We start from the raw sequence: 56,272 nt of genomic DNA on the forward strand, positions 1-56,272 counted from the left end.
GTTCATTCCGCCTCACCCGCCTTATTTTCTTTGTCCAATTTGTAAACGGCGGCCATCAGAACGGAAGTCAGCACCGCCCAGATGACGACATACGCGAGAATGAAAGGCATTCCGAAAACATAAGGCGTCACCCGGTTGGCAAATGGAATGCCGGCGAGAATTCCGAAAAAGGGCAGGGCGGCGAGAACATGAATCAGTTTCATAACATTCCTCCTTTTCATTGAAAACAGCGTGTCCCGATTATAAAGAAAATCATGTCGAATGTATAGTGTGAATAGTCTGAAATTTATCAGTTGAAAAGGAAAAGCAGTCCCGGCTGCTTTTTAAATGGTCGCAAGAGACAGGTAATATTCTAATAAGGCGGTTACCTGTTCCCGTATTCTCGGGTTGAAATAACGGTGTTTTTCTTCATAGCCGTTAATGGTGCATATATAAAGCGTAAATGCTTCGTCTCTTTCCGCTTCGTATATTTTAATTTTACGCTTTCTTAACTCTTTTCGAACATCACTCAAATCCTTTTGTGCTAATTTTAAAGAGCAGCTGATAAGCTGTTTATAGGGTTGTTTTAATTTGAACGGGCACGAATCAAGCGCTTCGAGGTCCCGGTTCAGGATGGCAGCCGCCATGGGCAGAAACAGCCCTTTTTCGATGAGATCGCGGGTGCCGCTCCGGATGTCAGGCATAAATACTCCTTCTTTCTTAAAAAAAGAGAACGTTTGTTCTTATTTTATACTCGCTTACACGATATTTCAAGTCGGAAAATCTCGTAAACATTTTCGTTTTTTGGAGATAATGTGTAGAATAAGGATAGACAAACTCGTTAAGGAGTATAAACGTTGGAGCAATTTTTATCATATTTGACTGAGGAACAGCTGACGGAATGGTTCCAAAGCTATAGAGCTTTCGGCCCGGCGGCTGCGGCTGCACTGCCTTTTATTGAAGCGTTTCTTCCGTTTTTGCCGCTCGTTGTATTTGTGGTGGCGAATACGAATGCATTTGGTTTGTGGGAAGGTTTTTTTCTGTCATGGCTCGGGTCTGCGGCAGGATCGATGCTGATGTTTTATGCCGTCCGCCGTTTCGGACAGAAAAGAGCTTTCGGTTTCATCCGCAGGCATCAGACCATAAGGCGGATGATGCTCTGGGTTGAGCGGCACGGTTTCGGTCCGCTGTTTATTTTACTTTGCTTCCCCTTTACGCCGTCCGCTGCGGTTCATATCGTTGCCGGTCTGTCACGGGTGGGGGCGCTGCAGTTTATTTCAGCAGCCGCTATGGGGAAAATGGTCATGATTTTTATGATCAGCTTTATCGGATATGATCTACACGCGCTCATGACACAGCCTTTCAGGATGGCGGGCGCCATTACAGTGATCGCGGTGCTGTGGTATGCCGGAAAGCATATCGAACGGCGTTTACAGACGAGAATCAGTCAGCATGAGAAAGACGGAGGGAGACAGGAATCTTGAAAAAACGATTTTGGTTTATAGCCGGCGTGCTTATCGTTGTTTTGGCCATACAATTAAAGAATGCCATTTTTATTGATTATAAAGTCGAAGGAATCAGCATGAATCCGACCTTTAAACAAGGAAATGAGCTGATGGTCAACAAGTTTTCCCATCGTTACAAAACGATCCGCCGTTTCGATATTGTCCTGTTTAAAGGCCCGCACCGCAAAGTGCTGATCAAACGTGTCATCGGGCTCCCCGGCGAGTCAATCGCATACAGGGAGGATCAGCTGTATGTGAATGGAAAACGGGTGGCGGAACCGTTTTTAAAACCGTTAAAGTCATCATTGTCCGCCGGGAGCCATGTGACCGGTGATTATACGCTGAAGGAAACGACCGGGCGCAAAAGCATACCGAAGGGACAATACTTTGTTATTGGCGACAACCGCATATACAGCCTCGACAGCCGTCATTTCGGTCCGATTAAGGATAAAGACATTGTCGGAGTCATCAGTGAATCAGACGCCAAGTAAACGGCGTCTTTTTTTTCGGAAATGATTGTAAAAAAGCAGAGGGAAGACTATAATGAAAATTGTTACGCGCGAAACAAAAAGGAGGCGTTTTATTTTTTGGTGATTTTGTTACCCGTGTAACAAAAAATATGAAAGAGGGCTGATGAGATGAAAACACAGGCTGCCATTATCGGGGGAGGTCCGGTCGGGCTTATGCTTGCATCAGAACTGGCGCTGGCCGGAGTGAAAACGACTGTTATTGAACGATTGAAGAAGACGGTGCCATATTCCAAAGCGCTTATCATGCATCCGCGCACACTTGAGCTTTTTGCCATGAGAGGCATATTGGAACGCTTTTTGGAAAAAGGGACGAAGGTGTCTTCCGGCCATTTTTCCATGCTGGATACACGGCTGGATTTTTCTCGGCTGGATACGAAGCAGAATTATTCGTTAATGCTGCCTCAGGCAGAAACGGAGCGGATTTTGGAGGAGTATGCATCAAGTCTCGGCGCAGACATCATCCGCGGGGCGGAAGCGGTGGCTGTCACCCAGACGGATGACGGAGTGGAGACGGTGTTCCGGGACGAAAGCGGGATCCGCACTCTTCACAGCTTATATGCCGCGGGTACAGACGGAGCGGGGAGCATTGTCAGGAAACAGGCGGGCATCGCTTTTTCGGGCACTGATGCCGACTTAACAGGAACGCTCTGTGATGCCGCTTTGAAACATCCGCCCGAATCTTCCTTTTTTTCAACGTGCCGCCTGGAGGGATCGGTTGTGATTGTCCCTCTTACGGACGGACTTTTCCGCGTCCTCATCGTTTCTCCGCACGCTCCGCAAAAGCGGAAGGAAGAGCCGGTCACCGAAAATGAGCTGAAAGAAGACCTGCGGCGGATATGCGGCACTGATTTCGGATTGAGTGATCCGGTATGGATGTCGCGGTTCGGCAATGCCGAGCGTCAGGCCGAACAATACCGATCAGGCCGGGTTTTTGTGGCCGGTGATGCGGCGCACATTCATTTTCCCGCAGGCGGCCAAGGGCTGAACACGGGGCTTCAGGATGCCTTCAACCTCGGCTGGAAGCTGGCGGCGCAAATGAAGGGGAAAGCGGCGCCTCATCTTCTGGACAGCTATCATCAGGAAAGGCACAGCACAGGAAAAGAAGTATTGCACAATATAAAAACCCAGATAAAGCTCATGGATTTTACCGAGTCGGGGATGGCATTAAGAGAGACGATGGCTTTGCTGGATTTTCAGGAGTCCAACCGTTTATTGGCGGGAAAAGTATCCGCGCTTGATCTGCATTATGAACCGGATGCGGAGCTGCCGCCGCATATCCTGAACGGAAAACGCCTGCCGGATATCGAATTGACCCTTCATGACGGGCGGCCGGCCCGGCTGTATGATTTTCTTCATAAGGGCGCCTTTGTGCTTTTGTCATTAAGAGGGAGCATTCCTGCCGGTATTGATACGGACAGCGTGGCAGCTGTCAGGGCGGAGCTTGCTGAAACACGTGCCGATTGGGATGACGTCCACACCGTTTTAATCCGGCCGGACGGCCACGCGGCATGGGCAGCCGGCGGCTTGGGACGTGAAGCGGATGAAGCCGTTCTGGCCGGTTTGGAGAGATGGGGATTCATCTGATGCCCTTTTATGCGCCTGTGTGATTGTTTCTTGTGTAACAAAACGTTATAGTAAAAGAAACAATCAATACGGAAGGGTGATTCAGCAGTTGGACAGAAGACAGCCAGACCATGCAAAACACATGATTCTTGAAGGGCTGACAGATATTTTTCACGAGCAGGAGAGGTGTCAGGAGGACATCAGGGCGTCGTTGGCCGGACGGATGGACGAACTCCGTGAAGAAAACGGAAAAAAATTACAGTTGACCTTGACGGAAATTCACATTTTGTCGTGTATCGGAGATCATGAACCGATCAATGTCACGTCAATAGCGGAAAAAATGAAGACGACAAAGCCAACCGTGTCGAGAAGCTGCGCGAAGTTTTTGGAAGCCGGCTTTCTGCGCAGGACCCGGCTGAGCGACAATAAAAAAGAAGTCTATTTCCGGCTGACTCCTGCCGGGAAAGAGCTGCATTCCCTTCATCATGAATATCATGAATTGATAAAAAAGCGGCTCTTGGCGTTTTTAGACCGCTATACAGATGAAGAACTGTTATTTGCTGAACGGCTGTTCCGTGATCTTTCAGCAAACTGGCGATCTGTAAATGGCGGCGGAGAGCTGTTCAAATAAAAAACACGCATATGGATGCGTGTTTTTTTATTCGGATCATGTTCCTCTTTCTGCCCGGCCTCTCTCGCCGTGTGCCCGTTTCAGCTGAGAAAGGTGGTGCAGCAGCCGATAGAAGGGCGGAAGCATGGCGATGACGAGAACGATCCGGATGACCTGAACCGCGACGACGAAAGTCGAGTCTTCGTGCAGGGTGATCGAAGTCGCCGCCATCTCGGCGATCCCGCCGGGAGAAAAGGCGAGAACAGATGTAATCATGGAGATGCCCGTTAATTTAGAAACCGCAATCGCGCTCAGAATCATGGCGGCGATTAATCCGACGGAAGAAATAAATCCGACGGTCAGCACTCTCGCCACACCGGTGAACATGCTTTTGTACATTTTTGATCCGATTGTGGCGCCGAGAAAAATTTGTGACAGCTGGTTCGCTTCCGGCGGCCACCAGGCCAGCATGTCTTTGCCCGCCAAGGCGGACACGCCGATTTCCGCAGCAGCAACGCCGATCATGCTGCCGAGCAGCCAAGGGGCCGGAAATTTCAGCCGTTTTGCGCCTTTGCTTGCAAGCCAGGCAGCCAAAATAAATCCGGCCGTTAACAAGACGGGAGTAAGGCCCGGATGTGAAGCTCCTGCCGAAACGGCTCCGGCTGATGTCTGAGCCGCACCGTTTTGTTTGGTAAATAAGAAAATGACGAGAAACGGTATTGTCATGACGACCAAAAGGACACGCGTCAGCTGAATAAGGCTTACAATCGCGGTGTTTGCGCCGACTTCCTGGGCGATACCCGGCATGGCGGATAAACCGCCCGGCGCCGTGCCTACAAAGCTTGTCATCATGTCCGTCCGGCTGAACCGAAAGAGCACATATCCGGAAACAAGCGCCATCACGATAGAGAAAATCAGCATGAAGCCTACCGGAAGCCAATGCTCCCGTAAAACCGACAGAACGGACAGGTTCAGTTTCTGGCCGAGTTCGATGCCGAGGATCATTTGTCCCGCCGCAAGCCATCTGCGGTGAATCCCTCTTCTGTCAGGCGCCATGAACAGCCAGCGGGGCCTCGTCATGGAGAGGATGCAGCCGGCGGCCAGCGTTCCGAGCATCCAGGCGATCGACATCCCTGTAAGCGAAAGAAGAAACCCCCCTGCCGCACTGATGAGAATAAACCAGATATCCGTAAGGAGATGTTTGTCTTTCTTCAATGAAAACCCTTCTTCCTGAAACATTCATATTAAATTGTTAAGCTCGTTAACCTTACTATTACTATAGTATAGATTTTGAGATAAATAAATAATGAATTATTTCTCATAATCCATTCATTTTTCTTATCGCAAACGCAAAAAAAGCTCCGGAGATGGGTGAGTGCACCCTACTCCGAAACCTCGCCCGCTTTTCCTTTCCACACAAAGGTCAATCCCAGACCGAGAAATAAAACCACACCTGCGAACAGAAACGGGAAGTGAATATTCATATCAAATAAAATACCGCCCAGAGCCGGGCCGAAAATGGTGCCCAAACTCGTGTATGTTGAGTTCATACCGGCAACAAACCCCTGCTGATTTCCTGCGATTTTCGATAAATAAGTAGTCAGTGCCGGGCGCAGTAAATCAAACGCAAGGAAAATGATGCAGGTGACAGCGAGCACGGGCAAAAATCCTGACATCACCGTAGAAACGAAAGCCAGCACAGCGCCGATGATCAGACAAAGCTGAATGACTTTTTTCTCCCCGAGGAAGTTGACAAGTCTTCCGAACGCGAGCACTTGAATGAGGACCGCCACAATGGAGCTGAACGTAATAATAATGGCGATATCCTTTGGCGTGAAGCCGAATTTATGGTTTGTAAATAAGCTGAATACCGTTTCGTACGCCGACAGTCCGAATGCCAAAACAAAAACGATGATAAAGGCGATCAAGTAGTTTGGATGAATCGACTTTTTCAAATCTTTTAAGAAAGTTGATTCTTTGACGCTTTCCAGCTGCTTTGCGCGTTCTTCTTTAGTTAACGGCTCTTTCAGCATAAAGACAGAGGAAAGCACTGCGATAAATGCAATTCCCGCCGCAAAGAAAAACGGCATACGAACGCCGTGATCGGCAATAAATCCTCCTATGCCGGGCCCGATGATAAACCCTGTGCTGATGGCGGCAGATACATAGCCCATCGCCTTCGATCTTTCCTGCACCGTCGTAATATCTGCGACATACGCTGTAACAGCGGGCATGATAAAAGCGGCACTGATGCCCCCCAGCACCCTTGCGAAATATAAAATGGAGACATGTGTGCCCAATCCGAAGGTCAGTTCGGATAATGCGAACAAAAACAGTCCGGCGAGAATCATGATTTTTCTGCCGAAGCGGTCAACCCATCTCCCTGCAATGGGGGATGCAATTAATTGCGCAACGGCGAAGGCAGCGACAAGGTATCCCATTGTGCTGCCCGTCAAGTGCATCACATTCATAAACAGCGGCATAACGGGAATGATCAATCCGATGCCTAAAAACGCAATAAATATATTGCTTAATAAGATGATGAGTACAGCCTTTTGTTCTCTGATCGGTTTTTGCATGTTGTTTCTCCTTTGTCAGCTGTCATTCTGTTTATCAGCGCTGATCGACCCGTGAATAAACACGGAGATGGCTTCTTTTTGCAATTCGATTCTTTGCTGAATGGTATCGTTTTTATATAACACATCTAAACCGTAGAAGACGGATAGCAGGATTTTTACTTTTGATTCGACATGATGAATGGACCAGCTGCCGTCTTGATTTCCCTCTTCTAAGATCTCCCTCATCACATCGTCATATTCAATATCAATTTTGTTGAGCCGCTTTACGACCTCCTCTGACGTAAACGCACTCGCATAAAACTCTTCACTTGCTCTCATAAGCGGGTAATTGATGCTCATCCGGCTGAGCAGCTCCGCAAAGCCCGCCAGTTTTTCGGCAGCATCTTTCAGATCAGCTTCCATTTCCCTCCACGTCTCGATCATCACGCGGTGATCCTCTTCCATGATATGAAGAAACAGAAACTCTTTTCCTTTAAAATGGTGATATAGATTGCCTTTACTGATTTCGGCCGCCTCTAAAATATCCCGAATCGATGTTTCTGAATATCCTTTTTTTGCAAATAAGTCACGCGAAGCGGATACGAGCCTGTTCTTCGTCTTTTCGCTCTTTCCGGCACCGCCTTTTGTATTTGTCACTTCACACAGATCCTTTCCGCCAAATGAGGTTCGGCTCCTTAAAAACCGACCGGTTGGTTTATTTTATTATAAAGGGTTTTTGCTGATTATACAATGAAGAAGTTATCCGTTTTTTAGAGAGTATCACGCAGCTCGAAAAGTAAACCCCATTCTCTCATGTTGAAAGAACGGGGTTTGTCTGCGGTCTGAAGACTCCCGGCGGGGGAGCGTGATCTGCCTGAACCGTTATTTTCCGGTATTTACCTCGGTGTAGCTTGTATTCGGCGCGTTTGATACCGTTCCCCCTGTATGGTGGAAAGGAGAGTGGGCCATATCGTATAAAAACCAGACGGCGTGACGCTGCTCGTCAAATGCCGTGCGGGCAAATAACCGCTTCGCTTCCGGATGCACCGCTCTATCGGATGCCTGCAAATAAAAATCATTCGTTTTCTGCTCATCATAAAACGCCGCCCTCATTCCTTCTCTGTATGTGTGCGGACAATGCTCCGTCTGTTTCGGCGTCAACTGTTTTCCGGTAATTGACGTATACAGAGAAGAAAAAGCGTGCAGGTGGCGCACTTCTTCCTCTCTGATATGTTCGATTCGTCTTCTGATTTCTGCGGTCGGCGCTTTTTCGGCTAATATTGAGTAGCAAATCACAGCGCTGTATTCACCGTTTATGGATTTTACCAGATCCTTGATAAGCACAGAATCGTCACTGCAGATGGCTGTATAATGAAAAAAATTCTCGTGCATTGGACTCACCCCCGGATGTTTATAGGGTATTATACGGCCGCAGCCCGTGACATGTGCGGATGTCATGTTTATTCTTGATCTAGCGGCGATGTAATATGGTCGTCGTATGTGTCGACAAAAAGCCGGCCGTTGCTTCCGCGCACAGCGTATACGACGTCTTCCGGTTTGAGGTTTCTCTTGTCCAATTCTTCTCTCAGCCATTTTTCCGATACGTGGTTTTCTTCCAGATTCTTCATCACCAGCCGGCCGTCCATAATCAGCTCAACGGCAAAGTTCTTTTCATGTCCGGCAAAGATGCCGAGATCCTGTCTTGTAACGGGCGCAAATTCCGGCTTGACCTCCACTGACATGCTGCCGTTTGTTTCAATGATGGCAGTCTGAACCTGAGAAATGTCAAATACGTCATTTACACGCAGCTGCTGGTTCAAGTAGTCGATGGTATAACGCATCGTTTTCATATTATGCTCAAGTATTTTACCGTTTTGAATGATAATGGTCGGTTTGCCTGCAAAGAAACCCCTAAGGACCCTGTTTTTCATAGAAAGATATGCGACAAGGTAAATGATTGCCACGAAAATAATGTAGGCAATGACATGATAATGAATCGGCAGCTTTGTATTAAACGACAGATTTGCCGTGATGGCGCCGAGCGAGATGGCCGCAATGAAATCAAAAAGCGTCATCTGTGAAATGGTTTGTTTACCGAGTATCCGGGCGCCGATAAACAGAATGCTGAACGACAGAGCCGTCCGTACAATTACTTCGGGATATTCTGACATCATCATTAGTCCTTTTTTCTTTATTTTGGTCAAAAACGAAATTTTTTAAAACAGTCATCCCGTTTTTACCAGCAGATGAGATTGGTCATTTTCGTCAACTTTCGATAAAATGTAGAAAGATAAAAAGAGAGGGGTCTTTTAATTTGGGTGTTGAGTTTTTAGTAGGCAGATCGGGGAGTGGGAAAACGAGGCTGATTATCGACAGCATTCAAGATGAACTGCGCCGGGAGCCGTTCGGGAAACCTATCATTTTTCTAGTCCCGGATCAAATGACGTTTTTAATGGAATATGAGCTTGCTAAAACGCCGGATATCGGCGGCATGATACGCGCTCAAGTGTTCAGTTTTTCGCGTTTGGCGTGGCGCGTGCTTCAGCATACCGGGGGCATGAACCGCCCGTTTGTGACGACGACGGGTGTGCAGATGCTTTTAAGGAAACTGATTGAAGAATATAAGCACGAGTTTAAAGTGTATCAAAAAGCGAGTGACAAAACCGGGTTCACTGAGCAGGTGGAACGGATGCTGACAGAGTTTAAGCGGTACTGTATAGAGCCTGAAGACGTCCGACGCATGGCGGAAAGCGGAACGGCGTCAGAATATCGCGGAGAGCGGATGCTGTCTGAAAAACTTCATGATTTAGGCATTTTATATCAGCAGATGGAAAGAAGCCTCGCCGGACACTATTTGCATTCAGAGGATTATTTGACGCTGCTCGCTCAGCAGATTCCTTTGGCGGACGTTGTAAAAGGCGCCCGTGTTTACGTCGACGGATTCTATCAATTTACGCCGCAGGAATTAAGGGTGCTGGAGCAGCTGATCATGCATGCTGAACATGTCACATTCTCGCTGACGGCGGACAGCCCTTCGGCGGAACAGGCACCGGATGAGCTCGATCTGTTCAGAATGACGGGAAGCACATACTATAAGCTTTATCAGACGGCAAAGGAATTGAATGCCGATATTTCCTGCAAGGAACTGCATGGCACGAAGCGGCATCAGCATGCGCCGGAGCTTGCCTGTATAGAGTCGCAGTACGATGTGCGTCCCGCCGCGGCGTATACCGGCGGACAGGAAGCTTTTACCGTCATGCAGGCGCAAAACAGAAGAGCTGAGCTTGAAGGTATTGCCCGGGAAATTCAATCACTTGTCCGGGACGGAGGATACCGGTACAAAGATATGGCGATTCTCATCCGTCAGCCGGAAGATTATAAAGATTTGCTGAAGGAAGTGTTTGCCGATTACGGGCTTCCTTATTTTATTGACGGAAAAGCTTCTATGCAGCATCACCCGCTTATTGAATTCATCCGTTCAAGCCTGGATGTCGTGAAGGGGAACTGGAGATATGAAGCGGTGTTCCGCTGTGCGAAAACCGAACTGTTATTCCCGCTTGATCAGCCGGAGCAGAAAATAAGGGAGCAGGTTGATCAGCTTGAAAATTACTGTATCGCCTACGGCATTAAAGGGGAGCGCTGGACGAGCGGCGAGCGGTTTGTATACAGGCGCTTCGTATCGCTCGATGAGGATTTCGCGCAGACAGATCAGGAAATAGAGATGGAGAACATGCTGAATGAGACGAAAGAGTGGATGGCCGCGCCCCTTGTCCGGCTTCAAAACCGGATGAAAAAAGCGAAAACGGTTCAAAGCATGGCGGAGGCTCTTTATCTCTTTTTGGAAGATACCGATGTTCCCCTGAAGCTGGACCGGAAAAGGCAGCGGGCCGAAGAGGCCGGAAACATGATCGAAGCGCAGCAGCACGGCCAGGCGTGGGATGCCGTTATCCAGCTTCTCGAGGAGTTTGCCGGCATGATGGGTGAAGATGAAATATCTTTGGCGCTGTTCCAGCAAATGCTTGAAACGGGAACGGAATCGCTTCATTTTTCTTTAATTCCGCCTGCGCTTGACCAAGTATTTGTAGGGAATATGGATCTCTCAAGAATGTACGGCACGTCCTGCACATTCGTCATCGGGGCCAATGACGGCGTTCTTCCGGCGCGCCCGGATGAAAACGGCGTGCTGTCTGATGATGACCGGGAGTGGCTGAAAGCAGTCGGAGTGGAGCTGTCTTCCGCGGGGCGTGAGCGGCTGCTTGATGAGCATTTTCTCATCTATATGGCGCTGTCGAGTCCGTCTGACCGTCTTTATGTGTCATACCCGATTGCCGATGCGGAAGGAAAAACGCTCCTGCCGTCAATCGTTGTAAACCGGCTTGGCGAGCTGTTTCCCGATCATCAGGAAAAGCTGTCAGCGGCTGATCCCGAGCAGGTAAGCGAAGAAGAGCAGCTTCAGTATCTCGTCAATAAACAGGTGGCTCAGACATATACGGCAAGTCAGCTCAGGCTGTGGACAAGAGAGTACGAGATCAGTGACGTATGGTGGAGCGCATACAATGTGCTGATGAAAGAGCCTGATCACCAGCGTGCGAAAAAGCTGTTTTCAAGCTTGTTTTTCCGCAATGAGGCGAAGCGTCTTGAACGGCCTGTTTCGCGCCAGCTTTACGGCGAGCATATTAAAGGAAGCGTCTCCCGGATGGAGGCGTTTAATGCCTGCCAGTTTTCTCATTTTGCATCTCACGGGCTTCAATTAAAAGAGCGGCAGTTTTTCAAGCTGGACGCGCCGGATATCGGCCAGCTGTTTCACTCCAGCCTGAAGCTGATTTCAGACCGGCTTCGTGAGCAGAAGCTGGAATGGCGCGATCTGACGAAAGATCAGTGCCGGAATTTCTCCTATGAAGCGGTGGAACGGCTTGCGCCAAAGCTGCAAAAAGAGATTCTGCTCAGCTCAAACAGACACTTTTATGTGAAGGAAAAACTGCAGAAGATCGTCACGCGTGTTTCTGGCATATTAAGCGAGCATGCGAAGGCGAGCGGTTTCGTCCCGGTCGGTCTTGAACTCGGTTTCGGCGGAAGCGGGCCGCTGCCGCCGCTCACTTTCACGCTGAAAAACGGCTGTACGATGGAACTCGTCGGACGGATCGACCGCGTGGATAAAGCGGAAAGTTCAAAAGGCCTGCTGCTGAGAATCGTTGATTATAAATCAAGCGACAGGGGGCTTGATCTGGCTGAGGTGTATTACGGGCTCGCTCTGCAAATGCTCACATATCTTGACTTATCGATTACACATTCCGAAGATTGGCTCGGCATGAAAGCGACCCCGGCAGGCGTTTTGTATTTCCATATCCACGATCCGATGATTCAGGCCAGTCTGCCGATGGGGCTTGATGAAATCGAGCAGGAAATTTTTAAGAAATTTAAAATGAAAGGCCTTCTCCTCGGTGACCGGGAGGCGATCAGCCTGATGGACACGACTTTGGAGGAAGGGCGTTCAAATATCGTCAATGCCGGTTTGAAAAAGGACGGTTCTTTAAGATCCGACTCAGCCGCGGTCAGCGAACGGGACTTTCATCTGCTGACAGACCATGTGCGGCGGACATTTGAACAGGCGGGCGAAGCGATAACGGACGGGCTTGTGTCCATTACTCCGTATAAGCTGAAAGATAAGACGCCTTGTACGTACTGTGCGTTTCAATCGGTGTGCCAGTTTGATGAGTCGCTTAAGGAAAATGAATACCGCAGCCTGAAAGCGGAAAAAGACGGCACCATACTGGATTGGCTGAAGAAGGAGGCGGATGATGATGCAAATTCCTAAACCGAAAGACAGCATATGGACGGATGACCAATGGAGCGCCATCGTTTCTTCCGGCCGCGATATTCTGGTCGCTGCCGCAGCCGGATCAGGTAAAACGGCCGTGCTCGTGGAACGGATGATCAGAAAGATAACCGCGGAAGAAGATCCGGTTGATGTTGACAGGCTCCTTGTGGTGACCTTTACAAACGCCTCAGCAGCGGAGATGAAGCATCGGATCGCGGAAGCATTAGAAAAAGAGCTCGCCAAAAATCCGGGATCTCTGCATATCAGACGGCAGCTCTCTCTCTTGAATCGGGCGAGCATTTCGACGCTTCACTCTTTCTGTCTGCAAGTGCTTAAAAAATATTATTATATGATTGATCTTGACCCCGGTTTTCGGATGGCTGACCAGACGGAAGGCGAATTGCTCGGAGACGAAGTTCTTGATGAGCTGTTTGAAGATGAATACGCAAAAGGGAATCAGGCGTTTTTTGAGCTTGCGGACAGATATACGACAGACAGGCATGATCTTGATCTTCAAGACCTTGTCAAACGGGTGTACGAGTATTCCCGGTCGCATCCTGACCCGGAAGTATGGCTGCAAAGCTTTGTCCGCCTGTATGATGTGACGGAAGAAAGCAAAATGGAAGAGCTTCCGTTTTACCAATATGTGAGAGAAGATGCTGAAATGGCGCTTTTCGGGGCAAAACAAAAGCTTGAGAAGGCGCTTGAACTGACAAAAGCGCCCGGCGGGCCGGCCCCGCGCGCTGATAATTTTCTGGATGACCTTCAGCAGATAGAAGAGCTGATCAGCTGCCGGCATGACTTCGATGCGCTGTATGAACGGGTTCCCGCAGTCTCCTTTAAACGGGCGAAGGCGGTAAAGGGTGATGAATTTGACAAAGCGCTTTTGGACGAAGCGACCGATTTGCGAAACGGCGCGAAGAAACTGATCGAAAAGGTAAAGACCGATTATTTTACAAGAAGTCCGCAAGATCACTTAAAGAGTTTAGCAGATATGAAGCCTGTCATCGAAACGCTCGTTCAGCTCGTGATATCGTACGGAAAACGATTTGAAGCGGCGAAACAAGAAAAATCAATTATTGATTTCTCAGATTTGGAACATTACTGCCTGGCGATTTTAACTGCGGTTGATGAAGAAGGCCGGCGGGTGCCGAGCGAAGCGGCCGTTTATTATCAAGACCAGTTCCATGAAGTTCTGGTTGATGAATATCAAGATACGAATCTTGTGCAAGAGTCTATCCTGCAGCTTGTTAAAAGCGGGAATGAAGAGGCGGGAAATCTGTTTATGGTAGGCGACGTCAAACAATCGATCTACCGTTTCAGACTTGCTGAGCCGCTGCTGTTTCTCGGGAAATATAAAAGGTTTACAGAAAGCGGGGCAGGCACGGGGCAGAAAATTGACCTGAACCAAAATTTCCGCAGCCGCTCCGATATTTTGGACAGTACGAATTTCTTGTTTAAGCAGCTGATGGGCGGAAAAATCGGCGAAGTGGATTACGATGAACAGGCGGCATTGAAGCTCGGCGCATCGTATCCGCCGAATGACGCGGCAAAAACGGAACTGCTGCTCATTGACAGCGCTGATGGCGCAGACAGCTCCGAGGATGCCGAAGACTTTGAAACTGTGCACTGGGAAGCGAAAGCGATAGCCGGGGAGATCCGAAAGCTTGTCTCATCTCCGTTTAAGGTATATGACGGCAAAACAAAAACACACCGGAATATCCAGTACCGGGATATCGTAATTTTGCTGCGCTCCATGCCGTGGGCGCCGCAATTAATGGAAGAGCTGAAAAACCAGGGCATTCCGGTGTACGCCAATTTGACGTCGGGTTACTTTGAAGCCGTGGAGGTGGCTGCGGCGCTTTCAGTCTTGAAGGTGATTGATAATCCGTATCAGGATATTCCGCTTGCTTCCGTGCTGCGCTCGCCCATCGTCGGCTGTGACGAAAATGAACTTGCGCTGATACGCCTTGAAAAGAAAAAAGCGCCGTTTTATGAAGCGCTGAAAGCATATATAGCGAACGCTGACAGACATGATGAACTGTATCAAAAACTGAGAACCTTTTATGACAGTCTGCAAAAGTGGCGGTCATTTTCGACGAATCATTCGGTGTCTGAGCTGATTTGGGAAGTATACCGCGATACCGGATATTTTGACTATGCAGGCGGCATGCCCGGCGGAAAGCAGCGCCAGGCCAATCTGCGCGTCTTGTATGACCGGGCGCGCTCGTACGAAGCGACGGCGTTCCGCGGGTTATTCCGCTTTTTGCGGTTCATTGAACGGATGCAGGAGCGCGGCGATGATCTGGGGACGGCCCGGGCGCTCAGCGAGCAGGAGGATGTCGTTCGGCTGATGACGATCCACAGCAGCAAAGGACTTGAATTCCCCGTCGTTTTCACCGCCGGACTCGGCAGAAGTTTTAATATGATGGATCTCAACAAATCATACCTGCTTGATAAAGAGCTCGGTTTCGGCACGAAGTATATTCATCCGGAACTCAGAATCAGCTATCCGACTCTTCCGCTTGTGGCGATGAAGAAAAAGATGCGCAGAGAGCTCTTATCCGAAGAATTGCGCGTACTGTATGTGGCGCTGACCAGAGCGAAGGAAAAGCTGTTTCTCGTCGGTTCCTGCAAAAACCGGGAAAAACAGCTGGCCAAATGGCAGGCGCAAGCAGACCGGGCCGATTGGCTTCTTTCTGAATTCGACCGCTATCAGGCGTCATCTTATTTGGACTTTATCGGGCCGGCGCTCATCCGCCACCGTGACATGGAGGCGCACAGGACGCCGGGACTTTCCTCATCTGAGGATATCGCGCGCGACCCGTCGCGTTTTCATATCCGGATGCTGCAGCAAAGTGAATTGCTGGAAGAGAATCCAAAAGAACGTGCTGAAGAAAAGAGCAAACGTCTCAAAGCGATTCAGCAGGGCGAGCCGATTCCTGATTCGTTTTCATTTGATGATCAGGCGCGCCGTCTGCTTGAATGGGAATATCCGTACCGAGAGCTGACGGCTATCAGAACGAAGCAGTCAGTTTCTGAGCTGAAGAGAAAGCAAGAATACGAGGATGAATACAGCGGCCGCTCTCTCATCAAACCGTCAGGAGACACGCTTTTATACAGGCGTCCCGGTTTTATGATGAAAAAAGGGCTGACAGCCGCCGAAAAAGGGACGGCGATGCATACGGTGATGCAGCACATACCGCTGACGCACGTTCCGACTGCCGAAGAAGCGGAGCGGACGGTCCGGATGCTTTACGAAAAAGAGCTGCTGACAGAAGAACAGCAGGAAGCTATTGATATAGAAGAAATTGTCCAGTTTTTCGGAACTGAAATCGGGAAAGACCTTCTCGGGGCGCTGCGGATTGACCGGGAAGTGCCGTTCAGTATGGCGCTTCCGGCCGGCGAGGTGTACAAGGATGCCGAAACGGCCGGTGAACCGCTGCTCGTGCAGGGGATTATTGACTGCCTCTATGAAACTGCGGACGGTCTCTATTTGCTGGACTATAAAACTGATCGGATAGAGGGGAAATTCCGGAACGGATTTGAAGGCGCGGCTCCGATTCTGCAAAAAAGGTATGAAACACAAATTGAATTGTATACAAAAGCGGTTGAACAAATTACAAAAACGAAAGTGAAAGGGCGTGCGCTCTATTTCTTCGATGGAGGTCACGTTCTTACACTGTAACAAGATCCGAAGCTCCTTTTTGGAGCGGATCTTTTTTTCTATCAAAAAGTGAGGTGAATGCGGTATGCGCATTTTACATACAGCTGACTGGCACCTCGGCAAAACGCTGGAAGGCAGAAGCCGGCTGAGCGAGCAGGCCGAAGTACTGGAAGAGCTGAATACCATTGTCAAGGAAGAAAACATTGATGCGGTCATTATGGCGGGGGATGTATTTGATACGGTCAACCCGCCTGCGCTCGCTGAACAATTGTATTACGAAAGTCTTTCCGCGCTTTCTGACGGCGGAAAGCGCCCGGTTGTCGTCATTGCCGGAAACCATGACAATCCCGACAGGCTGGCGGCGGCTTCTCCGTTAACAAATGAGCGCGGCATTCATTTAATCGGCTATCCGCGGACAGAACCCGTGCATATTGAAGTGCCGTCGGCGGACGAGCTGTTAGCCGTAGCTGCGCTGGCATATCCGTCAGAGGCGAGATTAAACGAAGTGCTTTCTGATACGTTTGAGGAAAAGCTTCTTCGCGATCATTACGATGTGAAAATCAGAGAGGCGTTTGCTCACATGTGCGGACTGTGCCGGAACGATGCCGTGAAAATCGCGGCGAGCCACATTTATGTCGCGGGGGGAAATCAGACCGATTCAGAGCGTCCGATTGAAGTCGGGGGCGCTTACACAGTTGCCGCTGACAGCCTGCCGGCTGATGCGGCTTACGTGGCTCTCGGCCATCTCCACCGTCCGCAAACGATCAAGCGCGCCAAGACGGCTGCCCGTTATTCAGGCTCTCCGCTGGCATACAGCTTTTCGGAAGCCGGTTATGCCAAATCGGTGACGGTGGTAGAAGCGAAGCCCGGCGGAGAAGCGAAGTGGGAAGAGATTTTCCTGTCTTCCGGTAAACCGCTCGTCAAATGGAAAGCGCAGGGGCTGAGCGAGGTTCACGGCTGGCTCGATGAAGGGCGTGACCGGAATGCCTGGATCGATCTTGATATCCATTTGACGGATCAGCTTTCTCTCGAGGAAATTCATCGGCTGAGAAAGGCGCATCCCGGCTTTATCCATATCAGGCCGGTTTTTGAAGAAAAAGAGACCGGCAATGACCGGATTGAAGTGAAACACACATCAATTGAGGATCGCTTTAAGAAGTTTTATGAAAAACAAACGGGCGGCGGCGTGCCGGATGAGGAGATGGTCAAGCTGTTTTTAGAGCTTGCGTCAGCAGATGATGAGGAGGATGCGACATGAAGCCGATTCTGTTAACGATAAAAGGGCTCCACAGCTTCAGAGAGGAACAGACCATTGATTTTGCCGGACTGTCCGGAGCCGGGGTGTTCGGAATTTTCGGGCCGACCGGAAGCGGAAAATCATCGATCCTTGATGCTATGACACTCGCTTTATACGGAAAAGTGGAGCGCGCCGCAAATAATACGCACGGCATCTTGAATCATGCCGAAGATCAGCTCGCCGTCTCATTTACATTCGCGCTTCAATCCGGCCACCGGGTTTCCTACAAGGTCGAGCGCGTTTTTAAGAGAACGGATGAAACGAAAGTAAAAACCGCCCTCTGCCGCCTGATTGAAATCAAAGACGAACAAACGGTGCTGGCCGATAAAGCGAATGAAGTGAACAAAAAGGTGGAAGAGCTTCTTGGCCTGACCATTGACGACTTTACAAGAGCCGTCGTGCTGCCGCAAGGAAAGTTTGCCGAGTTTCTGTCGCTTAAAGGCGCGGAAAGAAGACATATGCTCCAGCGCCTGTTTAATCTGGAACAGTACGGGGACAGGCTTGTCAAAAAATTGCGGCGGCGGGCGCAGGAAGCGGCAGCGAAAAAAAATGAAATGCTGGCGGAACAATCCGGGCTCGGAGACGCAGGAGAAGATGCGCTGAAGCAGGCTGAACAGCAGTTTCACGAAGCGAACGAACGGCTTGAAGAAGCTGAGAAGAAACGGGTCCGGGCAAAAGAGCGCTTTGAGAATCACCAGGAAATTTGGAACCTGCAGACAGAAAGAGATGAATATGAGCGCCGGGAGAAAAAGCTTGAGGAAAGACGCCCGTACATCACGGATTTGACTGAGCGTCTTAAAGAGGCGGAAACAGCTCTCGCCCTTGAGCCGTACGCAGACCGTTACACAGAAGCCGCCCGCCGGAAGCAGCGCGCCGAACAGGAACACGAACTGGCCAAACGGAAATCAGAGGCGGAAACCGTTTCATTTACCCGGCAAAATGAAGCCTATGAAGCATGGCGGGCCCATAAGGCCGAACAGGAGCCGAAGCTTGTCAAGGAAGAAGAGCTGTATCAAAGACTTTCAGCCATTGAACAAAAACTGCTTGAAGCGAAAAAAGAAGCGGAAAAAACAAATGCGGAACACAGCAAAAAAGAGGAAGAATACGAAGCCGCCTCGAAACAGCTGGCCGGAGTGAAAGACCGCCTGACCCGCGGCCAAAACAGGCAGAATGAGCTGAAAGAAGAGCTGAAAGCAGTTCAAGTGACCGCCGATGAACGGAAAAAATGCCAGACCGCAGCACAGCTGGCGGCGGGCTTTCAGCAGACACAGGAACAAATCACGAAAGAGCGGGCCAATCTGACAACGCAGCTGAAAAACGTGGAGAAGCTGAACGGAGAAAGCGAGTCGCTCACAGCGAAAGCGAAAACGGAAGAGGAAGACATTACGCGCGCTTATCAAACGCTTCAAACCGTTTACCATATGGTCTGTGAAACGGAACGTTCACTGAAAGCCGCAGCCGAACGGGCTGACAAAACGCAAGCCGATCTCCGCAGGCGCTCAGAGGAAGCGAGAACGGCTGCATTAACAAAAGAATTATCGGAAAAACTAATCGAAGGAAAGCCTTGTCCTGTATGCGGCTCGACGCAGCATGACCGCCCGCGTTCCGCTCATGAAACATTCTCGCCTGATACGGCTGTGCAGGAACAGTTGCAGCAGGTTGAAGCGCTGCTTTCTGAGGCGGCGGCTCTTTCTCAGGAGGTGCTGACAGCCAAGGTTGCATTAGAAGAGCAGTCGGGGCGTTTTACCGAAGAATGTCCGTTTCTGCAAAGCGCCCGGGTTCCGGAGCTGGAAGCCGCTTCTTCCATCAGCGGACGCCCGCTTGATGAAGCGTTCAGCGCCGTCCGCTTGGAGTGGAAACAAATGAAACAGGATATGCTGTCGGTAAAAGAGAAGGTCACAAGACTGATCAGCGCGCATCAGCAGACGGTGAAACAAGCTGAGCAGCTTGCCGAACGAATCCGCTACGAGGAAAAAGAAGCCGGCCGTCTCAGACATTCATTAGAAGAGCTTGAATCGCTGTCAGAAAGCCGATTGAATCAGTACAATGAAGTCTGCGGTGATATTCCGCCAAACCGGATTGACGCCTGGCAGGCTTCGATAGATGAGAAGGACAGGCAGGCAGAAGAATGTGAGAAGCGCATTGAAACAAGCATCGCATTCCTCAAGGAACATGAAGAGGAGAAAGAACGCCTGCAGGAGATGAAGCATCGGCTTGAACGGGAACGGCTCGAGCTTCACTATGCGTCTGAGCGCCTGCAGCAGGTGATTGACGGATATGAACAAGAGCTCGGAACAGCAGCTGAAGAAACATCAATTTCCGCAAAGCTTGAAGCGGTGCGGCAGGAATTACAGCTGTTAAAATCCAAAGAACAGTCCCTATTCGATGCGCTGAAGCAGGCGCAGCAATCACTGAATGACGCAAAAGGCCGGGAATCCGGGAGTCTCATGTCACTCAGGGATGCTGAGACCTCCCTTGAGAAAGCGCAAAACGACTGGCGCGTGAGGTCAAAAGACACCGGGTTTGCCGACCCGGACCAAGTCAAAAAAAGTCTGCTTCCGCAAGGGCGTGCAGAGGAAATGAAAAAAGAAATAGATGAGTTCCTGGACACCTCAAAACAGCTATCGGCAAATATCAGCCGTGTTACTGATAAATTAGCCGAGCGCCGGATATCGGAGGAAGAATGGACAGCATCCGTTTCTCTGCTGAAGCAGGCAGAGGCTGAGTCAGGCGCCGCCATGGAGGAAAAAGGAGCACAGGCAAAAGCTTTCGCGGTTATGCAAAAACAGCATAAGCGCTTTAAAGAGATTGAGGCCGAACTGAAAAGCTGGCAGACACAGATTGACAGGCTTGATAAGCTCCAGTCTGTATGTAAAGGCAATACATTCGTCGAATTTTTAGCGGAAGAACAGCTGGAAAGCGTGGCTCGAGACGCCTCTGCCCGTCTCGGAGCGCTGACAAGGCAGCGGTATGCCATATTAGTCGATTCAGAAGGCGGTTTCGTCATGCGTGATGACGCGAACGGAGGCGTCAAACGGCCCGTATCAAGCCTTTCCGGCGGGGAGACGTTTCTGACATCGCTGTCGCTTGCGCTTGCCTTGTCCGCCCAGATTCAGCTGCGGGGGCAATACCCGCTGCAATTCTTTTTCTTAGATGAAGGATTCGGGACTCTTGACCAAGGGCTCTTAGACACCGTTGTCACGGCGCTCGAAAAGCTGCAATCGGACAACTTATCCGTCGGAGTGATCAGCCATGTGCAGGAGCTGAGAGCGCGTCTGCCGAAAAAATTAATCGTTCATCCGTCCGAACCGGGCGGGAAAGGCACCCGGGTCACCTTGGAGATCATGTAGAAAGGAGAAGGAATCATGGCCGATTCTGCCGAGGGCACATGTGAATTATGCGGCCGCCATCATGTACGGCTGACGGAGCACCACTTAACGCCTAAGGAAGAAGGCGGGACATTCTTTCCGACCGCAATGCTCTGCATCCCTTGTCATAAACAGGTTCACGCTCTCTATACGAATCAGGAGCTTGCGGCAAGGCTCGCGGGAATAGAAGAGCTGCGGCGTGACCCGAAACTCGCGCGGTTTGTGAAATGGATCAGAAAACAGCCGCCGGAAAAGCTTGTAAAAACAAAAAAAGCAAATGAACGAAAATAACGCTGAACCAAAAGCAGCCCTCTTCTGAAAGAGCGGCTGCTTTTTAGGCGTTTCCGACCACATTTTGATCGCTGACATCGGGGTCTATATAGTTTGTCGCATTGACAACGTTGTTTAATAACAGGAAATCTCCGGTATTGCCTGCTCCCGAACCGAGCGCAGATTTAGAAGAGCTTTTTGGAGAAAGGTAAAAGGAATCACCAAAGTTTACGACTCCGCCCGATATGGAATTGATAGCTATAGGTCCGGTAATTGCTGGCATAAACGACACCCTTTATAGAAGTCTCACCGTCATTATATGTCAGGGCTGCTGTGATTGTGAGCTTGGTGTGACAATCTGCCTAATATGTTTCAGCCGCGAATCTCCCAGAACGATCGACGTCGATCCGACTTGAACCACGGACGCTGACGATACCCCTTGAACTTTCACATTCCTTACCCGAATTGAAGGGTTTTCATGGCAGAATGCGCTTTGGACTCCCGTTTCCGGTAACGGCATGACGGCCGGCTGCCGAAAGATCTGGTATTCTTTTTTGTTAAATGAGCCTTCATCATCTCTGTATAAGGCAATAGTACGCTGATCGGCCAATACTTTGATCCGCATATTGATTTCATTCGTATCGCCTGCTTGAAAGACACTCGCAATCCCGACTGAATTGATTTTGGCGTTCCGGAGGCGTGAAATGCGCTTTAACATTATTCCGGCGCCAGCGGCACATAAGGCCCGATAATAAGAGATTCCGGAGGCGTGTCAAAGATGGAAGACAGATAGACGGAATCGGTGTCGCCGATTAATAATAAGGAAGAACTGGACACACCGGTAGACCGGATGTCGCCGACTTCAATATTCCGGTTAATCACTGTAAAAATCATGACGGATCATCACCTTTCATTTCACCAGGTATGTGCTTAATAAAGTGCTCGACGGCTCTGACAATATCACGCTTCACATGTTCGGCAATCTGCTCGGCATATTGCGCGGGCGCCGTGTTTTCTTCTTTCGGGACATGGGACAGATAATACTGAATCCGGCTGTCCATCTGCTTTCTGATATCTTCAATAATATGATATTTGTTCGTTTCGTCCAGCCTGCTCTCATACTGAGTTTCGAGCTGCTCTAAAAGCGCGGGGATTTCTTCATTCAGGTACATATCGACGTTTTGGCGGATTTGCTGCATTTGCTGGCCCGCCTGTTCCTGCTGCATCATTCCGACCTGCGGAGATGTCTGGCCGACTTCGAAGTTTTGCACGGCATTCGGATCAGTCGGATTCAATCCGATATTCAGCGTTCCTTCCAGCCGTTCAATTTTCAGCTGATCAAATTTATACTCGAGCCGATCGATTCTTGTAGAAGGCTGCTGCTTCAGCGTTGAAATTTCATTTTGGAATTCTTTCAGCTGCCGTTCGAGCTCCTGAATCTGCTGCGCCTGCTGCTGGACGAAAGAATTTAAATTCTGCAGGTAGGATGAAACGGATTGATCATACATGACATTCACCTCGCGTCTCGTTTCCTTCATTAAAACTACCGGCTTGGCGGCTGGAGCGGTACAAATGATGAGGTGCCGGGACCTCCCCCTGTTGTTACAGTCTGCTGCCCCGCGGTGACAGGCGGCGCCGGCTCAACATAACTCCCTGTGTTGTACAGATTGGAAAGAGATTTAATTGAACCGGCGCTTCCGATTTGCAGTATGGAGGAATTGCTGACAGATTCTACACGCATGTAATTGATATGGATCGACTGATTGACGTAAAAATTCATACGGCGCCTCCTTTATGCGTTTCCTGCCATCGGCTGATCGATTACATCATTATCGTACACATTCGTTGAATTCCTGTAATTCGTCAGTGTGAGATTGTCTCCGGTATTGAAGCTGCCCGCTCCGGCAAATGTCTTAACCTCTGCTTTTGGAGAAATGGTGATGCAGTCGCCTATATGAACGACTCCGCTCGTACCGACGGCATTAATTTTAAACGCTCCGACAATTGCGGGCATACGAGCACATCCTTTTCGTGAAGATTTTCATGACTGCACTCCAGGAGCTTATCTGGGCTGCCTGCCTAAAATAGCTTATGACAAATGCACATTTTTGTGAGCGGAAAAAACTTTAGACGTAAAAACACCGGCGCTTTACGCATGCCGGGTCTTATACATAAATGATACAGATTTATATACATATCACGTTTATGAGAAAGCCTCTTTTTTTCCTGCGGTGCGGCCGTGCTCAATCTGTGCGGCCGGGTTCAGCCCGCTGTCTTTCGTTTGTTGGATGAGCCCGCCCCGGCACCCGTTTAAAAGGCTGTCCAGCTCCTGGCTGCACCTGATGGTCTCCGTTGCATTGATTCCGAATTTTTGCGCTGTCTCGAATAAAGTTAATCTTTTTTCTTCAATTTTGTTCATCGTGTGATCTCCAATTCTCGATTATTTTGGAAAACATAGGATGACAATAGTATAACCCATTTTGGCCAAGAAGGTTTTATTTCGTCAATATGACTAAAAAAGTGACAATTTTTGATACTCTTTTACACTTATTTTCAGCCTGTTTAAAAGAGGAATTTCCCGCCCGGAGGAAGAATACATAAAGGAATGCCAGATTTAAAAATGATGGGGGATTAACATGAAATTTGCGACAGGGGAACTGAACAGCCGAACATTTGTCGGTCTGATCATTGATGATGACAAAATCTTAGATCTGCAAAAGGCTGAAAAAAAATTGTTTGAACTTGAGACGATTCCGGGTTCGCTGATCGAGTGCATTCAAAAAGGAGATAAGTTTGTCGCGCATGCCGGACAGCTTGCGGAATGGGCGAAAAAACCGAATGACGAGTCGGGTTCATTTATGTATGCGCTGTCTGACGTAAAGCTTTGCGCGCCTATTCCGAGACCTTCAAAGAACGTGATCTGCATCGGGAAAAATTATCGTGATCATGCTGTTGAAATGGGGAGTGAGGCTGATATACCGGAGCATCCCATGGTTTTTACGAAAGCCCCCGCTGCCGTTACAGGACACGGAGAAACAGTGGACAGCCACTTGGACGTAACAGAGCAGCTTGATTATGAAGGGGAGCTTGCGGTAATCATATCAAAAAGCGGATCGCACATCTCGAAAGAACATGCGCTTGATCATATATTCGGCTATACAATTGTAAATGATATAACAGCGCGCGATCTGCAGAAGAAACATAAACAGTTTTTTATCGGCAAAAGCCTCGATACGACATGCCCGATGGGCCCGGTCATTGTACATAAGTCGGCCGTCAGTGATCCGCAAAGCCTTAAAGTTGAAACGCGGGTGAACGGAGAACTGCGCCAATCAGGATCAACGGGTGACATGATTTTTCCGATAGCTGAATTAATCGAAACGCTGTCAAAAGGAATGACGCTTGAAGCTGGTGACATTATAGCGACGGGGACGCCGTCCGGTGTCGGAAAAGGGTTTAAGCCGCCGAAATTTTTAAAGCCGGGGGACCGCATTGACATTACAATTGAACCGATCGGCACGCTGTCGAACCAAATCGGATAATTGTGTGTCTTTCGCACGATTGATAATGCTCCGATCGGCTTGTTGTGGTACCATAAGTGAGGCAGATTGATCTGATAGGGGGAATTGAACATAATGACACATTGGCATATTACTTCATGGGTCGTTGCGCTTATCCTGGTATTTGTCAGCTACGGGCTGTACGGTTCCGGAAAAGCGAAGGGCGCAAAAATTACGCATATGATTCTGCGCTTATTCTACATTATTATTATTCTGACCGGAGCTGAGCTTTTTGTCCGTTTTGCGAATTGGAACGGAGAGTACGCCGGAAAAATGCTGCTCGGCATCATTACCATCGGACTGATGGAAATGCTCGTCATCCGCAAGAAAAAAGGCAAATCAACCGGCGGACTGTGGATCGGTTTTATTATCGTGCTCGTCCTGACAGTGCTGCTCGGCCTTCACTTGCCGATCGGCTTTCACGTATTTTAATCAATCGCTTGAAAAACCCGGATGCATCCGGGTTTTTTTAGTTGCGCATACATTCTGCGCAACTGTGCCGCTGAATGAGAAATGCCGTGACAGGGGGATGTTGATGAGGCGAAGGAGATTTGCAGGATGCCAAAAGCGTCAATCACTCTTGCTACCGCAAAAGCTGCGGCTGTGAAGGGTCAAAGCAAACGCCGGGCGTCAATCAGCGTGAAAAACAAAGCTAAATACATCAGGCGGCACCTATTTAAAAGGTGCCGCCTGTTTGTTACGCGGTGCCGTCTTGTCTTGCCGCTGAATACATAATGGAGCGCCGCCCGTCAGATGCCGTCCATTCAAATCTGTCGTGTTTGCCCGAGCTGCCGCGGTGATGCTGCAGGGCGCATTGTGCTTCATCCGCCGAGAAGTGATAAAACGAAACGCCTTCACCGGAAAACAGCGCCTGATTGTAGGAAAATACGCAATCATATACAGACAGGCCGAACCCGTGAAGATGGCTGAGAAACAGCAGAAACGTTTCATCGTCCAGCGAATCGAGCAAGGTTAACAGCGGCCGTTTGACCGCCTTTTCATAACGGATTTCTTCCCCGCCGAGCAGGGGGATGGTGTCTGCGCCGATTTCGGCCGCACCGCCGCAAATCCGTGCCGGCTGCCATCTGCCGCCGCGTTTCATCAATACGTCTGCGTTTCCTAGACTGTCTGCCAGCAGGATATCGCCTTCATCGTTTTCGACGAGGCAGATGCCGTCCTCTATCATCAGGGTGCCGCGACCCCATTTGTTTTTTTCTGAGAAAAGCTGTTTTCGTTTCATAACCGTGCCGGTCTCCTTTGTTTGTTTCTTCTCTTCCGTTCTTTCCAAATCGGGCTTGTCTCATACAACTCTTAGTGGGACAAATCAACTATCTGCGTTTCTTTGCATAAACTGGGTAAAGTGCTGATAGAAACGAATTTGATACCGACAGAAACGGGATTGGAGCTGATATCACATGTGTGGAATTGCGGGTTGGGTCAATTTTCAAAAGCAGCTCGTCCAAGAGAAACATATTATGAACAATATGATAGACACTCTTTCAAAACGAGGACCTGATGATTCAAACGTCTGGGGAGAGCCCCATGTTTTATTCGGACATAAAAGACTTTCGGTCGTTGACATTGAAGGCGGCCGCCAGCCGATGGCCTGCACGCATCAGGAGGAAACGTACACCATCATTTATAATGGCGAGCTGTATAACACGGAGGAATTGCGGAAGGAGCTTCAGGCGAGGGGCCACCGTTTTGAGAGGACCTCTGATACAGAAGTGCTGCTGCACAGCTATATTGAGTGGCGGGAGGAGTGCGTGGACCGCTTGAACGGTATTTTCGCTTTTGCCATCTGGGATGAAAAGCGCAAGCGGCTGTTCGGGGCAAGAGACCGGCTCGGCGTCAAACCGTTTTTTTATAAAGAACACGGCTCTTCCTTTCTGTTTGGGTCGGAATTGAAAGCCATTCTTGCTCATCCTGATGTGAAAGCCCGCACAGACAGCGGCGGACTTGCGGAAGTATTCGGACTCGGGCCGTCCAGAACTCCGGGCTGCGGGGTGTTTAAAGGAATTCACGAGGTGCGTCCCGCCCATGCGTTCACTTTCTCAAAGGACGGTTTGTCCATATGGCGTTATTGGAATGTAAAGAGCGAAAAGCATACAGACAGCTTCGATGAAACAGCGGCTCACATTCGGTACTTATTTCAGGATGCAGTGACACGCCAGCTCGTATCTGACGTGCCGGTTTGCACGTTTTTATCAGGGGGGCTTGATTCGAGCGCGATAACCGCGATAGCCGCCGCTCATTTTGAGAAACAAGGCAGAGATCCCCTTCATACTTATTCAATTGATTATGAGGAGAACAGCAAATTTTTTAAAGCGAGCGCCTTTCAGCCGAATGATGACGGCCCGTGGATCGATAAAATGACAAATGCATTCGGCACACAGCATCATAAGTGCGTGATTACGCAGGATCAGCTGGTTGAACATCTGGAGGAATCCGTTCTCGTCAGAGACCTGCCGGGCATGGCTGATGTTGATTCCTCGCTATTATGGTTCTGCCGGGAAATTAAAAAAGATTTTGTCGTGAGCCTTTCCGGAGAATGCGCGGACGAAATTTTCGGCGGATATCCGTGGTTTCACACCGCGGCAGAAGAAGACGGATTTCCTTGGATGAGGTCGACTGAGGAGAGGGTCACGCTCTTGGATGAAAAGTGGCAAAAACGGCTGAATCTTAGAGAATACGTGAATGCGAGATATGAAGAAACCATTGCGGAAACGCCGCTGTTAGACGGTGAGACGGGAACAGATAAAGCGAGACGGCAGCTGTTCTACTTAAATATGCTTTGGTTTATGACAAATCTGCTCGACCGCAAAGACCGCATGAGCATGGGCGCAAGTCTTGAAGTACGGGTGCCGTTCGCCGACCACAGACTTGTGGAATACGTTTGGAATATTCCTTGGGAAATGAAAATGCATGGCAGCCGGGAAAAAGGCATATTGCGAAAAGCGCTTGAAGGACTGCTTCCTGAAGATATTTTGTACCGCAAAAAAAGCCCTTATCCGAAAACGCATCACCCGAAATACACGCAGGGGGTCACAGAATGGCTGAAAACGATTTTACAACAGAAAGATTCCGTGCTTCACACCCTGCTTGACAGAAAGAAGCTGGAAATGCTGCTGGAGACAGAAGGTTCATCTTTTCAGGTTCCGTGGTTCGGCCAGCTGATGAAAGGCCCGCAGCTGATCGCCCATCTTGCCCAGATCCATACATGGTTTGAGGCGTACCGTATCGATATAGAAGAATAACAGTGCCGCGACCGGTTTCCGCTGAAGGATATCGGTCTTTTTATTGTGAAACATATGGTACACTAAAAAACAGAGGAGTGATACCATGACCGAATACGAAACATGCGCCCAGCTTGCCGAGGCGCACTTTCCTTTATATAAACGGACTTTCTCATCCCTGCCGCCAAAAAACAGGCGGGCCGCATGGGCGGTGCTTGCTTTGTTTCACGAAGCTGACCGGCTTGATGTGCAGGAACTTGGAGGATTTGAACAGGCGGCACAAGACTTTCTGAACGGGTCCCGCGCCGACGGCTTTTTGTGGGAGGCGCTCGCCGATGTGCGGCAGCAATTTGCGCTTGAAGAAGAGCCGTTACGTGAGTTTATCGCCGGCCAAATCTCTGACAGAGAAAAAGTAACGTATCAAGAGTTTGATGACCTGCTGATGTATGCGGGCCAAACAGGCGGAGCCCTCGGCCTGCTGCTGCTGCCGGTTTGTGCGCGCCGGAACCAAGAGAAACTCCGCCATGCAGCCGTTTCATTAGGAGCAGCCATTCAGCTGACCCGGGTGCTTCTGGAGGTCCATACGGACGAGCGGGCGAAAAAGCGTCTCCCGCGCCAGGTGATGAAGCAATTCGGCTATACGGAAGAAGAACTGGAGAGCCATACCGTCAACAAAGCTTTTATGAATGTATGGGAGTACATCGCATTCGAGGCCGAGGCGTATTTCGAGGAGGCGTCTGAAGAGCTGGAGCTGTTTCCGTTATACTCAAGGCCCGCCGTTACCGGCTTGCTCACACATTACCGGTCAGAGCTCGGTGACATGAGACAACGGCTTTCACAAGCATAAAAAAACGCCCAGCTTCATAACGAAGCTTCGGGCGTTTATGCAATCCCTTTTTGAATCCAAATCCGCGACCGCCATCTTCTGTACATAAGAATGCCTCTGACCCATTCATCTGCGATAAATGAAATCCAGATGCCCATAAGCCCTAATCCGAAATGAATGCCGAACAGATAAGCGAGCGGCAGTCCGATACCCCACATGGAAATCATCGCCATGTAGACGGGAAATTTTGCATCTCCGGCAGCCCGCAGCGAGTTGATGATAATGACATTGAATGAACGGCCGGGCTCAAGAATGATCGTCATGGCGATCAGCATGCTCGCCGTCGCAATAATGTCAGGGCTGCTTGTGAAAATTCCGATCAGCTGCTTTGAAAACAAAGTCATGATCACGGATGTCAAAGCGGCAATGCCAAGCGCCCAGTACAGACTTTTCATGCAGCGGTCATAAGCGTCGTCAAACCGTTTGGCGCCGATATATCTGCCGATCAAAATCTGTGTGCCCTGGCTGATCGCCGTTCCGAACAGCAGGATAAACATGGTGATGTTTTGTGTATAAACCTTTGTTGTAAGCGCCTGAGCGCCCATAATGGCGATAAAATAAGTGACAACCATTTGCGAAATGTTGTAAGACAGCTGTTCGCCGGCAGACGGAATCCCGATTTTCAGGAGTTTCCGCAAGTGCTCTTTATGGACGTGAAAAATCTTTTGCCATGTCAGACCGAGTCCGATGCGTTTTTTGACGATCACAATCATCGCGATCAGCCCGATGATCCGCGCGAAGGACGTTGACATCGCAACACCGGCGACGCCTAACACCGGAAGGCCGAGCGGCCCGAAAATGACAAGAAAGTTTCCGGCAATATTTAAAATATTCATCCCGATCGTAACGAACATCGTATCCTTCGTATGACCGTAGCTTTTTAAAATGGCGCTGAACGTCATAATCAAAGCCTGAATGAAGGACAGCCCGCCGACCACCTGCAAAAAGACTTTGGCATCCGGCATCAATTCATTGGAAAGACCCATCACATGAAGCAGCGGAACGGCCGCAAAAAATATGGCGGCGCTGATGGCGAGACTGATGACAAAGTTCGCTCCTATTGATACATAAGCCACTTCCTGCGCCTCTTTTTTCTGTTTAGATCCTAAAAACTGTGAAATCACAATTGTCGTACCCGTTGCGATAAAGCTGAACATCACGATAATTAAATTTAAAATCTGATTGCTGACACCCACGGCCGCCACACTGTTGTCAGAGTATTGGCTAAGCATAAGAGTGTCGGCGTTTCCCATAAACATATATAATGAAACCTCAATAAATATCGGCCAAGTCAGCGCGTATAATGAGAGTTTGTGATCAGAGGATTGTTTGAACGCAGCCCGTTTTAAAATCGCTTGTTTCATTTCTTTTAACCCCTTTCCTGACAAAATCAACGTTTAAAAGTGTACCTCCATTTTCTTATAATAAAAAGGGAGAGAAACGAAACTTCTTGCAAAAATCCGACTTAAAAAGGAGGGCCGAAAATATGTCCTTTCTCGAGTTCACAGTTCCTCCGTTCCCGGTCTTTATCGCTGCGGGAGAAGGAGTATTCAAAAAAGGCGAAACCCATGTGAGACGGGTCTTCCCGGTGTTTGATCTGCTGTATGTGAAAGAAGGCGTCCTCTACATTACAGAAGACGAAAACGCCTTTTCCGTTGAAGCCGGAGAATATATTCTGCTTTCTCCCGGGCTTGAACATTACGGGACAAAAGGCAGTGAAGAAACGACATCCTATTCGTGGCTTCATTTTGAGGGAGCGGATTATGAGATGGCGGAAACAACCGGGAACAATTGGTCGGAGCTGAGGCGAAAAAAAGGGAGCTTTGAAGAGCCGTCCCGCTACCGCCTGTCCCTGCCGCAAAAAGGGAAGGTGAGACGCCCGCAGTTTATGGCCGGGCAATTCAGTGTGCTGACAGATGACAGCGCCGAGAATTCCGACCTGCCGCTCAGAAAGCAGATTCTGTTTGAAGAGCTGCTGCTCCATCTTCAGAAGGAAGCGTTCCAAATCCCGTCCGCAAAGGAAAGAGTCGCATGGGAGGCCGCCCGGTACCTGCAGGAGCACTACAAGGAGAAAACAACCATCAAAGCGCTTTCATCGGCTCTTCATTACAACCAAGACTACGTGACCCGCTGTATGCAGCAGGTGCTCGGCGTCACGCCCGGCCAGTATACGAACAAAGTCAGAATGACGGAGGCGAAACGTCTTTTGTCCGCAACCAATGACAAAATGGGGGTGATAGCGGACGCCATCGGTATGGAGGACCCAACCTATTTTTCCAAACTGTTTAAACAGATTGAAGGCATTTCGCCGCTTGAATACCGCAAATTCGTAAGCCGGAAAACGGACTGACCTAAAACCAGAGAACAAAAGAGGGATCGGTAAGCATGAAAATGACAATTTACGATGTGGCCGAAAAAGCGGGCGTCTCCGGCTATATCGGATTATGATAGATTCGAAGTAAAAAAGCAAAGGCCCGGGAGGCCTTTGCTTTTTTATGATTCGTATCAGAAAAAAATGTAGTCAGTCGGCACGCCTTTATAGCCCATTTGGTGAAGCATCGCGGTGATATTGCCGCGATGGTATGTGCCGTGATTCACAACATGCCGGATCACATCGGCATATGTCGTCTGAAGCGTCCCCAGGCGCGGATGAGAAATAGAGATCGGACCTTCCGGGTTCTCCATTTCTTTTAAAAATTCGCTGAATTCTTTGTCCAGTTCAGTCATTCTATGTTCAATCGCCTCAAAATCTCCGTCAAGCTTTTCAAATTGATCAAACTGCGAGACGATTTGTTCGAAAGTTTCTCCGTAAAGCACGTGAAGCCAAATGTAATCAGCCCGGTATATATGCACAAGCACGGCGTTCACAGTCGGAAAAACACTTTTCAGTTTCTGCTGTAAGCTGACCGCGGGCAGCGTCTTCAGATGCTGAATAACTTGCTCATTTGCCCATCTGTGGTAGTGATACAGCTTTAAAATGTCTGACATTCCAATTCCCCCTCTTCTTCCGGTACATTCAACATGGCCTGGCCGAATTCCTTTTATCGAAACAAAAGCGCCGCAAAATAAAAAGCAGCACCCCACATCACCAATGCCGAGCATTTATTCAGGATGCCGAGGAGCCGGCCTCCTGTATCCGCCGTTTGAACGAGCCGTCCCGCGAATGCCAGTCCGGCGAACCATACCCAGGAAACCGCGATACAAGCACCGGCAAACAGCCATTTATCAATTCCCGGATAGGCGGCGGAGCTTGTGCCGATGACACTGACGGTATCCAAAATCGCATGCGGGTTCAAAAGGGATACCATGACGGCCGTGACCGCCTGTTTTTTTGCCGTGAAAACCGTTTTTCTCGCCTGTTCGGCCTGCGGTTTGCTTCTCCAAGTCTGCCAGCCTAAAAAACTGAGAAACAAAAAGCCGCCTATAAGCATGACGGTCTGAAAAACGGGAATCTCTGCAATAATCATTGACACGCCTGCGACGGCCGCGCTGATGAGAATCGTATCGCATACCGCGGCGGCAATCACTGCGGGAAATGCCTGCCACACATGTTTTTGCCAGGCTCCCTGGTGAAAAATAAACACGTTTTGCGCGCCCAATGGCAAAATAAGGCCGAAAGCGAGCATCACTCCGTGAAGAATGGCATTCATTTCGTAAAACCCTCCAATCGTCAACTAAATCTCATTGTAGCCGCACTGTGTGCTGATGTCTCCGGCCATTTGGCTGGTACTTGAACCAGCCAAATGTATAATAAATAAAGAAGGAGGGATGACGTATGAACAGCTGGCGTCCGGATCGGGAGTCGCACATACCGCTTTATCTCCAGATCGAACAGCATATAAAAGAAAAAATACTTCATGGCGAATGGACCATCGGCACGAAAATTCCCTCACAAAGAAAGCTCGCCGAGGAGCTTCAGGTCAACCGAAGCACAGTGACGGCAGCAGTTGATGAGTTAATCGCCCAAGGTCTTCTGGAAGGAAAAAGAGGGGGAGGCACAAAGGTCGTCAACAATACGTGGAGCATCATGGCAGCGGCTAAGCCCCTTGATTGGAGCACATACGTTACATCGGGGAGTCATCAGCCGAATTCATCCTTGATTCAGGCCATTAATCAAAACGAGCCGCGTCCGGATCTGATCAGGCTGGGGACGGGTGAACTGAGTCAAGAGCTGCTGCCTGAGCAGGAGATGGCCGAACTGTTCCGTGAAGCGGGAACTAACATTTTTGCGCTCGGCTATGAAGAACCGAAAGGCAGCCTGCAGCTTCGGCAAAGCGTCGCGGAACATTTGAAAACAAAGGGGATTCACGCGTCCCCAACATCCATCGTAATCGTCTCAGGCGCGCTGCAGGCGCTTCAGCTCATTTCAATCGGGCTGTTAAAGCCAAACTCCGTCATGCTGACTGAAAACCCGTCGTATCTCCATTCTCTGCGTGTGTTTCAATCAGCGGGCGTCAGGCTTAAGGGAGTGCCGATGGATGGGAGCGGAATGAAAACGGATCATCTTCCCGCTTACCGGCGGCAATACGAAGCAGGGCTGCTGTACACCATTCCGTCATTCCATAATCCGACCGGAACGGTAATGTCACTTAAGCGGCGGAAGGAACTCATCGCGCTCGCAAGAAATCACCGTCTGCCTGTCATTGAAGATGACGCATACGGTGATTTATGGATCGATAAAGAACCGCCGCCTCCGTTAAAATCGATGGACGGTGAGGGGAATGTACTGTATATCGGCACGCTGTCAAAAACCGTAAGCCCGGGTCTGCGCATCGGATGGGTCGTCGCCCCTGAGCCGGTTGCAGACAGGCTCGCCGATATTAAAATGCAGACGGATTACGGCTCCAGTGCTTTATCTCAATGGGCGGCATGTCAATGGCTGTCAAGCGGCCGCTATGAAGCGCGCCTTTTGCGTCTCAGAAAGGAACTTAAAATCAGAAGAGATGCGGCATTGCGTTCTCTTGAAAGATACGCGGGAGATATTGCGGAGTGGCGTGTGCCGGAGGGGGGCTTTTATATTTGGGTCACTTTTCATCAAGCAATCGCCGTTCAGACGCTTTTCACCCGTGCCTTGGAGGCCGGCGTGCTGATCAATCCGGGAGCTCTTTATCTTCCCGAAGACCGGCAAAGCCTGCGTCTTTCCTATTCATACGCATCCTTACCGGACTTGGAAAAAGGCATTCAAACGATAGAGGACATCGCCCGCCGTTTCGTTTAATAAAAGATCACGTCACAATGGCTCCGAGCGCTTCTGCGAATGTAACGGCATGCGCCGGAGAGATGCGGCATCCTTTCAGCTTCTCAAGTGAGACGTGCAGGTGATCAAATGTGCACGTGCTGATATCCATATTAAAAAGAGACGTGCCGATGAAGTTTGCGCCGTTCAAATCACAGGCGTCAAGATCTGTGTATTCAAGAACGGCATCATTCCACTCGCTTTCTGTAAGAGCGCACGTGTCAAACCGGACATGCTTCATATTGGAATAGCTGAAGGAGCTGTAATTTGCGAGGCAGTCTTCAAACCGTACATGACGCATGGCGGAATCCGCCAGATTCAAGCCGAGAAGTTTTGAATGCTGAAACGCCGTTCTATGGATGATGCTTCTGCTGAAATCAGCGTTTGAGACATCACATTTGTCAAACAGGACATCCGTACATTCCATATGTCTGAAAGAGACATCCGTAAAAACGGTGTTTCTGAAAATGACTTTTTCGGCGCGCAGGCCGTCCAGTTTGCTGTTTACGACGGCGTTTTCTATGACGACTTCTTTTATGAGGTCGTCCTGAAGCGCTTCTGTGAAAGAAAGCACCGGCAATTCTTTCGGGATTTTTGGTTTTTGGATCGTATTCATCTCATACTTCCTTTTCTAAACATAATAGCTGAATCGGCAATTGACAGATATCGTTTTCTGCCTGCCATCCTTGCTGTTGCGTAATGTACAAAGGGTATTAAAAAAGCGGGAGGGCGTCAATAGTACCGCATATAAAAGCAGACGTGACATTCAGGGTAATGCCCTTAGAGACATGTCCCCAAGGGCATTTGTCTGTTTCAGGCGAGTTCTTTATACATGATCACATGCGGGCCGATGCCGGGTATGTCAAAGGGGCTGCCCGTGCTTTTCCAGCCGAGCTTTTCGTAATATCCCTTTACGTGACATCTGGCGTTGCACCAGACAAGCGCCGCCCCCATATCTGCCAGTTTTCGTTCTGCATAGGCGATTAACGTGCTTCCCGCTTTTTGCGTCCGGTATTCCTCAAGCGTCGCCATGCCGCGCAGCTGGTAGGCGGGCGCTGCCTGTAACGCCTGCTGGTTCTGCGGGTAGAAAGAAGCGATGCTGATCAATGTCCCGTCGTAAAAACCTCCGAGATGAAAGGCTCCTTTGACGCTGTCCTGATCATATTTACAATCCTCAATCGTCTGATGGGGGCGCAGCACGCTGTGTCTGATCGCGTACGTGTCTTCTGCGGTGATGGGTTTTACTTCAACCATGAAAAAATCCTCCTTTGCTTGATTCTTTTTCTGTATCGTACCATGAAAAAGCCGCCTGTCATATCAGGCGGCCTCTTCCGCGTCAATGCAAATATACATCAGCCCGCTTTTCATCCTTTTGCTTAATATAAGCTGCAAGCTCTGACGTCAAATCAGAACGGAGAAACGGGGTGATTAAATAAATTCCGTTAAACAGTTCGCACGCCGTGTCGAGAAGCGACTTGGCGATGGCGAGGCCTTCAGCTTTCTGCTTTCGCTTGTCTTCGCCGGCGAGCGCCATTTTTTCGCGGATGCTGTCTGACAGCTTAATGCCCGGGATTTCATGATGAATGAACTCTGCGTTGCGGCTGCTCGTTAACGGCATGATTCCGATATACACAGGTGTTTTGAGATGTTTCGTTTCATGATGAATGTCAATGAGCTGCTGCTCCGAGTAGACAGGCTGGGACACGAAGTAGTCAGCTCCGCACTCGATTTTTTTCTCCAGCCGTTTTACTGCTTTATCAAGGTGGCGGACATTCGGATTAAATGCTCCGGCTACGGAAAAGTTCGTTTTCTTGCCGAGCGGTTTCCCTGATAAAGAAATGCCCTCGTTGAATTGTTTAATCAGCCTGATCAAGTCAAAGGACGTTAAATCATAGACGGAGGTAGCCCCCGGAAAGTCGCCGATTTTTGAAGGATCGCCCGTGATGGCTAAAATGTCGGTGAGCCCGAGCGTATCCAGCCCCATTAAATGTGACTGAAGGCCGATGATGTTGCGGTCTCTGCATGTAATGTGGACGAGAGAACGGATATCAAGGCGCTCTTTCAGCAATGAACCGCAGGCGGCATTGCTGATCCGCGGTGTCGCCAATGAATTGTCGGCGAGCGTCAGCGCTTCTATGCCGGTTTCTTTTAATTCAGCCGCCGCTTGCAGAAATTTGTCAAAATTCAATTTTTTCGGCGGATCAAGCTCTACGATAATTGACCGTTTTTGAGCGGCGATTTCGTTTAAACCCGGCTCGGTCCGTTCGTTGCGGACTGAGATGACTTCTTCTTCCCGTCTGATTTTCACTTCTTTATCAGTGACAGGAGAAAGTCCGCGGACCGCTTCAGCCATGGCTCTGATATGGTTTGGCGTCGTACCGCAGCAGCCGCCGATAATGCGCGCGCCCTGAGTGCGGAACTGTACGGCGCTCTCCCGGAAATAGGCATCGTCCGTATCATAAACAAGCCGGCCTTCTTCTAAAGACGGAAGGCTGCTGTTCGGATAGACCGATAAATAAGCGTCACGGAAAATCGGCACTTCGGTGAGCGCTTCAATCATGTGGTACGGGCCGAGCCGGCAATTGATTCCCGTTATGTCAGCGCCGAGATCGGCAATTGACCTGAGGGCTTCCCGAAGCGGCGTTCCGTCCTGCAGCACGCCCTGTTCGTGCATGGATACGTTCAGCATAATCGGAAGTTCCGTTTCTTTTCTCGCGATCTTCAGCACTTCACGCGCCTCTTCTAAATCATAGTATGTTTCCAGAAGCAGACCGTCCGGCTCTTCGTGCAGCAATAAATAAAGCTGCTCCCGAAAGCTGCGTTTAATCTCCTCCAGGCTGTAGGCGTTTTTGTTAAAGGTGCGGATGCCGCCCATCGTTCCCAATACATAAGCGCCGTCTGAGGAAGCGCGCGCGATTCTGACCGCCTCCTGATTGATTTTTTTCGTTTCATCCTCAAGTCCGTATCTTGAGAGCTTAATAAAATTCGCGCCGTACGTATTTGTCTGGATGATGTCTGCCCCGGCTTCCACGTAAGCCTTATGTATCCGCTTGATTTCTCCGGGCTTTGATACGTTCAGTTCCTCAAAACATCTGTCAATGCCGTAGGAATAGAGGAGAGTGCCCATCGCGCCGTCACCGATTAAAATCCGTTCTTTTAAGTCTTGTAATAGTCCCATTGTTTGCCTCCTTCGTCACATTCAGCAAGGAAAAAAGAGAAATAAAAAAAGTCTTCTTAAGAAGAAGACTTTGTAATCATTTGTCTCTCTTCTTATCTTCCAAGCTGTTTTTAGCTTGCTGGATTTAGCACCTTGGTCATGGTTTGGGTAAACCACTACACCGGTTGCTGAAGCGTCGTCGGGCCAGTCCCTCGGCTTCTCTTGATAAGAACGTTCATGTAATTGTCATGGGTTTCCAAAACTTAACTGTGAAAATCCCTTTCTCCAAATTTACCGAAAATAGAGACAATAATCAATAGGAATCACATAATTTATCTAAAATTAATAAATTGAACGTCAATCGGCAGGTCTGCTCCGCGGACGGCTGCGATAATCTGCTGCAGATCATCTTTATTTTTTCCGGTGACGCGCACTTGGTCGTCCTGAATCTGCGACTTGACCTTCAAGCCGGAGTTTTTGATCACCGCGTTGATTTTTTTGGCGTTGTCTTTATCAATGCCCTGTACAAGCTTCGCGCGCTGGCGCACCGTGCCCCCTGAGGCATTTTCGATTTTGCCGTATTCAATGTTTTTCGTCGGCACGTCCCGTTTGATCAGCTTGCCGCTCAGCACATCTTTGAGCTGATTCAGTTTAAACTCGTCATCAGAAATCAGGACAAGTTCTTCCTTTTCTAAAGTTACATCGCTTTTCGATCCTTTAAAGTCATAGCGCGTGCCGATTTCTTTCAGCGTCATCTGAATCGCATTCTGCACTTCGGGAAATTCAACTTTCGATACAATATCAAAAGAACTTTCTTTTGCCATGAGAAAACCTCCTATAACATTTAACTTATGAGTTGATTATAGTAGAATAAAGAGAAATGTCCAACAGCATAAGGCATGAATTTATGCATATTGGAAAAAATGAGAAAAACATCAGCCTCATACGGGCGAATCAGGAAGGACGATAACATGAGACCAGGGCAGCAGCTCACGCTTAGTATAGATCACCAAACCGATTTCGGTTATTTTTTAACCGACGGCGAGGATACGGTTCTTTTACATAACAGTGAAATCACAGAGGATATCGAAGACAAAGATGAAGTGGACGTATTTATTTACGTCGATCATCAGGAAAGACTCGCGGCGACGATGAAAAAGCCGCTCATCAGCTTTTATGACTACGGATGGGTGGAAGTGACGGACGCTGTGGAAGATATGGGCGTATTCGTCGACGTCGGTCTGTCAAAAGACGCGCTCGTCGCAACGGAGCACCTGCCTCCGTACAAATCCGTCTGGCCGCAAAAAGGAGACAGACTGTATTGCATGCTGAAGGTGACAAGCCGCGGGCGCATGTTTGCCAAGCCGGCACCCGAAGATATCATCAGTGAATTATTTACGGATGCAGGGGAAGACGTCATGAATAAAGACCTGACGGGTACGGTGTACAGACTGATTGCATCAGGCTCTTTTCTGATTACCGATGAAGGCATCCGCGCGTTTATTCACCCTTCAGAAAGAAAAGAAGAGCCGAGACTCGGCAGCCGCGTGACAGGGCGTGTCATCGAGGTGAAGGAAGACGGCTCGGTCAACATGTCCCTGCTGCCGAGAAAGCAGGATGCGCTTTCGGTTGACGCGGAAGAAATTCTGACCTATCTGAGATCAAGAAACGGCGCAATGCCTTACGGAGACAAAAGCCATCCTGACGATATCCGCGAACGGTTTCATTTAAGCAAAGCCGCCTTTAAGCGGGCGCTCGGGCATCTGATGAAAAACGGCAAGGTCTATCAGGAAGACGGCTGGACATACGAAAAACAATAAATTTTCTGCAAAAACATCGGTGAACCAAAACCGATGTTTTTTATTTTCTCAAAAGCTCCTATACCCTCATTTGTTTAACATCCTGCCGAACATACATATTTTATTGAAATAAAATATTCTGACATCCGAACCGATATATAACTATAGAAAAAAACAAAAGGAGAGTTTCAATGAGAAAAATGGCGATATTTGCGGCTGTACTGCTGATTGCGCTCAGCACGGCGGGATGTGCCGGCAAATCTGAGGAAACGGCGGCCGAAAAAACGAAAACAATCGGCATCATGCTGACAGACAACGGCCTCGGCGACCAATCATTTAATGATTCAGGCTTTCAAGGTTTGATGAAAGCGAGAGACGAGCTCGGCATCACATTTGATTATCGGGAAATAAAAGACACCGGTACATACGAAAAAGGACTGACCCAGCTTGTCCGGGAAGGCAATGATCTTGTTGTGGGGCTCGGTTACAGCATGCAGGCGGATTTAGAAAAGGTGGCCAAAAAATATCCGAAGCAGCGGTTTGTGCTGATTGATTCCGTATCAGGACTGGATAATGTCACCTCCGTCACGTTTAAAGAGGATGAAGGAAGCTTCTTAGCCGGAGCGCTGGCGGCCATGACGAGCAAAACCGGCACGATCGGATTTATCGGCGGTTCAGATGCCGACGTCATTAAACGGTTTAAGAAAGGCTATCTGAAAGGCGCGGAATCAGTCAAACCGAATATCCGCGTACTGTCGGACATCAGCGGTACGTTTGATGATGATAAGCTCGGAAAGCGCATCGCCCAAAACATGATCCGAAAAAAAGCCGATGTCCTGTTTACGGCGGCCGGCTTCACGGGCGTCGGCGCACTGAAAGAAGCGGAGGCGCAAAAAGTATACGCCATCGGTGTTGACAGTGATCAATATTACACCGCCGAGCACGCGGTTATCTCTTCTTTAGTGAAAAACGTCGACCATGTCATCTATGAATTGGCGAAAGATTTAAAAGACAACAAGGAGATCAAAAGCGGAGAGATCGTTTACGGACTGAAGGAAAACGGCATGGACTTAGCTAAGATCAGAGTTGTCAAAAACGCAGGCGGGCTGGCGAAAAAGATCACGGATATGAAAAACAGTCTGATTGAAAAAGGAGGCGATCTGAAGTGACATTACGGACAAGGCTGCTCGTTAACGCAGCCGTTACGATGATTTGCTTCGCCGCCGTCATCGGCTTTACCATTGTAAACATGATGAAGATTCAGGCTTCAAATGAAGATGAAGTGGACGCGCTGTTAAACGTCCAGGAAGCAAAAGCTGACCTTAATGCGTTAAAAGAAAGCATCACCGGCTATTCCTATACGCTCGCAGACGCCCAGAAAGAAGATGTGCGAAGCTATATGAAAAGCAGCTCAGACAAACTGGCGGCGCTCAAAAAAACGATGACGGACGGTGCAGACAAAGCTGCTTATGACAAACTCGCCAAAAAATACGAAACATGGCAGGCGGAGGCGGACGCTGCTCTTGATTCGAAAAGCCCGGCTGAAGCGACAAGGACGGCGGCCCGCATCAACGGTCTTCTGAATGATATTTATATGCTGAATCTGAAAAGCCGGGATCACTATGAAGACATGCAGAAGCAGACGGCTGACCAGATTCAGTTTATCGTTTACAGCGCAGCCGTGCTGACCATCGTGATACTTGCCGTCACCGTCATATCTTCCATCAGGCTGACGAAGAGAATTGCAGGGCCGATACGCCGCATGGCTGAAAATGCCCGTCGTATTGCAGGAGGGAACCTTGCTGTTGAAATGCTTGATTATAAAGGGAAGGACGAACTGAAAGAGCTGAATGACTCATTCGGAATGATGGCTGAACAGCTCCGCACCTTAATTCAGGCGATCGGAGAGGTCGGCCGTGAAGTCGAGACTTTCGCGGAAGGTTTGACGAAGGAAAACCAGACGCTGAAGGACATGACCGAGCAGGTGTCCGTGTCGACGGAAGAAATGGCGCAAGGCTCCCAAACCATTTCAGAAGATCTGCAGCATGCGGTGCAATTCATTGAACAAATGGATGAACATTCAAAGGCGAATGCCGAACGTTCAAAACAAACGACGAGAAGCAGCGAAGAGACGATTGCGGCGGTGGCTGCGGGGCGCGGTGCTTTAGCCGAGACCAAGCAAGCCATTGATAAAAGCAGTGAGACATCAAAAGAGATTTCCGAAGCCGCCGATCTCTTCATAGAGCATGCGGCAGGCATCAGTATGATGGCGCAGACCGTTTCTGACATTGCGGGCCAGACCAATCTGCTGTCATTAAACGCCGCAATCGAGGCGGCCAGAGCAGGCGAGGCCGGAAAAGGATTTGCCGTCGTTGCCGAGGAGATACGGAAGCTCGCAGACGGATCAGCCAAAGCGACCGCGCAGATTTTCGATATGGTAAAGCAAATTGAAGACGGCATCACATCTATTACCGGAGCTGTCACGACCGGCGTCGCTTTAGCGGACAGACAGCAGGAGCTGATGGAGAAAACGTCAGAATCATTCGTCCATATTGAACAAAAAGCCGCCCATATTAAAGCCGAGCTTACTCAATTGGACGGACGGATCATCGAATCGAAACAGCTTGGTGAGCAAGTGCTGCATCATGCCGAAAGCATCAGCGCCGTTATTCAGGAAACGGCTGCGGGAAGCGAAGAGATTTCTGCCTCCGCGCTTGAGCAGCTGTCTTCTTTTCATAAAATGGCGGAAAGCGTCGATAATCTGGTGAGCCTGACAGAGCGGTTAAACGATCAGGTCCGCCGGTTTACTTTGTAACGGGCTTATGCCCGCCCCTGATTTTTGCAGCCTGACATGAGTAACTTCTGAATGAAACACAAATACTGAATATACTTGTGTTTATATTTATTCTTTTTCGTGAAAGGTGAAAAAAGATGGGAGGAATCGGGATGAATGAACAAATTCCGCATGATAAGGGTCTTGATAATAGTCTGGCTTTATTACGCGATGGATATGTATTTGTGAAAAACAGAGCGGAGAATTATCGCTCGGATGTGTTTCGCGCCCGTTTATTAGGGAAGACATTCATTTGTATGAGCGGAGCGGAAGCCGCAAAGCTTTTTTATGACACAGAACGATTTCAGCGGGAGCATGCCCTCCCCAAACGGGTGCAGAAAACGTTATTCGGAACAGGGGCAATCCAGTCAATGGACGGTGAACGGCATAAGCACAGGAAGCTTCTATTTATGTCGCTGATGACGCCGCCCCGGCAAAAACGGCTTGCGGAAGCGGTGGCAAAACAGTGGAAAGCATCTGCGGAAAAGTGGGAGGGTTCAAACCGAATTGTCCTTTTTGATGAAGCGAAGAAAGTGCTGTGCCGGGCTGCCTGTGAGTGGGCCGGCGTCCCGCTGAAAGACTCAGAAGTGAAAGAGCGGGCGGAGGATTTCACCGATATGGTAGACGCATTCGGCGCTGTCGGACCGCGTCATTGGAAAGGCAGAAGGGCGAGGCTGAAAACGGAGAAATGGATAGAGGAGGTCATTGAGGATGTGCGGTCCGGCAAGCTGCAAACGCCGGAGGGCTCAGCCTTGTATGAAATGGCTTTTCATACAGAACTTGACGGGAACAGACTTGATTCTCACATGGCTGCTGTTGAGCTGATTAATGTTCTGCGCCCGATTGCCGCCATTTCTTACTTCATTACGTTTTCAGCTCTTGCATTGCATGATTACCCTGAATATCGGGGCAAACTGAGATTGAGAGATGATCAGGAGGCCGAAAGATTTGCACATGAAGTTCGGCGGTATTACCCGTTTGCCCCGTTTTTAGGAGCCGTTGTGAAAAAAGATTTCGTATGGAAGAACTGTGAGTTTAAAAAGGGTGCATCCGTCATGCTTGACCTATATGGGACAAACCATGATTCCCGGCTTTGGGAGAATCCGAATGAATTTCGCCCGGAACGTTTTCAGGGGCGGGAGGAAAATAAATTTGATTTCATTCCCCAGGGCGGAGGTGATCCGGCTAACGGCCACCGCTGTCCGGGTGAGGGAATGACCGTGGAAGTCATGAAAACTTCCCTTGCGTTTCTTGCCAATGAAATAGAGTACGATGTTCCGTCCCAAGATTTGAGCTTCAGCCTGTCCAGAATGCCGGCATTGCCTGAAAGCGGATTCGTGATAAGTGATGTTAGACGCATATAGAACAAAAAACAGCCCTCTATCTTCATACACAAGAGGGCTGTTTTGCTTTTACAGATGGTCCGGTTTTTTGGAATTCTGGTTTTTTCCCGCCTGCCGGTTTTTTTCGGCAAGCCGGTTCTTTTTCTGATTTACGGCGTTATTGTCCAACGGTTTTTTGTCATCATCTTTCATGCGGCAAAGCCTCCCTTCTGTCCGTTAGGATGCCCGCCCGCATTGAAATTATGGCTTCAGGAAAAAAATCGCGAGTGTGCCCGGCCCGGAGTGCGCGCCGATCGCAGAGCCGATTGAATGAAGAATGATCTCTTTCGGGTGGAACGCTTCTTCAATCATTTCCTTCATCCGAAGCGCCGTCTCCTCGTTATCTGCATAGCTGATCCCCACGGTTTGATCCGCCCAATCGCCGCCTTCTTCCTTCATCATGTCTATAATCCGTTTAAACAGTTTCTTCTGTCCGCGCAATTTTTCGAGCGGCACGAGCCTGCCGTCATCCACATGCAGAATCGGTTTGATGTTCAAAAGCCCCCCGACAAAAGCGGACGTTTTTGAAATTCTGCCGCCCCGCGCGAGATAAGCGACATCATCGACCGTAAATATATGTTTCATCCGTGCGCAAAAGCTCTTTACAGACGTTTCGATTTCTTGTATTGTATTCCCGTTAACACAGAGTGTTTGCGCGTGCATCACCGCAAGGCCGCAGCCCAATGAAGCGCATTTGGAATCTACAATCCGCAAATCAAAATCGGGAAATTCCTCTTTTACTTCATTGGCGATCATCACCGCCGTCTGATAGGTGCCGGAAAGACCTGAGGAAAAGGCGATGTATATCGCCGGGTCTCCGAGTTCCGCGTATTGTAAAAATACTTTTTTTATCGTATCCGGTGATGCCTGGGATGTTTTCGGAACTTTCCCGTCCCGCATCGCTTGAAATATATGATCCGCCTGAATGGTGACCGTGTCCTCATATTCGTTTCCGTCAAGTGTTACGTGCAGCGGAATGAACCCGATCCGGTTTTCTTCAATATAAGATTTCGGCAGGTCAGAGGCGCTGTCAGCAATAAGGTGAACTGTCATCATAATTCCCTTCTTTCCGATTGGTGAGAGTGATGCCAACTATATCATATAAATGTGGCAAAATAGTGTTCAAAACTTTATTTTAAGGGAAAAGCTAATAATGAAAATGAGCGGAGGAGCAAGCCATGGTACTAGAACAAGCAAAAAAATTAGCAATCGTCGTCATCGGCGCGTTTCTGTATGCGGCGGGACTGAATTTATTCCTGATACCGGCGAATGTATATGCCAGCGGTTTTACCGGTGTCGCCCAGCTGCTGTCAAGCGTCGTTGATCAATACGCCCCCTTTTATATTTCGACAGGAGTTCTCATGTTCCTCTTAAACATTCCCATCGGTGTGTTAGGGTGGCTGAAAGTCGGCAGATCATTCACTGTATACAGCATATTAAGCGTAGCGCTGACGTCCGTCTTTATGGGAATTCTCCCGGAAATGAGACTGTCGCACGATATTCTTCTGAATACCGTATTCGGAGGAGTCATCTCAGCTATCGGCATCGGTTTAACGCTGAAATTCGGCGCTTCGACAGGCGGTCTTGATATCGTGTCGATGGTGCTGGCCAAATGGAAGGATAAGCCGGTCGGCACATATTTCTTCATTTTGAACGGGATTATCATTTTGACGGCAGGATTATTGCAAGGATGGGAGAAAGCATTATATACCCTTGTCGCTCTGTATGTCACAACAAGGGTGATTGACGCCATTCACACCCGCCACATGAAACTGACCGCCATGATCGTTACGAAAAAAGCCGTTGAAATCAAAGAAGCGATTTACGGGAAAATGGTCCGCGGCATTACGACGGTGCCGGCAAAAGGCGCTTACACAAACGAACAGAAAGAAATGATGATCATCGTCATCACGCGGTACGAATTGTATGACCTTGAGAAAATCGTGAAAGAAGTCGACCCGAAAGCCTTCACAAACATCGTGCAAACGACGGGGATCTTTGGTTTCTTCAGAAAAGACTGATAGGAGCGGATAGAATGAAGTGGCTGTTTGGCCTGTTATTACCGGTCATTTTACTGATCGGATGCAGCAGTCAATCCGGGCAGAAGGAGCCCGCTGAGGAGGTATCCGGAGAGATGAATGAACAGCAAGCGGAATTAGCCGTAAACCCTGTGCAGACGGATCAGCAGATCGAATTTCAAATGTCTTTAAAAAACAAGAGCGGCAGCCCGATCGATTTCACATTCAGCTCAGGGCAGAAATTCGAATTGACCGTACATGACCAACATCACAAAGAATTGTACCGCTATTCAAAAGACAAAATGTTTACTCAGGCGTTTCAGACCGTGACCTTAATGCCGAATGAAACGTATGACTTTTCAGATGTGTGGAAGAACGTTCCCGGTCCGGGAACATACACGGTGACGGTGACGTTTTTAGGGAAGTCCGATCAGATCGGAAAAAGACTGAAAACGGTAAAAACATTTGAAGTAAAATAAAAAAGCGGCGCCCTCGTCTAAACGGGGCGCCTTTTTTTATTGCAATTTCTCCAGCTGATCCTGAAATTGGTGCAGCTGCTGACGTTCTGCATCCGTCGAATTGGCGTACGCGGAAGACACGGCGTTTTTGGCGCGTGAGACAGCTTTTTCCTGATCGCCGTCCTCGAAACCGTTAGCAATCATGACGGCCTGCTGGACAAATGACTTGGCTTGAGAAAACAGTTCGTTTCTCATTAAAAGTCAACCTGCCTTTCAGCCGAATCTTTTGCTGCATCATGCTGTGCTTCCTCTAATGTAGACCGATATGGAAATCTTGCGTCATGAAGACTGACAGAGTCCTTGCCTTGCTGAATAAACCGTTTTGATTTGTTTCGTTTACCCATTGCAATGTCCCCCTTCCATATTTAGACGAGATGAGTCGTCTGTTTTAGTATGGGCGGAAGGCTTTGTGTTATGAGCGGCAAAACCTCACAGGGAGAAATAGGATTTTAAAAATTCGGCGATTCCGTCCGCTTCATTTGATCCCGTGACGCGGTCGGCGGCCTGTTTGACTTCATCCGTGCCGTTTCCCATCGCTACGCCGCACCCGGCAAACCGGAGCATTTCAAGATCGTTGTCTTCGTCGCCGAACGCGATGATCCGTTCTCTCGGCACTTGGTAATAGTCGCTGATTTTCTTCAGGCCGACCGCTTTATTCATCCCGTGTTTAATGATTTCAATCACATGCCACGGAGCCGCCCATCTTCTGTGGTCAATGACCTCGGCGTGCACATCGGATAAATGTGCGCGTATATCCGCGACGTCCTCTTCCTTTGCATGAATCAATACGGACGTTACATCCTCCTTGACCGTTTCACGCAGATCGCCGAATGTGACATTCGCCGTATTCATATGAAACGCCTCAATTAAATGCTCATCATGATAATGGAAGTACACATCATCAATGACCTCAGCGAGCACATTATGTATTTGATAGGTCTCTGTAAGTTCGGCAAGCTGTCTGACAACATCGACCGATAAAGACGTGTGGTATCGTCCCCATGATTCGTCTTTCGGATGGTGGACAAACGCCCCGTTAAAATTGACAATCGGCGTTGTCAGCCCAAGCTCGTCATAATACATCGAACTGGAACGGAACGGGCGCCCGGTTGAGATGCAGACATGATGACCCGCTTCTTTCAGCTTCTGAATCGTCCGTGCCGTTTCAGGGGAAATGGTTTTATCGTCTTTTAATAAAGTTCCATCCAGATCTAAGGCGATGAGATAAGGTTTTGTCTCCATAAATAACTCCTTTTGTCATATAATTTGCTGTTTTTCACTTATGTACAGTGTAGCTTTTTACCATCTTTATTGTCTACATGTTACACTTATGATTATGGTTATCCTAAGGAGGGAATCAACGTGATTCTTATTGATCATCAAACCGTATCAGGCATTCCGTTTTTACATATTGTAAAAGAAGAAAATCGGGACCGTCCCGCTCCCCTTGTTTTCTTTATTCACGGTTTTACAAGCGCGAAGGAGCATAATCTTCATTTCGCTTACCTGCTTGCTGAAAAGGGCTTCAGGGCCGTGCTGCCGGAAGCTCTTTACCACGGTGAACGCGCTGAACAGCTGTCAGCAGAAGAGCTCGCCGTCCATTTTTGGGACATTGTATTAAATGAAATCGAGGAGCTTGACGTGCTGAAAAAGGATTTTGAAGCGCGCGGTCTGATTGAAGACGGGCGGATCGGTCTTGCGGGCACGTCAATGGGCGGAATTACGACATTCGGCGCGATGGCCGCGTATGATTGGGTCAAAGCCGGCGTCAGTCTGATGGGGAGCCCGAACTATACGGCATTTTTTCAGCAGCAGATTGACCACATTCAAAAGCAGGACATCGACATTGACGTCACAAAAGAACAGGTCGATGAACTGTTTGCGCGGCTCAAACCGTTCGATCTCAGTCTGGAACCGGAAAAACTCCTCAGCCGCCCGCTGCTGTTCTGGCACGGCGTTCAAGACAAAGTCGTTCCGTATGCACCGACCCGCGGCTTTTATGAAACGATTAAACCTCATTACAGCAGCCGGCCTGACCATCTTCAGTTTCTGAAAGACGAACGGGCTGATCATAAAGTCCCGAGATACGCCGTTTTAGAAACCGTCGCCTGGTTCGATAAGCATTTATAAAGCACAAAGGTGTTAACAAAACCCGCTTTTACGTTATACTGAGGAAAAAGGAGTGATGGAACGTGGAAGAAGCATTAAAAGAAAACATCATGGGCGCCTTGGAGCAGGTTGTTGACCCTGAGCTCGGCGTCGATATCGTCAATCTCGGCCTTGTATACGACGTTGATATGGATGACGACGGCCTGACGCACGTTACGATGACACTGACATCAATGGGGTGCCCGCTCGCTCCGATCATCGTCGACGAGGTGAAAAAAGCGCTCGCCGACATTCCGGATGTAAAAGAGACGGAGGTCCACATCGTCTGGAATCCGCCTTGGACAAGAGACAAAATGTCACGCTACGCAAAAATCGCATTAGGGATTCAGTAATAAGAAAATGCACCTCGGATTTTAGGTACATCCTAAAGTTTGGAGGTGCTTTTCTTTTGTCTGCATTTACAAGGAAAAAATCAACGCGGATAAGCGACAGTGAGGGTTTGTTTTGGATCGCAAACAAACCTTTATATATAAAATTTCATATGAGGTTTATCTTTTTTGTAATAGGACAGTCTGTCTTGGAGTGTACCTGTGTGGAATTCAAATTTATGTCCATCGGGATCAGTAAAATAAATTGACTTATGATCTTGCTTATCCCTAGGACGCCCATTTAATATATTTACATTTAGATTTTTTAACCTTTGATGTATTGCATCAAAATCTTTTGGGTCAATTGTAAAGGCCATATGCGTATAAGATTTATGTATTTCATTTCTTGGTATATCCGCCTCTAAGTTAAGTGCAAGCCAAAGCCCGTTCAGATCAAAATATGCTGTTTTTTGCCCTTTAACCAGGAGTTGTGCATGAAATACTTTTTCATAAAATTCTATAGATTTTTCCAAATTTGAAACAGAAAAAAGAAGATGATTGATTCCTTTTATGTTTATTTTCCCCACCTCATTTAACATGTTTGTTTGAAACAATCCCTTTGGTAATACATCTGCATATATATCGATTATATACTGACTAAAAAATCATTTTAAGGATTTCTGTGGATTTTTATGCCCGATGTTTTCCGGCTGACCGTTTCGAGCTGTACTAAACATGATTCTGTCGGGCGCCGTTCTGTCTGCTTTGCCGCTGCAGACCGGCGTGCGGAAAGAACGCAAGACACTAAAAAAACCCGAGTTTCCCACCATTCGGGGTTTTTTGCGGTATCGGGTTAAAAAGGAAAAAAACGGACGTGAGGCATGATATAATAGACCGGCTGCATGCGAGGGAGGAATCCATGAAGAAAAAATTACTTCTCATTATCCTTAGCATCCTTGTTTATACGGCGCTGTTCGCTGTTTCCGCTTTTCACAAAGAGCCGGAGCAGCAGGCAGGGACAATGACGGATGTCAGCCGTCTCATGCCCGTGAAAATTAAGCAGACGGTCAAAGGAAAAGAGAAAGAAACATTGGTCGAAACGATTAAGGAAGCCAAGAGAAAGCACCTGAAGATCTCAATCGCAGGCGCCCAGCACTCAATGGGCGGCCAGACGTATTATGAAGACGGTATCGTTCTCGACATGACGGGCTACAACAAAATACTCGGTCTCGACCGAAAGAAAAAAATCATCAGGGTGCAGGCGGGAGCGACGTGGAATGATATTCAGCGCTATGTCAATCCGTACGGGCTCGCGGTAAAAGTCATGCAATCGCAAAACATTTTTACGATCGGCGGCTCACTGAGCGCCAACGCCCACGGCCGGGATATCCGGTACGGTTCGCTGATTGATACGGTCAAATCGTTTCATCTTTTAAAGGCGGACGGCAAAGTCATCACCGTTACTCCGAAAGATGACCTGTTTTCAGCCGTCATCGGCGGCTACGGCCTGTTCGGCGTCATCCTGGACGCGGATATTGAGCTGACGGATGATGAGCTTTATGAAATGAAAACGAAACGCATGAACGCTGATACATACAGTCAATATTTTACGCAGCATGTTCGGCGCAACCCCGCCGTGCGCATGCATCTCGCGCGGATCGCAACAGGGGATAAAGGCTTTTTGCACGATATGTATGTGACTGATTACACACTCTCAGACAACCAGAAAGAATTAAAGCGGCACAATGAACTGAAAGAAGATGAGCATCCGGCGCTGACGAAATTCGCGCTCGGCCTCTCCCGCCGGTATGACTGGGGCAGAAATTGGTTCTGGTCAACCCAGCAGTCTTATTTTCTCAGCCAAAACGGCGTGAAAGTCTCCAGGAACAATGTCATGCGGTCAGAATCGAAATTTTTGGAATATGAAAACACGGACAACACCGATGTGCTGCAAGAATACTTCGTGCCCGTCGGCGAATTTGCGCCGTACATTCATGATTTACGCAAGACGCTGTCACATGAAGATCTCAATCTCGTAAATATTACGATCCGCTACGTGCAAAAAAATGAAAAAGCCGATCTGTCATACGCAAAGGAAGACATGTTTTCACTCGTTCTTTTAATCAACGAAGGGTTTTCAAAAGACAGCCAGGCGAGCGCGGCGCGGATTGTCAGAAAAATGACGGATACGGCATTGCGCCACCGCGGCAGTTATTATCTCCCGTATATGCTGTATCAAACGAAAGAGCAGATGCGCGAGGCATATCCGAAAAGCGATATGTTCTTTCAGAAAAAACACAAATATGATCCGGATGACTTGTTTATGAATTATTTTTATCAGAGGTACAAATCATGAAACACAACCATTTAAAATGGCTGATCCTGTCACAGAGCAGTGTCTTTTTTGCCGGCAGCCTGATCTTTCCGTTTTATATTTTATTTATTAAAAACATCGGTTCCAGCTACACGCAATTCGGTCTCTCATACGGCTTGTTTGGCCTGAGCGGCGCATTGATTCATCCGCTGCTCGGCCGGCTGTCGGCAAGACTGGATTCCCGCTGGTTCCTTATGGCAAATTCGTGAGGGATGGCGGTGCTTCTTCTGACGCTCCCGCACATTACCGGCGTACACCAGGTTTATGTTGTGCAGGTGCTTTTGGGCCTGTTCGGCGCGATGCAAAAACACGGCGAGAAAATCATGATCGCCGATTACACCGACGGCGGGGAGCGGGGAAAAAAAGTCGGCAGCTATCATTTCTGGACGGCCGTATTTTCAGCTGCCGCCATTATTCTCGGCGGGTTTCTCGCTGATTTCTTTACGGTTTATATTATTTTTTACGCCAGCTCCGTGCTGTTTTTTATAAGCGGGCTGATGATGCTGAAAAAAACAGGCTGATCCGATCAGCCTGTTTTTCTTATGCCCCCCCTCGATCGAGAGGGGGGGTTTTTGTCAGCGAAAACAGATGGAAAATGAATGAAAAAATATTAAATATACAATTGAATTAATTTTTATTCATGTTATAATGTTAAATAATTTCACAAAAACCAAGAAGGTGAACCCGTTGAAAATAGGTATTATAGGCGCGACTGGTTATGGAGGCGCCGAACTTGTCAGGATTCTTAACCATCACCCTTATGCAGAAGATTGTATATTATATTCATCGAGCGACGAAGGAAAAGAATATACCGCTTCATATCCGCATTTGAGGAATATAGCGTCACAATCACTTCGGCCGCTTCATATAGAAACGATCCGAAACGAAATTGATGTCATGTTCATAGCCGCGCCGCCCGGCGTTTCGGGAGAGTGGTCGCCCAAGCTGGCGGAGGCGGGTATCCCGGTCATTGATCTATCCGGCGATCTGCGGATTCAAAACCCGGCCGTGTATGAAAAGTGGTATAAGCGGAAGGCCGCTCCGAAAGGAACGATTCAAAGCGCGGTTTACGGTTTAGCTGAACTGCAAAAAGAAGAGATTCAGACTGCAAAGCTGATTGCCAATCCGGGATGTTTTCCGACGGCTGTGCTGCTCGGGCTCGCCCCGCTGGCGAAGAATAAGCTTTTACAAGATTCATTTCTGATTGTTGATGCGAAAACGGGCGTATCCGGCGCCGGCCGAAAAGCATCCATGGGCACTCATTATTCTGAGCTGAATGATAATTTCAAAATTTATAAGGTTAATGAGCATCAGCATACTCCGGAAATTGAACAGCAATTAGCGGCTTGGCAGCCCGGCACAGGCCCGATCACGTTTTCCGCTCATTTGGCGCCGATGACAAGGGGCATTATGGCGACGATGTATACGGAGGCTCCTCCGGGTATGTCTGCTGCACAGGTAAGAGAATTGTATTCCGAATTCTACAAAGATTCATATTTTGTCAGAATCAGGCCGGAAGGTGAATTTCCGGCGACGAAAGAGGTATACGGCAGCAATTTTTGTGATATCAGTGTCACTGTGGATGAAAGAACAAACCGTGCCACCATCGTTTCTGTCATAGATAATCTGATGAAAGGCGCCGCAGGGCAGGCGGTTCAAAATTTAAATATCATGAATGGCTGGCAGGAAGAAACGGGACTTACGATGACGCCAGTCTATCCATAGAACGAAAGAGGGATTCAAAAATATGATTCAGCTGAGTGAGGAAATCACGAAAATAAAAGGCGGCGTATCCTCGCCGAAAGGATTTGAGGCAAAGGGCGTGCACTGCGGTCTGCGCTATTCAAAAAAAGATCTCGGAGCGATTATCAGCGAAGCGCCTGCAGTCAGTGCAGCGGTATATACGCAGAGCCATTTTCAGGCAGCGCCGCTGAAAGTGACGCAAGCCAGCCTGAAAAAAGAGGGTGTGCTTCAGGCGGTTATCGTCAACAGCGCGATTGCCAACGCCTGTACGGGAGACCAAGGATTAAAGGACGCCTATGAAATGCGGGACGGCTTCGCGAGCCAGCTCGGCATTGAGCCGGAGCTTGTTGCGGTTTCGTCAACCGGGGTGATCGGCGAGCTTTTAGACATGAAAAAAATTCAAGCAGGCATTGAACAGCTCGGTCAAGCGCCGTCCGTATCCGGAGCATTTGAAGAAGCCATTTTGACGACGGATACAGTGACGAAACAGACGTGTTATGAACTGGTGATCGGCGGAGACATCATCACGATCGGCGGAGCGGCGAAAGGCTCCGGCATGATCCACCCCAACATGGCGACAATGCTCGGCTTTGTCACAACGGACGCGGCCGTGGAAGAACAGGCGCTCAAAAACGCGCTCAGAGAGATTACGGATGTTTCATTTAACCAAATCACCGTTGACGGAGAAACATCGACGAATGACATGGTGCTTGTGATGGCAAACGGCTGCGCGGGGAATGATTGCCTGACGGATCAGCACCCTGACTGGCCGGCTTTTAAAAAGGGATTAAAGCTTGTATGCGAAGACCTTGCCAAAGATATAGCCAGAGACGGTGAAGGAGCGACGAAATTAATTGAAGCCAGAGTCGAAGGCGCGAAAAACAACCTTGAGGCGAATATTATCGCCAAAAAAATCGTCGGCTCAAGCCTTGTGAAGACCGCCGTTTACGGCACAGACGCCAACTGGGGGCGCATCATCGGCGCAATCGGGCACAGTGCGGCAAGCGTAACGGCCGAACAAGTGGAAGTTTTCCTCGGCGGCCAGTGTCTGTTTAAACACAACGAACCTCAGCCGTTTTCGGAAACTGATGCCAAGGAGTACTTATCAGGTGATGAGATTACGATTGCAGTCCGCCTGCAGGAAGGCTCCGGCAGCGGCCGGGCATGGGGCTGTGACTTAACCTATGATTATATTAAAATCAATGCGAGCTATCGCACATAACAAAGGGGAGCGGCATGAAGAAAACGATCGTTTTTAAGTGCGGCGGAAGCGTAATCCGAGAGTTATCCGCCGATTTTTTTCAAAATGTAAAAGAGCTTATGCAATCGGGCTGGAACATTGCCGTCGTCCATGGAGGCGGCCCGGACATTTCAAAAATGCTGAAAACATTGCAGATTGAAACGGAATTTGTCGATGGACAGCGGAAAACGACCAAACCGGTGCTGGAAACAGCGGAAATGGTCTTGTCAGGGACGATCAATAAATTTTTCGTAACCGAACTCGCGAAAAACGGGCTGAAAGCCGCGGGAATATCAGGAAAGGATGGCGGTCTCCTTCAAGCATCCTATCTTAATCAAGACAAATACGGAGAAGTCGGCGAAATACAAAAAACCGATCCGTCAATCATTCACGCATTAATGAAAGAAGGCATCATTCCCGTTATCGCTCCGCTTTCCATGACAAGTGATTTCGAAACGCTGAACGTCAACGCAGACGCCGCGGCATCGGCCGTCGCTTCAGCCTTACACGCCGACAAACTTTTATTTGTCACGGATGTCGAAGGAATTATGGACGGAGAGAGCAGGCTGGATACTTTGACGCCGCAAGAGATTCAGGCCCTCATAGATGACGGCGTGATTTCAGGAGGGATGATTCCGAAGGTAAACTCGGCATTATCGGCACTGAGTGAAGATGTCGAGGAAGTGATGATCGTAAACGGAAAAGGAGCGTTTTTCACCGATCAAGCCTTCCAAGGAACAAAAATCGTCAAAGAAAAGGAGAGCGTGTCATGAGCAGTCTATTTCAAACCTACAGCCGCTGGCCCATCGATATCAAAAAAGCGAAAGGGACAATTGCAGAGGATGAAAACGGAAAAACGTATCTCGATTTTATTCAGGGCATCGCCGTTTCCAATCTCGGCCATTGTCATGATGAGGTCACAGAAGCAGTGAAAGAACAGCTTGACAGCGTATGGCACGTTTCCAATCTGTTTGAAAATGATCTTCAGGAAAAAGCCGCGGCAAAGCTTGCCGAACATAGCGCGGGAGATCTCGTTTTCTTCTGCAACAGCGGGGCCGAAGCGAATGAAGGCGCCATTAAGCTTGCCCGTAAAGCAACGGGAAAGACAAAAATTGTAACATTTCATCAATCCTTTCACGGGCGGACCTATGCGGGGATGGCCGCCACCGGACAAGACAAAATCAAGACCGGTTTCGGACCGATGCTTCAAGGCTTTCACTATCTTCCGTTCAATGATCCGTCGGCATTCAGCACGCTTTCAAAAGAGGATGATATCGCCGCCGTCATGCTTGAGACGGTGCAGGGAGAAGGGGGAGTCAATCCCGCCGATCCGGAATTCATCGAAGCCTTACAGACATTTTGCAAAGACAAACAGGCGCTGCTTATCGCAGACGAGATTCAAACCGGAATCGGCCGGACGGGCAAGGCATTCGGCTATGAGCATTTCGGCATCTCTCCGGACATCATCACTGCTGCGAAAGGGCTTGGAAACGGTTTTCCCGTCGGAGCCGTGATCGGCAAAAAGAAGCTTGGCGACGCCTTTACGCCGGGTACGCATGGTACGACTTTCGGCGGCAATAAGCTTGCCATGGCAGCTGTGAAAGCAACCTTGGATATTGTGTTTCAGCCGGACTTTCTCCAGGCGGCGGCAGACAAAGGATCATTTTTAAAAGCGCAGCTGAACCGTGAACTGACAGGGCCTTTTGTAAAAGAAATCCGCGGAAAAGGGTTATTAATCGGCATTGAATGCGCAGGTCCCGTGTCCGGCATCATCGGAGATCTGCAGGAACGCGGGCTTCTCGTGCTTCCGGCCGGACCGAATGTCATCAGGCTGCTCCCGCCGCTTACGGTTTCTGAAGAAGAAATGCTGTCGGCCGTCAGTATGCTGAAGGCAGCGATCGAAGCGCATTCGGCAGTGAAACGGTAATTTTTTTCGATATAAAAGTATAAAAATTCATATTTTTAATTAATTATTCATCAAGAGGTGGGCTTTAGATGAAAGGCTATTTAGTATTGGAAGACGGAACATCATTTGGCGGTGAACTTGAAAAAGAAGCCCGCTGTGTTGGCGAAGCGGTTTTTTTCACCGGAATGACGGGCTATCAGGAAGTGCTTACAGACCCGTCATATAAGGGTCAGATCATCGTCTTTACGTATCCGCTGATCGGAAACTACGGAATTAATGAAAAAGACCTTGAAAGTAAGATTCCTCAAGTCAAGGCTGTTGCCGTCTATGAAGCGTGTGAACATTTTTCTCACCATGAAGCAGTCTCAAGCTTGAGAGAGTATTTAAATAAATGGAACATCCCGCTCTTAACCGAAGTGGACACACGGGCCGTCGTCAAAACCATCCGCTCCGGCGGCACGATGAACGCTGCCGTGTCAACAACAGGAGAAATTCCGGCAGCATCCGGAACAGAAAACCCGGCGGAGCTGGCGCAGTCTGAAGACATCACGTCAATGGGGAATGGAGACCGGCATATTGCGCTGATTGATTTCGGTTATAAAAAATCAATCGCCTCGTCACTTGTAAAGCGCGGCTGTAAAGTAACGGTCATTCCGTATCAGCAGATGAACGCTGTTTACGACATTCAGCCCGACGGAATCGTGCTCTCAAACGGCCCGGGCGACCCGAAAGCGATTGCGCC

The 56,272-nt window shown here is 48.9% G+C and carries 58 protein-coding genes, 1 pseudogene and 1 riboswitch (2 of these 60 only partly in view); of the genes and pseudogenes, 30 read left to right on the forward strand and 29 right to left on the reverse strand.

Features of this window, described 5'->3' with window-relative positions; genetic code table 11:
• The 3 genes from JNUCC21_RS05340 to JNUCC21_RS05350 form a co-directional block, all read right to left on the reverse strand.
• Positions 1–6, reverse strand: partial view of a sodium:solute symporter gene (locus JNUCC21_RS05340; RefSeq protein ID WP_369878663.1) — the 5' end (the start) only. Its footprint begins 1,464 nt before the window's first position; 6 of the gene's 1,470 nt are visible here — the first part of the coding sequence; it begins with the start codon at positions 4–6; the stop codon falls past the left edge of the window.
• Positions 3–203 carry a DUF3311 domain-containing protein gene (locus JNUCC21_RS05345; protein WP_007409181.1) on the reverse strand — a complete coding sequence of 67 codons (201 nt, stop codon included), beginning with the start codon at positions 201–203 and terminating at the stop codon, positions 3–5. Before JNUCC21_RS05345 ends, JNUCC21_RS05340 begins: the two co-directional genes overlap by 4 nt.
• A gap of 120 nt (positions 204–323) precedes the next feature.
• Complete coding sequence (locus tag JNUCC21_RS05350) at positions 324–683, reverse strand: hypothetical protein (RefSeq protein WP_012117241.1); 360 nt, start codon at positions 681–683, stop codon at positions 324–326.
• 153 nt (positions 684–836) lie between these two features.
• Between JNUCC21_RS05350 and JNUCC21_RS05355 the strand changes: the two genes are divergently transcribed.
• The 4 genes from JNUCC21_RS05355 to JNUCC21_RS05370 all read left to right on the forward strand — a co-directional run bounded on the left by JNUCC21_RS05355 (position 837) and on the right by JNUCC21_RS05370 (position 4,208).
• Positions 837–1,463, forward strand: a complete 627-nt coding sequence (locus tag JNUCC21_RS05355) for a TVP38/TMEM64 family protein (RefSeq protein WP_059367273.1) — start codon at positions 837–839, stop codon at positions 1,461–1,463.
• Positions 1,460–1,975, forward strand: a complete 516-nt coding sequence (gene lepB, locus JNUCC21_RS05360; protein ID WP_003155158.1) for a signal peptidase I — start codon at positions 1,460–1,462, stop codon at positions 1,973–1,975. The genes JNUCC21_RS05355 and lepB overlap by 4 nt, the downstream gene beginning before the upstream one ends.
• 147 nt (positions 1,976–2,122) lie before the next feature.
• Positions 2,123–3,598, forward strand: coding sequence for a monooxygenase (locus JNUCC21_RS05365; protein ID WP_369878664.1), 1,476 nt, complete (start codon positions 2,123–2,125; stop codon positions 3,596–3,598).
• An 88-nt stretch (positions 3,599–3,686) separates the two neighbouring features.
• A complete protein-coding gene (locus tag JNUCC21_RS05370) occupies positions 3,687–4,208 on the forward strand; it encodes a MarR family transcriptional regulator (protein WP_012117244.1) in 522 nt (173 codons plus the stop codon).
• 36 nt (positions 4,209–4,244) lie between these two features.
• Here JNUCC21_RS05370 and JNUCC21_RS05375 read toward each other — a convergent pair whose 3' ends face one another.
• The 5 genes from JNUCC21_RS05375 to JNUCC21_RS05395 form a co-directional block, all read right to left on the reverse strand.
• Positions 4,245–5,402 (reverse strand): AbrB family transcriptional regulator, encoded by a 1,158-nt coding sequence (locus JNUCC21_RS05375; RefSeq protein WP_052827240.1) that lies wholly within the window; start codon positions 5,400–5,402, stop codon positions 4,245–4,247.
• 167 nt (positions 5,403–5,569) lie between these two features.
• Entirely contained in the window at positions 5,570–6,766 is a 1,197-nt protein-coding gene (locus tag JNUCC21_RS05380; protein WP_072588964.1) for an MFS transporter, read from the reverse strand.
• 15 nt (positions 6,767–6,781) lie between these two features.
• Entirely contained in the window at positions 6,782–7,402 is a 621-nt protein-coding gene (locus tag JNUCC21_RS05385; protein ID WP_012117247.1) for a TetR/AcrR family transcriptional regulator, read from the reverse strand.
• 225 nt (positions 7,403–7,627) lie between these two features.
• Positions 7,628–8,137, reverse strand: coding sequence for a ferritin-like domain-containing protein (locus JNUCC21_RS05390; RefSeq protein WP_216062194.1), 510 nt, complete (start codon positions 8,135–8,137; stop codon positions 7,628–7,630).
• A gap of 68 nt (positions 8,138–8,205) precedes the next feature.
• Complete coding sequence (locus JNUCC21_RS05395) at positions 8,206–8,919, reverse strand: DUF421 domain-containing protein (protein WP_079891472.1); 714 nt, start codon at positions 8,917–8,919, stop codon at positions 8,206–8,208.
• 140 nt (positions 8,920–9,059) lie between these two features.
• Between JNUCC21_RS05395 and addB the strand changes: the two genes are divergently transcribed.
• From addB to JNUCC21_RS05420, 5 genes are all read left to right on the forward strand, one after another.
• A complete protein-coding gene (gene addB / locus JNUCC21_RS05400) occupies positions 9,060–12,560 on the forward strand; it encodes a helicase-exonuclease AddAB subunit AddB (RefSeq protein ID WP_069007028.1) in 3,501 nt (1,166 codons plus the stop codon).
• Positions 12,547–16,251: a helicase-exonuclease AddAB subunit AddA gene (gene addA / locus JNUCC21_RS05405; RefSeq protein WP_369878812.1), complete on the forward strand. Its 3,705-nt coding sequence runs from the start codon at positions 12,547–12,549 to the stop codon at positions 16,249–16,251. Before addB ends, addA begins: the two co-directional genes overlap by 14 nt.
• 64 nt (positions 16,252–16,315) lie before the next feature.
• Positions 16,316–17,488 carry an exonuclease subunit SbcD gene (gene sbcD, locus JNUCC21_RS05410; protein WP_043021321.1) on the forward strand — a complete coding sequence of 391 codons (1,173 nt, stop codon included), beginning with the start codon at positions 16,316–16,318 and terminating at the stop codon, positions 17,486–17,488.
• Positions 17,485–20,877 (forward strand): exonuclease subunit SbcC, encoded by a 3,393-nt coding sequence (gene sbcC, locus JNUCC21_RS05415; protein ID WP_072588966.1) that lies wholly within the window; start codon positions 17,485–17,487, stop codon positions 20,875–20,877. Before sbcD ends, sbcC begins: the two co-directional genes overlap by 4 nt.
• 15 nt (positions 20,878–20,892) lie before the next feature.
• Positions 20,893–21,186, forward strand: coding sequence for an HNH endonuclease (locus JNUCC21_RS05420; RefSeq protein WP_136396255.1), 294 nt, complete (start codon positions 20,893–20,895; stop codon positions 21,184–21,186).
• Positions 21,187–21,229: 43 nt separating this feature from the next.
• Here JNUCC21_RS05420 and JNUCC21_RS05425 read toward each other — a convergent pair whose 3' ends face one another.
• The 7 genes from JNUCC21_RS05425 to JNUCC21_RS05455 form a co-directional block, all read right to left on the reverse strand.
• Positions 21,230–21,448 carry a spore germination protein gene (locus tag JNUCC21_RS05425; protein WP_003155143.1) on the reverse strand — a complete coding sequence of 73 codons (219 nt, stop codon included), beginning with the start codon at positions 21,446–21,448 and terminating at the stop codon, positions 21,230–21,232.
• A gap of 39 nt (positions 21,449–21,487) precedes the next feature.
• Positions 21,488–21,883, reverse strand: a complete 396-nt coding sequence (locus tag JNUCC21_RS05430; RefSeq protein WP_072588968.1) for a spore germination protein GerPE — start codon at positions 21,881–21,883, stop codon at positions 21,488–21,490.
• Positions 21,883–22,059: a hypothetical protein gene (locus JNUCC21_RS05435; RefSeq protein WP_003155141.1), complete on the reverse strand. Its 177-nt coding sequence runs from the start codon at positions 22,057–22,059 to the stop codon at positions 21,883–21,885. Before JNUCC21_RS05435 ends, JNUCC21_RS05430 begins: the two co-directional genes overlap by 1 nt.
• Entirely contained in the window at positions 22,056–22,673 is a 618-nt protein-coding gene (locus JNUCC21_RS05440) for a spore germination protein GerPC (protein ID WP_003155139.1), read from the reverse strand. The genes JNUCC21_RS05435 and JNUCC21_RS05440 overlap by 4 nt, the downstream gene beginning before the upstream one ends.
• A gap of 35 nt (positions 22,674–22,708) precedes the next feature.
• Positions 22,709–22,945, reverse strand: coding sequence for a spore germination protein GerPB (locus JNUCC21_RS05445; protein ID WP_007409164.1), 237 nt, complete (start codon positions 22,943–22,945; stop codon positions 22,709–22,711).
• A gap of 12 nt (positions 22,946–22,957) precedes the next feature.
• The gene (locus JNUCC21_RS05450) at positions 22,958–23,179 is read right to left on the reverse strand and encodes a spore germination protein (protein WP_003155135.1); all 222 of its coding nucleotides are present in this window, start codon (positions 23,177–23,179) and stop codon (positions 22,958–22,960) included.
• 189 nt (positions 23,180–23,368) lie between these two features.
• A complete protein-coding gene (locus tag JNUCC21_RS05455; protein ID WP_007409163.1) occupies positions 23,369–23,584 on the reverse strand; it encodes an aspartyl-phosphate phosphatase Spo0E family protein in 216 nt (71 codons plus the stop codon).
• 217 nt (positions 23,585–23,801) lie between these two features.
• On the opposite strand from JNUCC21_RS05455, the gene JNUCC21_RS05460 reads away from it, so the two are divergent.
• A complete protein-coding gene (locus JNUCC21_RS05460; protein ID WP_031378473.1) occupies positions 23,802–24,707 on the forward strand; it encodes a fumarylacetoacetate hydrolase family protein in 906 nt (301 codons plus the stop codon).
• Positions 24,708–24,800: 93 nt separating this feature from the next.
• The gene (locus JNUCC21_RS05465; RefSeq protein WP_007409161.1) at positions 24,801–25,157 is read left to right on the forward strand and encodes a YisL family protein; all 357 of its coding nucleotides are present in this window, start codon (positions 24,801–24,803) and stop codon (positions 25,155–25,157) included.
• Positions 25,158–25,422: 265 nt separating this feature from the next.
• Here JNUCC21_RS05465 and JNUCC21_RS05470 read toward each other — a convergent pair whose 3' ends face one another.
• Positions 25,423–25,965: a DUF2777 family protein gene (locus JNUCC21_RS05470; RefSeq protein WP_043021380.1), complete on the reverse strand. Its 543-nt coding sequence runs from the start codon at positions 25,963–25,965 to the stop codon at positions 25,423–25,425.
• Between the two features lie 175 nt (positions 25,966–26,140).
• On the opposite strand from JNUCC21_RS05470, the gene asnB reads away from it, so the two are divergent.
• Positions 26,141–27,982: an asparagine synthase (glutamine-hydrolyzing) gene (asnB, locus tag JNUCC21_RS05475; RefSeq protein ID WP_369878665.1), complete on the forward strand. Its 1,842-nt coding sequence runs from the start codon at positions 26,141–26,143 to the stop codon at positions 27,980–27,982.
• Positions 27,983–28,067: 85 nt separating this feature from the next.
• The gene (locus tag JNUCC21_RS05480; RefSeq protein WP_025284536.1) at positions 28,068–28,808 is read left to right on the forward strand and encodes a squalene/phytoene synthase family protein; all 741 of its coding nucleotides are present in this window, start codon (positions 28,068–28,070) and stop codon (positions 28,806–28,808) included.
• Between the two features lie 35 nt (positions 28,809–28,843).
• On the opposite strand, the gene JNUCC21_RS05485 is transcribed toward JNUCC21_RS05480, so the two are convergent.
• A complete protein-coding gene (locus JNUCC21_RS05485; RefSeq protein ID WP_003155121.1) occupies positions 28,844–30,211 on the reverse strand; it encodes an MATE family efflux transporter in 1,368 nt (455 codons plus the stop codon).
• A 122-nt stretch (positions 30,212–30,333) separates the two neighbouring features.
• Between JNUCC21_RS05485 and JNUCC21_RS05490 the strand changes: the two genes are divergently transcribed.
• On the forward strand, positions 30,334–31,197 hold the full coding sequence (locus tag JNUCC21_RS05490) for an AraC family transcriptional regulator (protein ID WP_072588969.1): 864 nt from the start codon (positions 30,334–30,336) through the stop codon (positions 31,195–31,197).
• Positions 31,198–31,352: 155 nt separating this feature from the next.
• Here the strand turns inward: JNUCC21_RS05490 and JNUCC21_RS05495 are convergent, their stop codons facing one another.
• A complete protein-coding gene (locus JNUCC21_RS05495) occupies positions 31,353–31,835 on the reverse strand; it encodes a DinB family protein (protein WP_369878666.1) in 483 nt (160 codons plus the stop codon).
• 53 nt (positions 31,836–31,888) lie between these two features.
• The gene (locus JNUCC21_RS05500) at positions 31,889–32,497 is read right to left on the reverse strand and encodes a LysE/ArgO family amino acid transporter (RefSeq protein WP_043021316.1); all 609 of its coding nucleotides are present in this window, start codon (positions 32,495–32,497) and stop codon (positions 31,889–31,891) included.
• 125 nt (positions 32,498–32,622) lie between these two features.
• Between JNUCC21_RS05500 and JNUCC21_RS05505 the strand changes: the two genes are divergently transcribed.
• Complete coding sequence (locus JNUCC21_RS05505) at positions 32,623–34,065, forward strand: PLP-dependent aminotransferase family protein (protein WP_150941110.1); 1,443 nt, start codon at positions 32,623–32,625, stop codon at positions 34,063–34,065.
• 7 nt (positions 34,066–34,072) lie between these two features.
• On the opposite strand, the gene JNUCC21_RS05510 is transcribed toward JNUCC21_RS05505, so the two are convergent.
• The 4 genes from JNUCC21_RS05510 to JNUCC21_RS05525 all read right to left on the reverse strand — a co-directional run bounded on the left by JNUCC21_RS05510 (position 34,073) and on the right by JNUCC21_RS05525 (position 38,064).
• Positions 34,073–34,699: a pentapeptide repeat-containing protein gene (locus tag JNUCC21_RS05510; RefSeq protein ID WP_072588971.1), complete on the reverse strand. Its 627-nt coding sequence runs from the start codon at positions 34,697–34,699 to the stop codon at positions 34,073–34,075.
• 197 nt (positions 34,700–34,896) lie between these two features.
• On the reverse strand, positions 34,897–35,337 hold the full coding sequence (locus JNUCC21_RS05515; protein WP_007409151.1) for a GNAT family N-acetyltransferase: 441 nt from the start codon (positions 35,335–35,337) through the stop codon (positions 34,897–34,899).
• A gap of 82 nt (positions 35,338–35,419) precedes the next feature.
• A complete protein-coding gene (locus JNUCC21_RS05520) occupies positions 35,420–37,261 on the reverse strand; it encodes a bifunctional homocysteine S-methyltransferase/methylenetetrahydrofolate reductase (protein WP_369878667.1) in 1,842 nt (613 codons plus the stop codon).
• 89 nt (positions 37,262–37,350) lie between these two features.
• Positions 37,351–37,472, reverse strand: a riboswitch (SAM riboswitch).
• Positions 37,473–37,572: 100 nt separating this feature from the next.
• Positions 37,573–38,064 carry a YajQ family cyclic di-GMP-binding protein gene (locus JNUCC21_RS05525; protein WP_012117263.1) on the reverse strand — a complete coding sequence of 164 codons (492 nt, stop codon included), beginning with the start codon at positions 38,062–38,064 and terminating at the stop codon, positions 37,573–37,575.
• A gap of 99 nt (positions 38,065–38,163) precedes the next feature.
• On the opposite strand from JNUCC21_RS05525, the gene JNUCC21_RS05530 reads away from it, so the two are divergent.
• The 4 genes from JNUCC21_RS05530 (at position 38,164) to JNUCC21_RS05545 (ending at position 43,236) form a co-directional block, all read left to right on the forward strand.
• The gene (locus JNUCC21_RS05530; protein ID WP_171006743.1) at positions 38,164–39,060 is read left to right on the forward strand and encodes a S1 RNA-binding domain-containing protein; all 897 of its coding nucleotides are present in this window, start codon (positions 38,164–38,166) and stop codon (positions 39,058–39,060) included.
• A gap of 170 nt (positions 39,061–39,230) precedes the next feature.
• Entirely contained in the window at positions 39,231–40,208 is a 978-nt protein-coding gene (locus JNUCC21_RS05535; protein ID WP_369878668.1) for a BMP family protein, read from the forward strand.
• Entirely contained in the window at positions 40,205–41,854 is a 1,650-nt protein-coding gene (locus JNUCC21_RS05540; RefSeq protein WP_369878669.1) for a methyl-accepting chemotaxis protein, read from the forward strand. The genes JNUCC21_RS05535 and JNUCC21_RS05540 overlap by 4 nt, the downstream gene beginning before the upstream one ends.
• 131 nt (positions 41,855–41,985) lie before the next feature.
• On the forward strand, positions 41,986–43,236 hold the full coding sequence (locus JNUCC21_RS05545; protein ID WP_369878670.1) for a cytochrome P450: 1,251 nt from the start codon (positions 41,986–41,988) through the stop codon (positions 43,234–43,236).
• 48 nt (positions 43,237–43,284) lie between these two features.
• Here JNUCC21_RS05545 and JNUCC21_RS05550 read toward each other — a convergent pair whose 3' ends face one another.
• Both JNUCC21_RS05550 and JNUCC21_RS05555 read right to left on the reverse strand, forming a co-directional pair.
• A complete protein-coding gene (locus JNUCC21_RS05550; RefSeq protein ID WP_003155105.1) occupies positions 43,285–43,407 on the reverse strand; it encodes a hypothetical protein in 123 nt (40 codons plus the stop codon).
• Positions 43,408–43,455: 48 nt separating this feature from the next.
• Positions 43,456–44,307 carry a DegV family protein gene (locus tag JNUCC21_RS05555; RefSeq protein WP_007409144.1) on the reverse strand — a complete coding sequence of 284 codons (852 nt, stop codon included), beginning with the start codon at positions 44,305–44,307 and terminating at the stop codon, positions 43,456–43,458.
• Between the two features lie 125 nt (positions 44,308–44,432).
• On the opposite strand from JNUCC21_RS05555, the gene JNUCC21_RS05560 reads away from it, so the two are divergent.
• Both JNUCC21_RS05560 and JNUCC21_RS05565 read left to right on the forward strand, forming a co-directional pair.
• A complete protein-coding gene (locus JNUCC21_RS05560) occupies positions 44,433–45,275 on the forward strand; it encodes a YitT family protein (RefSeq protein WP_369878671.1) in 843 nt (280 codons plus the stop codon).
• 14 nt (positions 45,276–45,289) lie between these two features.
• A complete protein-coding gene (locus tag JNUCC21_RS05565) occupies positions 45,290–45,751 on the forward strand; it encodes a BsuPI-related putative proteinase inhibitor (RefSeq protein WP_007409142.1) in 462 nt (153 codons plus the stop codon).
• Positions 45,752–45,787: 36 nt separating this feature from the next.
• Here the strand turns inward: JNUCC21_RS05565 and JNUCC21_RS05570 are convergent, their stop codons facing one another.
• The 3 genes from JNUCC21_RS05570 to JNUCC21_RS05580 all read right to left on the reverse strand — a co-directional run bounded on the left by JNUCC21_RS05570 (position 45,788) and on the right by JNUCC21_RS05580 (position 47,032).
• Complete coding sequence (locus tag JNUCC21_RS05570) at positions 45,788–45,985, reverse strand: DUF3813 domain-containing protein (RefSeq protein ID WP_003155097.1); 198 nt, start codon at positions 45,983–45,985, stop codon at positions 45,788–45,790.
• Positions 45,985–46,134 (reverse strand): hypothetical protein, encoded by a 150-nt coding sequence (locus tag JNUCC21_RS05575; RefSeq protein ID WP_003155094.1) that lies wholly within the window; start codon positions 46,132–46,134, stop codon positions 45,985–45,987. The genes JNUCC21_RS05570 and JNUCC21_RS05575 overlap by 1 nt, the downstream gene beginning before the upstream one ends.
• An 85-nt stretch (positions 46,135–46,219) precedes the next feature.
• Positions 46,220–47,032 (reverse strand): Cof-type HAD-IIB family hydrolase, encoded by an 813-nt coding sequence (locus JNUCC21_RS05580; protein ID WP_007409141.1) that lies wholly within the window; start codon positions 47,030–47,032, stop codon positions 46,220–46,222.
• A 120-nt stretch (positions 47,033–47,152) separates the two neighbouring features.
• Here JNUCC21_RS05580 and JNUCC21_RS05585 point away from each other — a divergent pair, with 120 nt between their 5' ends.
• Complete coding sequence (locus JNUCC21_RS05585; protein WP_150941111.1) at positions 47,153–47,920, forward strand: prolyl oligopeptidase family serine peptidase; 768 nt, start codon at positions 47,153–47,155, stop codon at positions 47,918–47,920.
• A 62-nt stretch (positions 47,921–47,982) separates the two neighbouring features.
• Positions 47,983–48,291, forward strand: coding sequence for a metal-sulfur cluster assembly factor (locus JNUCC21_RS05590; protein WP_003155088.1), 309 nt, complete (start codon positions 47,983–47,985; stop codon positions 48,289–48,291).
• A 131-nt stretch (positions 48,292–48,422) separates the two neighbouring features.
• Here JNUCC21_RS05590 and fosM read toward each other — a convergent pair whose 3' ends face one another.
• Positions 48,423–48,866, reverse strand: a complete 444-nt coding sequence (fosM, locus tag JNUCC21_RS05595) for a FosM family fosfomycin resistance protein (RefSeq protein ID WP_020955622.1) — start codon at positions 48,864–48,866, stop codon at positions 48,423–48,425.
• 320 nt (positions 48,867–49,186) lie between these two features.
• Here fosM and JNUCC21_RS05600 point away from each other — a divergent pair, with 320 nt between their 5' ends.
• From JNUCC21_RS05600 to JNUCC21_RS05630, 7 genes and pseudogenes are all read left to right on the forward strand, one after another.
• Positions 49,187–50,623 carry an FAD-binding oxidoreductase gene (locus tag JNUCC21_RS05600; RefSeq protein ID WP_085341877.1) on the forward strand — a complete coding sequence of 479 codons (1,437 nt, stop codon included), beginning with the start codon at positions 49,187–49,189 and terminating at the stop codon, positions 50,621–50,623.
• Positions 50,620–51,162 (forward strand): annotated as a pseudogene (locus JNUCC21_RS05605) (MFS transporter). Before JNUCC21_RS05600 ends, JNUCC21_RS05605 begins: the two are co-directional and overlap by 4 nt.
• A 166-nt stretch (positions 51,163–51,328) precedes the next feature.
• Positions 51,329–52,366, forward strand: a complete 1,038-nt coding sequence (argC, locus tag JNUCC21_RS05610) for an N-acetyl-gamma-glutamyl-phosphate reductase (RefSeq protein WP_369878672.1) — start codon at positions 51,329–51,331, stop codon at positions 52,364–52,366.
• Between the two features lie 22 nt (positions 52,367–52,388).
• Positions 52,389–53,606, forward strand: a complete 1,218-nt coding sequence (gene argJ / locus JNUCC21_RS05615) for a bifunctional ornithine acetyltransferase/N-acetylglutamate synthase (protein ID WP_015239557.1) — start codon at positions 52,389–52,391, stop codon at positions 53,604–53,606.
• Between the two features lie 14 nt (positions 53,607–53,620).
• Complete coding sequence (gene argB, locus JNUCC21_RS05620; protein WP_007409134.1) at positions 53,621–54,397, forward strand: acetylglutamate kinase; 777 nt, start codon at positions 53,621–53,623, stop codon at positions 54,395–54,397.
• On the forward strand, positions 54,394–55,551 hold the full coding sequence (locus JNUCC21_RS05625; protein WP_007409133.1) for an acetylornithine transaminase: 1,158 nt from the start codon (positions 54,394–54,396) through the stop codon (positions 55,549–55,551). The genes argB and JNUCC21_RS05625 overlap by 4 nt, the downstream gene beginning before the upstream one ends.
• A 68-nt stretch (positions 55,552–55,619) precedes the next feature.
• Positions 55,620–56,272, forward strand: the 5' portion of a protein-coding gene (locus JNUCC21_RS05630) for a carbamoyl phosphate synthase small subunit (RefSeq protein ID WP_012117273.1). The gene runs 406 nt beyond the window's last position; the window shows 653 of its 1,059 coding nt (coding positions 1–653); its start codon is at positions 55,620–55,622; its stop codon lies off the right edge, out of view.

The sequence above is a fragment of the Bacillus sp. JNUCC-21 genome (genome assembly GCF_041222765.1).
GTDB lineage: Bacteria > Bacillota > Bacilli > Bacillales > Bacillaceae > Bacillus > Bacillus velezensis.

Coding starts and splice junctions, on each gene's coding strand:
- JNUCC21_RS05345 (WP_007409181.1), bottom strand. CDS start 203: ATGAAACTGATTCATGTTCTCGCCGCCCTGCCCTTTTTCGGAATTCTC.
- JNUCC21_RS05350 (WP_012117241.1), bottom strand. CDS start 683: ATGCCTGACATCCGGAGCGGCACCCGCGATCTCATCGAAAAAGGGCTG.
- JNUCC21_RS05365 (WP_369878664.1), top strand. CDS start 2,123: ATGAAAACACAGGCTGCCATTATCGGGGGAGGTCCGGTCGGGCTTATG.
- JNUCC21_RS05380 (WP_072588964.1), bottom strand. CDS start 6,766: ATGCAAAAACCGATCAGAGAACAAAAGGCTGTACTCATCATCTTATTA.
- JNUCC21_RS05390 (WP_216062194.1), bottom strand. CDS start 8,137: ATGCACGAGAATTTTTTTCATTATACAGCCATCTGCAGTGACGATTCT.
- JNUCC21_RS05395 (WP_079891472.1), bottom strand. CDS start 8,919: ATGATGTCAGAATATCCCGAAGTAATTGTACGGACGGCTCTGTCGTTC.
- addA (WP_369878812.1), top strand. CDS start 12,547: ATGCAAATTCCTAAACCGAAAGACAGCATATGGACGGATGACCAATGG.
- sbcD (WP_043021321.1), top strand. CDS start 16,316: ATGCGCATTTTACATACAGCTGACTGGCACCTCGGCAAAACGCTGGAA.
- sbcC (WP_072588966.1), top strand. CDS start 17,485: ATGAAGCCGATTCTGTTAACGATAAAAGGGCTCCACAGCTTCAGAGAG.
- JNUCC21_RS05420 (WP_136396255.1), top strand. CDS start 20,893: ATGGCCGATTCTGCCGAGGGCACATGTGAATTATGCGGCCGCCATCAT.
- JNUCC21_RS05425 (WP_003155143.1), bottom strand. CDS start 21,448: ATGCCAGCAATTACCGGACCTATAGCTATCAATTCCATATCGGGCGGA.
- JNUCC21_RS05430 (WP_072588968.1), bottom strand. CDS start 21,883: ATGTTAAAGCGCATTTCACGCCTCCGGAACGCCAAAATCAATTCAGTC.
- JNUCC21_RS05435 (WP_003155141.1), bottom strand. CDS start 22,059: ATGATTTTTACAGTGATTAACCGGAATATTGAAGTCGGCGACATCCGG.
- JNUCC21_RS05440 (WP_003155139.1), bottom strand. CDS start 22,673: ATGTATGATCAATCCGTTTCATCCTACCTGCAGAATTTAAATTCTTTC.
- JNUCC21_RS05445 (WP_007409164.1), bottom strand. CDS start 22,945: ATGAATTTTTACGTCAATCAGTCGATCCATATCAATTACATGCGTGTA.
- JNUCC21_RS05450 (WP_003155135.1), bottom strand. CDS start 23,179: ATGCCCGCAATTGTCGGAGCGTTTAAAATTAATGCCGTCGGTACGAGC.
- JNUCC21_RS05455 (WP_007409163.1), bottom strand. CDS start 23,584: ATGAACAAAATTGAAGAAAAAAGATTAACTTTATTCGAGACAGCGCAA.
- JNUCC21_RS05460 (WP_031378473.1), top strand. CDS start 23,802: ATGAAATTTGCGACAGGGGAACTGAACAGCCGAACATTTGTCGGTCTG.
- JNUCC21_RS05465 (WP_007409161.1), top strand. CDS start 24,801: ATGACACATTGGCATATTACTTCATGGGTCGTTGCGCTTATCCTGGTA.
- JNUCC21_RS05470 (WP_043021380.1), bottom strand. CDS start 25,965: ATGAAACGAAAACAGCTTTTCTCAGAAAAAAACAAATGGGGTCGCGGC.
- asnB (WP_369878665.1), top strand. CDS start 26,141: ATGTGTGGAATTGCGGGTTGGGTCAATTTTCAAAAGCAGCTCGTCCAA.
- JNUCC21_RS05480 (WP_025284536.1), top strand. CDS start 28,068: ATGACCGAATACGAAACATGCGCCCAGCTTGCCGAGGCGCACTTTCCT.
- JNUCC21_RS05485 (WP_003155121.1), bottom strand. CDS start 30,211: ATGAAACAAGCGATTTTAAAACGGGCTGCGTTCAAACAATCCTCTGAT.
- JNUCC21_RS05490 (WP_072588969.1), top strand. CDS start 30,334: ATGTCCTTTCTCGAGTTCACAGTTCCTCCGTTCCCGGTCTTTATCGCT.
- JNUCC21_RS05495 (WP_369878666.1), bottom strand. CDS start 31,835: ATGTCAGACATTTTAAAGCTGTATCACTACCACAGATGGGCAAATGAG.
- JNUCC21_RS05500 (WP_043021316.1), bottom strand. CDS start 32,497: ATGAATGCCATTCTTCACGGAGTGATGCTCGCTTTCGGCCTTATTTTG.
- JNUCC21_RS05505 (WP_150941110.1), top strand. CDS start 32,623: ATGAACAGCTGGCGTCCGGATCGGGAGTCGCACATACCGCTTTATCTC.
- JNUCC21_RS05510 (WP_072588971.1), bottom strand. CDS start 34,699: ATGAATACGATCCAAAAACCAAAAATCCCGAAAGAATTGCCGGTGCTT.
- JNUCC21_RS05515 (WP_007409151.1), bottom strand. CDS start 35,337: ATGGTTGAAGTAAAACCCATCACCGCAGAAGACACGTACGCGATCAGA.
- JNUCC21_RS05520 (WP_369878667.1), bottom strand. CDS start 37,261: ATGGGACTATTACAAGACTTAAAAGAACGGATTTTAATCGGTGACGGC.
- JNUCC21_RS05525 (WP_012117263.1), bottom strand. CDS start 38,064: ATGGCAAAAGAAAGTTCTTTTGATATTGTATCGAAAGTTGAATTTCCC.
- JNUCC21_RS05530 (WP_171006743.1), top strand. CDS start 38,164: ATGAGAAAAACATCAGCCTCATACGGGCGAATCAGGAAGGACGATAAC.
- JNUCC21_RS05535 (WP_369878668.1), top strand. CDS start 39,231: ATGAGAAAAATGGCGATATTTGCGGCTGTACTGCTGATTGCGCTCAGC.
- JNUCC21_RS05545 (WP_369878670.1), top strand. CDS start 41,986: ATGAATGAACAAATTCCGCATGATAAGGGTCTTGATAATAGTCTGGCT.
- JNUCC21_RS05550 (WP_003155105.1), bottom strand. CDS start 43,407: ATGAAAGATGATGACAAAAAACCGTTGGACAATAACGCCGTAAATCAG.
- JNUCC21_RS05555 (WP_007409144.1), bottom strand. CDS start 44,307: ATGACAGTTCACCTTATTGCTGACAGCGCCTCTGACCTGCCGAAATCT.
- JNUCC21_RS05560 (WP_369878671.1), top strand. CDS start 44,433: ATGGTACTAGAACAAGCAAAAAAATTAGCAATCGTCGTCATCGGCGCG.
- JNUCC21_RS05565 (WP_007409142.1), top strand. CDS start 45,290: ATGAAGTGGCTGTTTGGCCTGTTATTACCGGTCATTTTACTGATCGGA.
- JNUCC21_RS05570 (WP_003155097.1), bottom strand. CDS start 45,985: ATGAGAAACGAACTGTTTTCTCAAGCCAAGTCATTTGTCCAGCAGGCC.
- JNUCC21_RS05575 (WP_003155094.1), bottom strand. CDS start 46,134: ATGGGTAAACGAAACAAATCAAAACGGTTTATTCAGCAAGGCAAGGAC.
- JNUCC21_RS05580 (WP_007409141.1), bottom strand. CDS start 47,032: ATGGAGACAAAACCTTATCTCATCGCCTTAGATCTGGATGGAACTTTA.
- fosM (WP_020955622.1), bottom strand. CDS start 48,866: ATGTTAAATGAGGTGGGGAAAATAAACATAAAAGGAATCAATCATCTT.
- JNUCC21_RS05600 (WP_085341877.1), top strand. CDS start 49,187: ATGAAGAAAAAATTACTTCTCATTATCCTTAGCATCCTTGTTTATACG.
- argJ (WP_015239557.1), top strand. CDS start 52,389: ATGATTCAGCTGAGTGAGGAAATCACGAAAATAAAAGGCGGCGTATCC.
- argB (WP_007409134.1), top strand. CDS start 53,621: ATGAAGAAAACGATCGTTTTTAAGTGCGGCGGAAGCGTAATCCGAGAG.
- JNUCC21_RS05625 (WP_007409133.1), top strand. CDS start 54,394: ATGAGCAGTCTATTTCAAACCTACAGCCGCTGGCCCATCGATATCAAA.